Source organism: Sporosarcina sp. Y1009, from assembly GCF_057669865.1.
The window spans coordinates 1-50,267 of sequence record NZ_JBYHFO010000021.1; the positions used below are offsets into that span (position 1 = coordinate 1).

At 38.8% G+C, this 50,267-nt stretch carries 39 protein-coding genes; 32 read left to right on the plus strand and 7 right to left on the minus strand.

The features are described from left to right. Nucleotides 1-273: 273 nt before the first annotated feature. From fliG to AC25Y1_RS17535, 25 genes are all read left to right on the plus strand, one after another. On the plus strand, nt 274-1,290 hold the full coding sequence (gene fliG, locus AC25Y1_RS17415; protein ID WP_488149273.1) for a flagellar motor switch protein FliG: 1,017 nt from the start codon (nt 274-276) through the stop codon (nt 1,288-1,290). Further along, nucleotides 1,283-2,062, plus strand: coding sequence for a FliH/SctL family protein (locus AC25Y1_RS17420; RefSeq protein ID WP_488149274.1), 780 nt, complete (start codon nt 1,283-1,285; stop codon nt 2,060-2,062). Before fliG ends, AC25Y1_RS17420 begins: the two co-directional genes overlap by 8 nt. After that, complete coding sequence (gene fliI, locus AC25Y1_RS17425; RefSeq protein WP_488149309.1) at nt 2,062-3,378, plus strand: flagellar protein export ATPase FliI; 1,317 nt, start codon at nt 2,062-2,064, stop codon at nt 3,376-3,378. The genes AC25Y1_RS17420 and fliI overlap by 1 nt, the downstream gene beginning before the upstream one ends. A gap of 3 nt (nt 3,379-3,381) precedes the next feature. Then, entirely contained in the window at nt 3,382-3,849 is a 468-nt protein-coding gene (gene fliJ / locus AC25Y1_RS17430; RefSeq protein WP_488149275.1) for a flagellar export protein FliJ, read from the plus strand. Next, nucleotides 3,846-5,129, plus strand: coding sequence for a flagellar hook-length control protein FliK (locus AC25Y1_RS17435; RefSeq protein WP_488149276.1), 1,284 nt, complete (start codon nt 3,846-3,848; stop codon nt 5,127-5,129). Before fliJ ends, AC25Y1_RS17435 begins: the two co-directional genes overlap by 4 nt. 19 nt (nt 5,130-5,148) lie before the next feature. Continuing rightward, complete coding sequence (locus AC25Y1_RS17440) at nt 5,149-5,589, plus strand: flagellar hook capping FlgD N-terminal domain-containing protein (RefSeq protein WP_488149277.1); 441 nt, start codon at nt 5,149-5,151, stop codon at nt 5,587-5,589. Between the two features lie 55 nt (nt 5,590-5,644). Further along, the gene (locus tag AC25Y1_RS17445) at nt 5,645-6,451 is read left to right on the plus strand and encodes a flagellar hook-basal body complex protein (RefSeq protein WP_488149278.1); all 807 of its coding nucleotides are present in this window, start codon (nt 5,645-5,647) and stop codon (nt 6,449-6,451) included. Nucleotides 6,452-6,498: 47 nt separating this feature from the next. Continuing rightward, nucleotides 6,499-6,717: a flagellar FlbD family protein gene (locus tag AC25Y1_RS17450; RefSeq protein ID WP_488149279.1), complete on the plus strand. Its 219-nt coding sequence runs from the start codon at nt 6,499-6,501 to the stop codon at nt 6,715-6,717. A gap of 16 nt (nt 6,718-6,733) precedes the next feature. Next, the gene (gene fliM / locus AC25Y1_RS17455; protein ID WP_488149280.1) at nt 6,734-7,717 is read left to right on the plus strand and encodes a flagellar motor switch protein FliM; all 984 of its coding nucleotides are present in this window, start codon (nt 6,734-6,736) and stop codon (nt 7,715-7,717) included. Beyond that, entirely contained in the window at nt 7,707-8,771 is a 1,065-nt protein-coding gene (gene fliY, locus AC25Y1_RS17460) for a flagellar motor switch phosphatase FliY (protein WP_488149281.1), read from the plus strand. The genes fliM and fliY overlap by 11 nt, the downstream gene beginning before the upstream one ends. A gap of 24 nt (nt 8,772-8,795) precedes the next feature. Further along, nucleotides 8,796-9,434 carry a flagellar biosynthetic protein FliO gene (gene fliO / locus AC25Y1_RS17465; protein ID WP_488149282.1) on the plus strand — a complete coding sequence of 213 codons (639 nt, stop codon included), beginning with the start codon at nt 8,796-8,798 and terminating at the stop codon, nt 9,432-9,434. Next, entirely contained in the window at nt 9,434-10,120 is a 687-nt protein-coding gene (gene fliP / locus AC25Y1_RS17470; RefSeq protein WP_488149283.1) for a flagellar type III secretion system pore protein FliP, read from the plus strand. The genes fliO and fliP overlap by 1 nt, the downstream gene beginning before the upstream one ends. A 60-nt stretch (nt 10,121-10,180) precedes the next feature. Continuing rightward, entirely contained in the window at nt 10,181-10,450 is a 270-nt protein-coding gene (gene fliQ / locus AC25Y1_RS17475) for a flagellar biosynthesis protein FliQ (protein WP_488149284.1), read from the plus strand. Nucleotides 10,451-10,460: 10 nt separating this feature from the next. Then, nucleotides 10,461-11,240, plus strand: a complete 780-nt coding sequence (gene fliR, locus AC25Y1_RS17480; RefSeq protein ID WP_488149310.1) for a flagellar biosynthetic protein FliR — start codon at nt 10,461-10,463, stop codon at nt 11,238-11,240. After that, complete coding sequence (flhB, locus tag AC25Y1_RS17485; RefSeq protein WP_488149285.1) at nt 11,241-12,329, plus strand: flagellar biosynthesis protein FlhB; 1,089 nt, start codon at nt 11,241-11,243, stop codon at nt 12,327-12,329. 20 nt (nt 12,330-12,349) lie between these two features. Further along, entirely contained in the window at nt 12,350-14,404 is a 2,055-nt protein-coding gene (gene flhA, locus AC25Y1_RS17490) for a flagellar biosynthesis protein FlhA (protein WP_488149286.1), read from the plus strand. Continuing rightward, nucleotides 14,404-15,495 (plus strand): flagellar biosynthesis GTPase FlhF, encoded by a 1,092-nt coding sequence (gene flhF / locus AC25Y1_RS17495; protein WP_488149287.1) that lies wholly within the window; start codon nt 14,404-14,406, stop codon nt 15,493-15,495. The genes flhA and flhF overlap by 1 nt, the downstream gene beginning before the upstream one ends. Next, nucleotides 15,488-16,348, plus strand: a complete 861-nt coding sequence (locus AC25Y1_RS17500; protein ID WP_488149288.1) for a MinD/ParA family protein — start codon at nt 15,488-15,490, stop codon at nt 16,346-16,348. The genes flhF and AC25Y1_RS17500 overlap by 8 nt, the downstream gene beginning before the upstream one ends. A 39-nt stretch (nt 16,349-16,387) precedes the next feature. After that, nucleotides 16,388-17,149 carry a FliA/WhiG family RNA polymerase sigma factor gene (locus AC25Y1_RS17505; RefSeq protein WP_488149289.1) on the plus strand — a complete coding sequence of 254 codons (762 nt, stop codon included), beginning with the start codon at nt 16,388-16,390 and terminating at the stop codon, nt 17,147-17,149. A 19-nt stretch (nt 17,150-17,168) separates the two neighbouring features. Next, on the plus strand, nt 17,169-17,561 hold the full coding sequence (locus AC25Y1_RS17510; protein ID WP_488149290.1) for a DUF6115 domain-containing protein: 393 nt from the start codon (nt 17,169-17,171) through the stop codon (nt 17,559-17,561). Between the two features lie 589 nt (nt 17,562-18,150). Continuing rightward, nucleotides 18,151-18,546 carry a nuclease-related domain-containing protein gene (locus AC25Y1_RS17515; protein WP_488149291.1) on the plus strand — a complete coding sequence of 132 codons (396 nt, stop codon included), beginning with the start codon at nt 18,151-18,153 and terminating at the stop codon, nt 18,544-18,546. Nucleotides 18,547-18,572: 26 nt separating this feature from the next. Next, on the plus strand, nt 18,573-19,094 hold the full coding sequence (locus AC25Y1_RS17520; protein ID WP_488149292.1) for a hypothetical protein: 522 nt from the start codon (nt 18,573-18,575) through the stop codon (nt 19,092-19,094). A gap of 167 nt (nt 19,095-19,261) precedes the next feature. Beyond that, nucleotides 19,262-20,458, plus strand: coding sequence for an aminotransferase class I/II-fold pyridoxal phosphate-dependent enzyme (locus AC25Y1_RS17525; protein WP_488149293.1), 1,197 nt, complete (start codon nt 19,262-19,264; stop codon nt 20,456-20,458). Nucleotides 20,459-21,285: 827 nt separating this feature from the next. After that, entirely contained in the window at nt 21,286-26,928 is a 5,643-nt protein-coding gene (locus AC25Y1_RS17530; RefSeq protein WP_488149294.1) for a S8 family serine peptidase, read from the plus strand. A 362-nt stretch (nt 26,929-27,290) separates the two neighbouring features. Then, nucleotides 27,291-27,974: an N-acetylmuramoyl-L-alanine amidase gene (locus AC25Y1_RS17535; RefSeq protein ID WP_488149295.1), complete on the plus strand. Its 684-nt coding sequence runs from the start codon at nt 27,291-27,293 to the stop codon at nt 27,972-27,974. Nucleotides 27,975-28,117: 143 nt separating this feature from the next. Here the strand turns inward: AC25Y1_RS17535 and AC25Y1_RS17540 are convergent, their stop codons facing one another. The 6 genes from AC25Y1_RS17540 to AC25Y1_RS17565 form a co-directional block, all read right to left on the minus strand. Beyond that, the gene (locus AC25Y1_RS17540; RefSeq protein WP_488149296.1) at nt 28,118-29,185 is read right to left on the minus strand and encodes a C40 family peptidase; all 1,068 of its coding nucleotides are present in this window, start codon (nt 29,183-29,185) and stop codon (nt 28,118-28,120) included. Between the two features lie 119 nt (nt 29,186-29,304). Continuing rightward, nucleotides 29,305-30,411, minus strand: a complete 1,107-nt coding sequence (locus AC25Y1_RS17545; protein ID WP_488149297.1) for a CapA family protein — start codon at nt 30,409-30,411, stop codon at nt 29,305-29,307. A 1-nt stretch (nt 30,412) separates the two neighbouring features. Then, entirely contained in the window at nt 30,413-31,567 is a 1,155-nt protein-coding gene (locus tag AC25Y1_RS17550; protein WP_488149311.1) for a CDP-glycerol glycerophosphotransferase family protein, read from the minus strand. 296 nt (nt 31,568-31,863) lie between these two features. Continuing rightward, nucleotides 31,864-33,969: an N-acetylmuramoyl-L-alanine amidase gene (locus AC25Y1_RS17555; RefSeq protein ID WP_488149298.1), complete on the minus strand. Its 2,106-nt coding sequence runs from the start codon at nt 33,967-33,969 to the stop codon at nt 31,864-31,866. A 31-nt stretch (nt 33,970-34,000) separates the two neighbouring features. After that, nucleotides 34,001-35,182 (minus strand): O-antigen ligase family protein, encoded by a 1,182-nt coding sequence (locus AC25Y1_RS17560; protein ID WP_488149299.1) that lies wholly within the window; start codon nt 35,180-35,182, stop codon nt 34,001-34,003. 194 nt (nt 35,183-35,376) lie between these two features. Further along, entirely contained in the window at nt 35,377-37,500 is a 2,124-nt protein-coding gene (locus AC25Y1_RS17565) for a bifunctional glycosyltransferase/CDP-glycerol:glycerophosphate glycerophosphotransferase (protein WP_488149300.1), read from the minus strand. Nucleotides 37,501-37,743: 243 nt separating this feature from the next. Here AC25Y1_RS17565 and AC25Y1_RS17570 point away from each other — a divergent pair, with 243 nt between their 5' ends. The 7 genes from AC25Y1_RS17570 to tagH all read left to right on the plus strand — a co-directional run bounded on the left by AC25Y1_RS17570 (nt 37,744) and on the right by tagH (nt 47,985). After that, on the plus strand, nt 37,744-40,677 hold the full coding sequence (locus AC25Y1_RS17570) for a CDP-glycerol glycerophosphotransferase family protein (protein ID WP_488149301.1): 2,934 nt from the start codon (nt 37,744-37,746) through the stop codon (nt 40,675-40,677). A 71-nt stretch (nt 40,678-40,748) separates the two neighbouring features. Further along, complete coding sequence (locus tag AC25Y1_RS17575) at nt 40,749-41,798, plus strand: acyltransferase family protein (RefSeq protein WP_488149302.1); 1,050 nt, start codon at nt 40,749-40,751, stop codon at nt 41,796-41,798. 204 nt (nt 41,799-42,002) lie between these two features. Continuing rightward, nucleotides 42,003-44,387, plus strand: coding sequence for an SH3 domain-containing protein (locus tag AC25Y1_RS17580; protein WP_488149303.1), 2,385 nt, complete (start codon nt 42,003-42,005; stop codon nt 44,385-44,387). A 199-nt stretch (nt 44,388-44,586) separates the two neighbouring features. Beyond that, nucleotides 44,587-44,985 (plus strand): glycerol-3-phosphate cytidylyltransferase, encoded by a 399-nt coding sequence (tagD, locus tag AC25Y1_RS17585; RefSeq protein ID WP_488149304.1) that lies wholly within the window; start codon nt 44,587-44,589, stop codon nt 44,983-44,985. 155 nt (nt 44,986-45,140) lie between these two features. Beyond that, nucleotides 45,141-46,319 (plus strand): CDP-glycerol glycerophosphotransferase family protein, encoded by a 1,179-nt coding sequence (locus tag AC25Y1_RS17590; RefSeq protein WP_488149305.1) that lies wholly within the window; start codon nt 45,141-45,143, stop codon nt 46,317-46,319. 28 nt (nt 46,320-46,347) lie between these two features. Then, entirely contained in the window at nt 46,348-47,154 is an 807-nt protein-coding gene (locus AC25Y1_RS17595; RefSeq protein ID WP_488149306.1) for an ABC transporter permease, read from the plus strand. 18 nt (nt 47,155-47,172) lie between these two features. Next, nucleotides 47,173-47,985, plus strand: a complete 813-nt coding sequence (gene tagH, locus AC25Y1_RS17600) for a teichoic acids export ABC transporter ATP-binding subunit TagH (protein ID WP_488149307.1) — start codon at nt 47,173-47,175, stop codon at nt 47,983-47,985. Nucleotides 47,986-48,069: 84 nt separating this feature from the next. On the opposite strand, the gene AC25Y1_RS17605 is transcribed toward tagH, so the two are convergent. Next, entirely contained in the window at nt 48,070-49,779 is a 1,710-nt protein-coding gene (locus AC25Y1_RS17605) for an IS200/IS605 family accessory protein TnpB-related protein (protein WP_488149308.1), read from the minus strand. Nucleotides 49,780-50,267 lie beyond the last annotated feature (488 nt).

A 50,267-nucleotide genomic window follows, 5' to 3' on the forward strand; every position in this document is an offset into this window, starting at 1 on the left:
GAACAGAACCTTAAGTTGACGCGTATGAGGGCGGCGACTCCCGTGGGACTAGCGGGACAGGGGGGGAGAAAGAAGTTCATTTCTCCTTTGATGACACCCCCCCAGGGAGCGAAGCGACTGAGGAGGCAGGAAAGATTGAACTGTATCTTTCCGCACTTCTCGCCCGCCCCACAGGAAAGCGTCCGCCCGGAACGGAAATCAACGGATCACATATAAGAACGAATTTTAAATTTAAAACTTTTCCAACAACCTTGAAGAATAGGAGGGATGCATATGAGTAGGGGCATGAAAACAAAATTGAGCGGGATTCAAAAAGTCGCTGTACTTCTCGTTGGGATGGGGCCTGAAGTTTCTGTAGAAATATATAAACAACTATCCGAAGCAGAAATAGACCGAGTCACCATGGAAATCTCCAATGTTCGACAATTGAAAAAGAGTGAAACCGAAAGAGTCCTCAATGAGTTTTACGGAATGATCCTTGGACAAGATTATATGAGTGAGGGCGGATTAGATTATGCGACCGAAGTGTTAGAGAAAGCGTTAGGAAAAGAAAAAGCTATGGAGACAATTGGACGGTTAACAAGCAAACTGCAAGTAAAACCATTCAATTTCGCCAGAAAAGCTGACCCAAATCAAATCTTAAACATATTACAACAAGAACATGCACAAACAATCGCTTTAGTCCTGACTCATTTAGAACCAAGTCAATCATCTAAAATACTCTCTCAACTTCCTCCACAAAAACAGGCGGAAGTCGTCCAAAGGATTGCCCAAATGGAAAGCACTTCACCTGAAGTCATACACCAAGTTGAACAAATCATTGAACGAAAGCTATCTGTGGCAGGGACCGGTGAATATTCTTCAATGGGTGGCGTAGAAACGATTGTCAACGTGTTAAACAAAGTTGACCGTGGAACAGAAAAGTCAATCCTCTCGAGCCTAGCAATCGAAGCACCAGAGCTAGTTGAAGAGATTAAGAAGCGTATGTTTGTATTTGAAGATATTGTCAAACTGGATGTACGTTCAGTTCAACGCGTTATTCGTGAAATTAGCGATTTAGATTTATCATATGCCTTAAAAGTGGCAAGTGACGATGTGAAAAATAGCATCTACCAAAATATGTCCGCAAGAAGATCTGAAATGATTCAAGAGGAAATTGAAATGATGGGACCTATGAAATTAAAAGACGTCGAAGATGCGCAGACGAGTATTGTTGCGCTAATTCGTAGTTTGGAGGAAAGTGGAGAAATTATCATCTCCCGAGGTAAAGGTGATGAAGTTCTTGTCTAATATTATTCGTGCCGATCAACTCTCACATATCCCTAAAAAAATTATTCATACGAAAAAAATTGAGCAAAGACAGTTAGACATCAATGCTTCTGAAATTGATCATACACAAAAAAAACAGACCTTAATTGAAGAAGTCGAGATACTTGAAAAGCAGGTTGAGCAACTACAGCAACAACTAGCCACAGATCAAGAAAACGCGCAAACAGAACTAGAGAACTGGATTGAAAAAAAGAAAACCGAAGCAAATCAGGATGCCGAAAGATTGGCGAAAGAGGCTTCTCTACAAGGTTTTCAAAATGGGTTTGACCAAGGTGCCCTAGAAGCGGAAGAAGCGTTTCAAAAACAACGACTTGAAATGCAAGCGTTATTGGAACTTGCCTATGAAGAAAAAGAAAAAGTTATCCAACAATCTGAACCGTTTTTATTAGCGCTCAGCGTTAAAATCGCCGGAAAAGTAATTAAGGGCGAACTTAAACAAGATAATGACCAGTTGCTTAATATTGTTAAACAAGCGTTAAAAAATATCGAAGAGTCCGAAGATCTTGTCATGCAAGTTTCGCCTGATGACTACTCTATTGTCTTACCCTTTTTGGATGAGCTTCAAACCTACGTCAGAGATGATTCAGAATTGCGATTAATTCCAATTGCGAATTTGAAAAAGGGTGGTTGCATGATTCTAACGGCTAACGGCTCTTATGATGTCACAGTAGATGGGCAACTACAGGAAATCAAAAAACAGCTCCTTACCTACAGCGAGGAGAGAGCAGATTGATCGAGTTAAAAAAAGATGAGTATCTCGAATTATTAGATGAAATTGAACCCATAAAAAAACACGGAAAAGTGGTTCAAGTAATCGGCTTAACGATTGAGTCACAAGGGCCCAATGCAAAAATCGGAGAACTCTGTCTATTATATCCAAATCAATTTGAACCACCGATTGAAGCTGAAGTTGTCGGTTTTAAAGAAAACAAAATTTTACTTATGCCTTTAAGTGATGTGTCTCAAATTGGCCCAGGTTGCTTAGTTGTTGCAACAGGTTATCCGCTTCAAATCCGAGTGGGGCCTTCGATTTTGGGAAAAATCCTCGATGGTACTGGTAAACCATTAGATGACAGCATGTTACCAAAAGGATTGAAAAGATATTCCACGAACAACAAGCCGCCGAATCCATTGCAAAGACCGAGAATTGTCCAACCAATAGAGGTAGGCGTCCGTGCAATTGACGGCTTATTAACGGTAGGACAAGGGCAAAGGATTGGCGTTTTTGCAGGAAGTGGAGTTGGAAAAAGTACTTTAATGGGGATGATCGCGCGAAATACCGAAGCTGATATCAACGTAATCGCGCTAATCGGTGAACGGGGCAGGGAAATTCGGGATTTTATCGAGCGTGATTTAGGTCCGGAAGGTTTACAAAAATCTGTTGTCGTTGCTGCAACATCTGATCAAACACCGCTACAACGCATAAAAGGCGCTTTGACAGCAACTGCAATCGCTGAATATTTCCGTGACCAAGGCAAAAATGTCATGCTCATGATGGACTCAGTGACACGTTTTGCAATGGCACAGCGTGAAGTCGGCCTTGCGGTTGGAGAGCCCCCTACAAGTAAAGGGTATACACCAAGTGTTTTCGCGATGTTACCGAAGCTACTCGAACGCTCCGGAACATCAAGTAAAGGATCCATTACAGCTTTTTACACGGTACTAGTCGACGGCGACGACATGAACGAACCGATTGCTGATGCTGTGCGTGGAATACTTGATGGACATATTGTATTGGACCGTAAAATTGCCCAAAAAGGTCAATTCCCTGCGATCAATATAATGACGAGTGTTAGCCGTGTTATGCATGATGTCGTTTCACCAGAACACCAGAAAGCAGCTGTGGAATTCAAACGATTATTAGCTGCTTATGAAACTTCCGAAGACCTGATAAACATTGGTGCGTATAAAAGTGGCGCAAACAAAGAAATAGACGACGCAATTCGTGCCTATCCAATGATTAAAGAGTATTTAAAACAAGAAATAAATGAAAAAACCAAAATGGAAGAAAGCATTGAACGGCTATCAACACAGTTTGGGGGAACATAAAACGTGACGAAATTCGACTTTCGATTTCAACAAATCTTAGATTTAAAAGACAATGAGAAAGACTTTGCACAAGTTCAAATGGCAGACGCGGTCAAACGCCATGAAGAAGGATACCTCAAAAGAGAAACGATACTTGAAAAAATTTCAAACGTTGAACAAATCATAACGAAAAAGCAACAAGAAGGCGTAAATATTTCGGAATTAAGAGAACTCGAAAACTATATTGAGCAACTGCAAACACAATTGATTTTTTCCCAACACGAACTTGAACAATTGCAACGAAATGTGACAAAAACACAAAGTCACTTACAACTTAAATCGCAAGAACAAAAAGTGTGGGACAATCTTAAAGAACAAAAACGAGACCAGCATATCGAGGAAAACAAAATAATCGAACAGAACTTTTTCGATGAACTAGCCAGTACTAGGTTTTACCGTCTTACTAAAACGAGATTAGCGGAAAGAGGGTGAGTCCCATTGACGCATTAAGTTTAGCTTTCCAGCCACAAGCGGTTCAACCAACAAGAACAACCCAGTCGATAAAGACAGACGGCGAATCCATAAATTTTGCTGCGTTATTTAGTTCAATCACCCTTGAAGGTCAAGTGGTAAATGAAGTACCAAACGAAGAACAGCTGCAAGAACAATTAAAAGAAATTGAAGAAGTATTACATAACTTACAAGAACTACCACACCAAACATTGACTGTAGAAGATGAAGAAATCGTTTATGGAATGTTGCAGATGTATACGACGCAAAACGTGGATGTAGAAGAAATAGAAGTTGGTTTACCTAAACAACGACCAGATACTTTTAATCATGAAAAAATGACTAGCATTTTGAACTGGCAAAATGAAGGGCTTCCAAAGTTAATGCCAACACCAATCGTTATCGACGATCCTCCTGCGCCAGTAATGCAGGGAGAAGATGGTGAGCAAACGAAACTAGAATTAGTCATTACAAAAATGATTGCAGATCTTGAAGGCGTTAAAAAATTGTTAGCTGAAGGGAAATCATTATCAGTACAGCAAACAACGCGTATCGAGCAACTGCTTCAACAACTCACAAGCCTCACACAGGATACAAAAAGTCCAGTACAAGTTACGCAAACGCCTGTGTATCATGAACAGGAAACTAGTCTGGTGATCAAACAGACCACGGTGAATACGGTAACTCCTACAACACAAACAGTAGGCGCCCAAACTGATGAAAATACGAATCAGACCCAGTTATTCACTTTAAATAATGCACAAAACGCATCAAAGATAGTTCAAACACCGGTCCAACAAGTACCAACTGAACCTACACAAACAATTCGAATGTCACATCTAATCGAGGAGTTAGGAAACGTGTTTCGAGGCTCGTTTAAACTCACCGGAAATCCAGAAGCAACTCAAATCCGAGTCAATATCACACCAGATCATCTCGGACACTTAGACATTCGCTTCACAGAGATTAATGGGAAAATCACAGCACAAATTTTCACCAGTACAATCATCGCAAAAGAAGTATTAGACCTACAAATGCATCAGTTAAGACAATCAATTGTACAACAAGGTGTTCAACTCGAGAAAATTGACATAGCACATCAAAATTCACCGTCATTTGAACAACAAGCCGAACGTCGTTTTTCTGAGCAGCAACAAGAAAAGCAGCAGGTCAACAAAAATGAATTAGAGCGAAAAGATGAAGAAAAAGAATTTCAGCACAAACAAGTAGAATCGTCGATGAATGTGGATTACACCGTTTAGGAAAGAAAGGGGAGTCTTCATGCAAGTTAATCATAATGCACCTACTAGCACATACGGAGAAAATCCAAACAAGCCAGTGGCACAGAATAACACACTTGGCCAAGATGCATTTTTAAGAATTCTCGTCACACAGATGAAACACCAAAATCCATTAGAACCTCAAAAAGATACAGAATTTATTGGCCAAATGGCGCAATTTAGTAGCCTAGAACAACTAACAAATTTAAATAAAACAATGAACCAATTTGTGGGATTAGAACAGCAACATCCTTTAACTGAACAAGCACATTTACTGGGCAACAAAGTCTATTGGAAACAAGAGGTTGAAGGAAATGAGTTGTCGGGAGAAGGCATTGTAAAGGCGATATTTATCAAAGATGGTGTGTTAACAGCAGAACTTGATACAGATGGTTTGAAGATTCCACTCGCTTTTATTGAACGTATTGAAAAGCAGTTATAAAAAATAGGAACTAGAGATTGCCCGTTAAGCGGCGATACTCGAAAGGGGAAAAATTATGTTACGCTCACTGTATGCAGGAGTTTCAGGTATGAAGGGCTTTCAAACAAAGCTAGATGTCATTGGAAATAACATTGCGAACGTCAATACCATTGGCTATAAGAAAAGTACCATTAACTTTCAAGATTTATTAAGTCAAAACCTCTCAGGCAGCGGTGTAAATCCAACTCAAGTCGGTTTGGGTTCGACCATTTCTTCAATCACGACACAACATACGCCAGGATCTTCGATGACAACTGGTGTAGGCACTGATCTAACAATTATGGGGAACGGATTTTTTGTTGTTCAATCCCCGGACGCAGGTCTTGGTGAAGGCGAATACTTAACACGAGCTGGAAATTTTGTCGTTGACCGTGATGGGTTTTTAGTCAATTCACAAGGCTATAACGTATTGGATAGTAATGGTGAGAAAATAATGATCGACCCAGAAGTTTATGATTCGTTTTCAATTAACCAATCCGGCGAAATCATGGGGAAACGTTCGGATACTGGTGTTGAAGAACTCGTTTTAGCTGATGACGTGACCATTGGTATTGCATCACCTCCGAATCCAGCAGGACTGCGTAAGTTCGGCGGATCGCTCTATGAAATGACGACAAATGCTGATCCAACTGGAACTGTAACAATTGGTACAGTCGCTGGCATGAATACTGATATCGCTTCAGGTCAATTGGAAATGTCGAATGTTGATTTGACGGAAGAATTCACGGAAATGATTATTGCACAACGTGGTTTCCAAGCAAATTCTCGTACAATTACAACTTCTGACGAAATCTTACAAGAAGTAGTCAACTTAAAACGATAATGTAGGGAGGCAAGGATAGAGGGAATAAGCCCTCTATCCGCTTTACTATGATTAAATTAACGCGGTTGAATCAAACAACTTTTATATTAAATGCAATCTATATTGAAAGAATCGAATCGACACCAGATACTGTGATCACGCTGGTTTCAGGGAAGAAAACACATGTATTGGAGACAGTCGAAGATGTTATGGAAAAAGTAACCGCTTATTACCAAAAAATAACGATTTTACCTACAAATCAAAAGCAAAACGATAAACGGTATTGATTGAGAGGGTACAACTATGGAAGATTACTTATCACCTGAATATATTGAGACCATTCTTTCATCTATCAGTAAAAAAGGAACTGAACAAGACATGCGCGATAGAAATGTTCAAAACTATGATTTTAGAAAGGCGTTCCGCTTTTCGCATGATCAAATTCGAACATTAAATCGAATTCATGAAAACTTTGCCAGACTATTAACTTCCTATTTTTCAACACAACTTCGCACGGTCGTAGACATTCATGTCTTTTCCGTTGAAGAATTTACTTATGAAGACTTCATCGGTAATGTGCGCAATCATTCACTTTTAGGCGTTTTTAAAGCAGAACCATTACAAGGCAGCATGGTCATGGAGTTTTCACCGGATATCGCTTCGGTTATGTTTGACAGAATGCTTGGCGGACAGGGAAACGTATCAGATAACGATAATAACTTGACTGAGATTGAAATAAGTGTGATTCAAAGGGTGTTTATCAAAGCACTGGAATGTTTCCAAGAAGCATGGTCGTCTGTCGTGAAGATGACACCAGAGCTAACTGAAATCGAAGTAAATCCACAATTTTTGACAACTTCATCGCCAAATGAGACCGTCGCTTTGGTTTCATTGCAAGTGAAAATTGGTGATGTTGACGGAACAATTATCATTTGTTTACCCTATGTCGGATTAGAGAAAGTCTTACCCAAATTATCCGCTAGACACTGGTTAGCAACCCAAAAGAAAACGATTGAAAAGCATGAAATGGAAGCATTAACGAAAAATGTTCAAGGTACCAAACTAGATGTAAAAGCAATTCTTGGAAGATCAACAATTCAAATTGGCGAACTCCTAAAAATTCAAAATGGAGATGTCATTCGCTTGAATGCATCTTACGAAGATCCTGTCACCGTATTGGTAGATGAAAAACAAAAGTTCTTTGCCCAACCAGGGATTTCGAAAGGGAAAATGGCTGTGCAAATTACTGACGTTCATGAAGAAGGTGATGAATTCAATGACATTTGACAAATTATCATCAGAAGAAGTTAACGGGTTATTAGGACAAAGTGGTACGGAGGGAAATACAATGTCTACGGATTCACTATCAAAAGCAGAAATTGAAGTCGCAATAGAGTTATTTAATGTTTCTCTTGGAAGTTCTTCTACCGCTCTATCTACATTATTTTCTGAGACGGTTTTCATGAAGAACCTGCAACTTCAAGTCGTACAAAAAGCAAATTTGTTTTCGACATTAGAATCATCGTTTTTCGTTGTTTTAGGCGAATACACGGGCGGATTTAATGGGGTTCAGATTTTAACTATAAATGATCAAGATGTGCAAAAAATTAGCAATATGGTGGAAAAAACTAGCGATTCAAATGAAACGGATAGCCAATTGCAAGCCGTGCAAAAAACGATCGAGCAAATGTTTACCGCAGTATCGCAGTCGATGACAACCTTATTAGAACAAGAAGTTTCCTATTCATTATCAGGGATAGATCGAGTTGAACAGATGGCGGCATTTTCTGTTGATAATTTCATTCAAGGCGATGCGCTTGTCGAAGCTAGTTTTCAACTCAAAATTGGCGAACAAGACCTAACAGTTCACCTTTGCTTACCGATCCAACTAATGAAACAAATCATAGAACGCGTAAATGATTCAATCGGGGTGACAGAACCTTTGGCAAAAGAACCTAGTGAACAAGTAAGTGAACCAGTCATAAGTGAACCGGCACAACCATCGAACCAAGAGGCGAATACCAACATCCAACCGGTTCAATTTTCTAGTTTTGATGAGACAGCTGCCACACAGGTGGAACCAAACAACTTAGATATGCTGATGGATATTCCGCTACAAGTGACAGTTGAATTGGGCCGTACAAAAAGAATGGTAAAAGAAATTCTTGAAGTTTCTCAAGGCTCAATCATCGAACTCGATAAATTAGCAGGGGAACCAGTCGATATACTGATCAATAACAAGTTAATCGCAGTGGGAGAAGTCGTCGTCATTGATGAAAATTTTGGTGTACGCGTCACGGATATTTTAAGTACAGCCGAGCGTATATCAAAACTACGCTAATCCCCCAAGGTAAGGAGTACATCAATGATTCAGAAATTAACTAAATGTGTTGGCATCACATTGCTTTTAATCTTTATGACAGGATTCCCCATTTTCGTTAATGCTGCTGAACCCAATGTAAACGACTGGATCAACAACGAAGGAACTAACATCCAACAAGAGGAACCAGAAAAAGATGAAAGCAATGAAACAAACACAAATACGAGTATGGTTTCCGTTATCGGAAAACTAATTTTCTATACAATCCTAATAATTGTCTTAATCTATGCTTTGATAAAGTTCCTAGCACTCAGACAAAAAAACCTCCAACCCAATCAAGCGATAAAGCTAATGGGGGGCACACAGCTGGGGAATAACAAATCTCTTCAACTTGTAAAAGTCGGCGATCAGCTTTTATTACTCGGTGTCGGCGATCAAATTACATTGCTAAAGGAAATTTCAAAAGAAGATGAAATCAAAAATATTGAAGAAAACTTAGCAACAACTAGTCAGACAAACACAATAGCAAGCTATTTAAAAGCCAAAGTAAATGATCGAAACACAAAGAATCGACCAGACAGCTTTGATAATATATTCAGCCAGAGCCTCGATAAGATAAAAGGTAAGCAAGATAAATTCGATCAAGACCTGCAGGGTAAAGATGATAAAGAAGGTCGCTTATAATGAGAGACTTTCTATTACTAGTAGCGATTCCAGGCATTAATTTTGGAACTGAATCTCCACAAGACGTGTCTGTCACGCTTCAACTATTACTATTGTTAACAATCTTGTCGTTAGCACCAGGTATTTTAATCATGCTGACGAGCTTTACCCGAATCATTATTGTTTTGTCTTTTGTTCGAACAGGGTTAGGAACACAATCGATGCCGCCGAACCAAGTGTTGGTCGGCCTTGCTCTATTTCTTACGTTTTTTATCATGGCACCTGTATTTACGGATATTAACGAAACCGCGTTGCAACCATATCTAGCAGGAGATGTCTCACAAGAAGAGGCGTTTGATACAGCCGTTGTTCCCATTAAAGAGTTTATGTCTAAGCATACGCGGGAGAAAGATTTAGCTTTGTTTTTTAAATACAGCGGCTTAGACAAACCCGAAAGCCTTGAAGAAGTACCATTAACCGCGCTCATTCCTGCATTTGCAATTAGCGAATTAAAAACCGCATTTCAAATTGGTTTTGTGATTTTCATTCCATTTCTAATTATTGATATGGTTGTCGCGAGTACGCTAATGTCAATGGGAATGATGATGTTACCACCAGTCATGATTTCATTGCCATTTAAGATCTTATTATTCGTCCTTGTAGATGGATGGTATTTGATCGTCGATTCATTGATGGCCAGCTTTTAGCTAGAAAATTTAGGCACAAACAAGTCGCGGCCTGTTTGAAGGAAAGAAAGGGAGATTTCAATGACGCCAGATATGGTTATTAAACTAGCGGAACAATCGATATATACGGTCATCCTCATTGCCGCCCCGATGCTATTAGTTGCACTGGGTGTCGGATTACTTGTCAGTATTTTTCAAGCGATGACGCAAATTCAAGAGCAGACGCTGGCGTTTATTCCAAAAATACTAGCCGTGTTCATTGCACTTGTATTTTTCGGTCCGTGGATGCTCACCACCTTAATGGATTACACGGAAAACTTATTTCAACAACTCCCGCGACTAATTGGATAGTGAATATATGATAAATATCATTTATGAGACCTTACCGTATTTTTTATTAGTATTCATTCGCATAACGAGTTTTTTCCTAATTGCACCGATTTTTTCCATGCGTGGTGTGCCAAACCAGTTTAAAATTGGGCTGGGCTTTTTTATAGCGTTAGTTACGGTTATTAATATGCCAATTGATGCGCAGCTTCCATTGGATTCTACTTATTTGTTTTTAATCGCCAAGGAATTTGGTGTAGGCATATCACTCGGGTTTACTGCAGCCTTACTTTTATATTCAGTTCAAATTGCTGGTGCATTCATTGATTTCCAAATGGGCTTTGCGATGGCCAACGTAATGGACCCCCAAACAGGATCACAAGTTCCAATCATCGGCCATTTTAAATATATGATGGCGTTACTGTTCTTACTTACAGTAAATGCTCATCATTTAATGCTAGACGGTGTCATACATAGTATACAATTATTTCCAGTTGAAACGACGATGATTTCGGTTGAAGCTGAACAGCTTGCCTTGTTTATGACCAAATTGTTTGTTGAAATGTTTTTAATTGCTTTACAAATTGCGATTCCAATCGTCGGATCCTTATTACTCATCGATATCGCGCTCGGTATTTTAGCGAAAACAGTACCGCAGCTCAATGTATTTGTTGTGGGGCTCCCGATTAAGATTTCAGTCGGCTTCATCTTATTATTATTGACATTGCCGATTTACTTTTACCTATTGCAGATTCTATTTGAAAAAATAATGACAAGTATGTCGCAGCTCATCCGGTTAATAGGGGGGATATAGATGGTGAAAAGATATCCACTCGATTTACAATTTTTCGCAGGTGAGAAGACTGAAAAAGCGACACCGCAGAAACGACAAGAGTCGAAACGTAAGGGCCAAGTAGCAAAAAGTGCTGAAATACCTTCCGCTTTAATTATGCTTGGTGGGATTTTAATGCTCTACTTTATCGGCGGTTACCTACTTGATCAGCTTCAAACGATTTACAGAGTGAATTTTACACAATACATCAGTTGGGAGATTACCCCCGATAGCATCAGAACCTTATTGGAAGAGATGTCGTTTAATGCTGCCAAAATTATGGCACCAATCATGTTAATCGGACTGGTTTTTGGCATTCTCGGCAATTACGTTCAAATTGGTTTCTTATTCACGCCTGAACCTTTAAAGCCGCAGCTCGAACGCTTAGATCCAATCAAAGGCGCAAAAAGAATATTTTCAGTCCGTGCACTAGTAGAACTGGCAAAATCCTTACTGAAAATCGGCATCATTTCCACTGCAGCATTTACTGTTTTGTGGAGCGGAAAAGAAGAATTGTTTTTACTATCACAGAAAAGTATACCGCATGCGATCTCTTATATAGGATCACTCATTTTCAAAATGGGGTTAGTTGCTTCACTCATTTTATTATTCTTAGCAGTCTTGGATTATATGTATCAGAAATATGAGTTTGAAAAAGGCATTCGTATGTCAAAACAAGACATTAAAGATGAATTTAAGAAAGCCGAAGGAGACCCTTTGATCAAATCGAAAATAAAAGATCGACAAAGGCAAATGAGCATGAACCGTATGATTCAAGATTTACCAAACGCGGATGTTCTCATAACGAACCCCACACATTACGCCATTGCGATTCAATACGACGCGGAAACAATGGAAGCGCCGATGGTTATCGCGATGGGAAAAGGTCATCTCGCTTTGAAAATTAAAGAAAAAGCGAGAGAACTAGAAATCATTACAATGGAAAACAAACCTTTAGCCCGTGCACTCTATCAACAAGTTGAAGTAGGCGACACTGTGCCTGAAGATTTATTTGTAGCGGTCGCAGAGGTTTTAGCATATATTTACAGATTAAAAGGAAAAATCAACTGAAATGAGGAAGGGGAAACACCTTGAAAATTAGAGATTATGCTATTTTATCATCCGTAATAATGGTTGTAGCCATGATGGTTGTTCCTCTTCCACCACTGTTATTAGATATCTTGATTATGATAAATCTCAGTATTGCATTAACCATTATTCTGGTCGCAATGAATACGAAAGAAGCCTTGGAATTTTCAATATTTCCTACACTCTTATTACTGACAACCTTATTCAGACTCGGTTTAAACGTATCAACAACTAGATCGATTCTTACAAATCAAACGGGTGGACAAGTCATCGAAACTTTTGGCTCATTTGTTGTCGGCGGTAGTGCCATTATCGGTTTTCTGGTGTTCTTAATCCTTGTTATCATTCAATTCTTGGTCATTACGAAAGGATCTGAACGAGTTGCAGAGGTAGCTGCTCGGTTTACACTCGATTCAATGCCGGGGAAACAAATGAGTATTGACGCTGACTTAGGCGCAGGCATGATTTCCGATCAAGAAGCGAAAGTACGCCGGGAAAAAGTCAGCCAAGAAGCTGATTTCTACGGCGCAATGGACGGTGCCAGTAAGTTTGTTAAAGGAGACGCCATTGCCGGGATTATTATTACCATCATTAATATTATCGGTGGTTTACTCATCGGGGTCATTGTTCACGGACTACCTGTCGGGGAAGCTGCAAGATTGTTTACGCTATTATCAATTGGTGACGGCTTAGTCAGTCAAATTCCAGCGCTACTTATCTCAACTGCAACGGGAATTGTGGTCACCAGAGCTGCTTCTCAAGGCAACTTAGGGTCAGATATCACGAGGCAACTCTTCGCGTATCCCAAAATGCTTTATGTAGTTGCGGTAACACTTGCTTTGTTTGGTTTCTTTACCCCCATCAATCCTTTATTGGTGCTACCGATTGCGGCACTTGTTGCTTACGGCGGCTTTTCTATGCAACGCGCACTTGACACCGAGGAACAAACCGAAAAGCAAATTTCCAAAGAAGGACAAGAGAAGGAAGTCGCGAAAAGTCCAGAAAGTGTCATCGATCTATTACATGTGGATGCGATTGAATTTGAATTTGGCTATGGGTTAATTCCCATTGCGGACAAAAATCAAGGCGGCGATTTGCTAGACCGTGTCATCATGATTCGAAGACAATGCGCGGTGGACTTAGGAATTGTCGTTCCAGTGATCAGAATCCGTGACAATATTCAACTATCACCCAATCAATATGTTATCAAAATAAAAGGCAATCGCGTGGCAGCTGGTGAGATTATGCTTAATCATTATTTAGCAATGAGTCCAGGCGTTGATGATGAAAGTATTGAAGGCATCGCCACGATTGAACCGGCATTTGGAATGCCAGCATTATGGGTGAACGAGGATACGAAAGAGGACGCGGAAATGGCTGGTTATGCCATTATCGATCCACCTTCTGTTGTGTCCACACATTTAACAGAAGTCATTAAAAGACACGCCCACGAATTAATCGGGAGACAAGAAGTTAAATCACTCGTTGAAAACATTCGTGAAAATTCACCAGCAGTCGTTGAGGAACTGATTCCGAATTTGATGACAATCGGGGAAGTGCAAAAAGTACTGATGAAGCTGTTGAAAGAAAAAGTGTCCATCCGAAACTTGCTCATCATTTTAGAAGCATTGGCTGATTACGCAGCCCAAACGAAAGATACGGATATCCTAACGGAGTATGTTCGCCAAGCCCTTTCCAGGCAAATCACATTGCAATATACAAATCCGAATGAGCCGCTACAGGTCATTACTGCTGGCGCTGGTTTAGAAAAACAATTTGCAGATTCAGTGCAACGGACAGATCAGGGAAGTTACTTATCGATAGAGCCAGAATTATCACAAACGATTCTTCAAAATATTACAGAGCAAGTCACAAAGCTACAACAATCTGGCGTTCAGCCCGTATTACTCACGTCACCTGCCATTCGCATGTATATGCGGCAGTTTATCGACCGCTTTGCCCCTGAATTGCCAGTACTATCATATAACGAACTAGAACCTGACATTGAAATCCAAAGTGTCGGCGTAGTCAATATGGGTGGAGTGGTTAATATCTAATGAGACTAAAAACATATCAAGTTGGAAGCATTTCAGAAGCAATTCCAATGATAAAAAGAGATCTAGGGGCAGACGCCTTAATTTTAAATACAAAAAAAGTAAAAGTAGGCGGCTTTTTAGGTTTCTTTCAAAAAGAAAAACTAGAAGTCATCGCCGCCGTGGAACAAGAGAAAACGATTGTTGAGCCAAAAGTTCTGGTTTCCAATCAAGCATCGGAAGCAACCGAAACAAATGACTTGCTCGAGGAATTGAAAAGCATTAAGCAATTCATGATGCAAGTCGTGGAAGATGATCATTTACCAAGTTCGATAAAAGCGATAAGTGACAAATTATCAGCTGAAGAAATCACACCAGAAATTCAGACAGAAATCATCTCAAAAATCATGCGGACAGTGGGTCAAAATCCTGATATGACGGAAGAACGAGTGAATCAGCTCGCCCGGAGTGAAATGCTTCAATTCATTCAAACGCATCAAAAGCCAATTGAAGACATAAACCCGGAGATCATTTGCTTCATCGGACCAACGGGTGTCGGAAAGACCACAACAATCGCCAAAATTGCCGCAGACTATCTGTTAAATGAAGACAAAAAAGTCGGCCTCATTACATCCGATACATATCGAATCGCGGCGGTCGAACAACTAAAAACATATGCAAGCATACTAGGAATCCCGATAAAAGTCGTGGAATCTGCAGCTGATTTAGAACAAGCGATGTCTGAGCTTCAGGATTGTGACGTGGTTTTAATGGATACTGCAGGCAGAAACTATCAACAAAAACAATATATTGACGACTTAGAACAATTACTACTAGATAAAACCAAAATTCAAATCAATTTAGTGTTAAGTCTCACATCGAAGTACCAAGACATGGTGAAAATCATTGATAATTTCCAAACAATTGCCATGGACCAATTGCTATTAACAAAACTAGATGAAACGAGTACAACAGGCGCGATCGTAAACTTGCTGTACCATTATTCAATCCCAATTCCATATATTGCAAACGGCCAAAACGTCCCCGATGATATCATCTCATTAACACCTGAGATTTTAGTAGATTTCATATTAGGAGATGAAAAACATGACTGATCAAGCGAAGTTTTTAAGGGAACGGGTAGAGGCCAAGAAATCTAAAACCGAGAAGAAGAGACAAACACGGACCATAGCTGTAACGAGTGGAAAAGGTGGCGTAGGAAAATCAAACTTCGCACTTAACTTCGCCTTAAGCTTAGTTCAACAAAATCGGAAAGTGCTCATTTTTGACGTTGACTTAGGCTTTTCGAATGTGGACGTGTTATTAGGCAGATCCAACAAAGAATCGATCGCGACGATGCTCGAAAAAGATCTATCAATCTGGGACATTATCGAAGAAGGGCCAAATGGTTTGCTTTTCATTTCAGGAGGTTCAGGTTTCCACGACGTAGTTCAACTAGACGAAGTGAAACTAAACAAACTCATCGGCGAATTAAGTTCGATTCAAGGATTTGTCGATTACATCATTTTAGATACAGGTGCAGGCCTTTCATATGAAAATTTGCGGTTTATACTGGCGGCGGATGATGTCATATTAGTGACCACCCCTGAGCCAACTTCAATAACAGATGCCTATTCCATAGTGAAAATGCTCCATGCCAGAGATCAAAATCTCCATCTCCAACTAATTATCAATCAATGCACAAGCGATAAAGAGGGCAGACAAACTGCTGAAAATTTTACGGCCGTTACGGAACAATTTTTAGCCAAACAAATTGGGACACTCGGTTTTATCCCATCAGATATAAATGTATCGAAAGCCGTCAAAAAACAGCATCCATTTTTGCTTGAATACCCAAACTGTCAAGCTTCACGAGCATTACAAAAAGTATCTAGCGATTATCTTCAAACACCAGCCCCGTTCAAGCTAGGAATTAAAGGGTTTCTAGTAAAGATGCTTTTTAAGTAAGCTAACCGAGAATGCGATTAGAAGTGGTGGTGAAACACATTGACGAAGAAAGAACTAACTCACTGGAAAGATTGGCAACAACAACAAGATGCAGAATCAGGCGATTACTTAGTCGAAAAGTATTTGCCACTCGTAGATTTTGTTGTCCAAAGATTTATGATCAGCTTGCCAAAATCAGTCGATAAAGATGACATACGCAGCCTTGGATTAGAAGGACTGCTTGATGCATTGGAAAAATTCGATTTAGCAAGAGACATAAAGTTTGAGACGTATGCATCCTGGCGCATTAAAGGCGCAATCATCGACGGACTCCGAAAATTCGACTGGCTACCTCGTTCCGTTCGACAACAAGTGAAAAAAATCGAAGAAGCTTATAAGGTTTTAGAACAAGAAAAGAACCGAGCCGTCACCGATAAGGAAGTTAGTGAACATTTAGGCATTACAACATCAGAATTGAACAAAACAGTTTCCGAAGCCGCATTGTCGACAATGATTTCAATCGACCAAACCGTCCAAGATGACAGTGGGCAAGTTGCATTAAGCAACCTCATCGAAAATGACCTAGCTGAATCGCCAGAAAAAAAGCTTATGGAACAGGTATTGAAAGAAACCTTAGCAAACGCAATCGAACGATTACCCGAAAACGAAAAAATAACCGTCTCCCTCTGCTATTTCGAGGAGCTAACCTTAACAGAAATTGCCGAAGTGCTGGATCTAAGTGTTTCGCGCATTTCTCAACTCCATTCAAAAGCGATGCTTCGTTTACGAGCAGCCATCGTCTCGGTTCATGACAATTACTAAGCTAAGAAGGTGACCCCTATTGGAATGGATTTTAATCGGAATCACACTAGTACTCCTAGTCGCCACATTAATCAGCTTGCTTCAAATGAAAAAAATCAAAGAACAATCCTACCGCATGATCAACGAATTTGTCGGCCACATGGAACAAGAACACGACGAACTTTATCGTAAAGTAGTGGTTTATATGAAAGAAAAAGAGGCCGAACTGAATGAGAAAGTACAAAGCCTAGAACAACAGCTGAACGCGAATGAAGTAAGCACGACAGCGGAAGAAACAAGCACAAATGACCAAATCACGCAAATGTATAAACAAGGCTTCTCCACCAACCAAATCGCCAAACTACTCCAAGCCAGCCAGGGGGAAGTTGAGCTCGTTATTAATATGTATAAAAAGAGTAAGGGGATTCAGTAGGGGAGGGGTGGTACCAGGTTTTGGTTGAAACGTTCCCTGGTTGGTGGTTGAGCGTTCCCTAGTTAGTTAAAAACGTTCCCAAGTTGGGGTGAACGTTCCCCAGTTTGTCTGCAGCGTTCCTAAGTTGGTGACGAACGTTCCCAAGTTAGTCAAAAGCGTTCCCCGGTTGGAGCTAACGTTCCCAAGTTGGTGGTGAACGTTCCCAAGTTTGTCAAAAGCGTTCCCTGGTTGGCGCTAGCGTTCCCAGGTTAATCTGAAACGTTCCCCAGTTGATGGCGAACGTTCCCCAGTTTGTCAAAAGCGTTCCCTGGTTAGCGCTAGCGTTCCCAGGTTAATCTGAAACGTTCCCCAGTTAGGCTAAACCGCCCCCCAGTTACCCAATAACGACCCCGAGTACCTCAAGGTTCATACCGCACTACCCCCCCAACATAAGCAGGCGGCCCTTAATAATTCTGCTACTAATTCCCCCCAAAATATCATTGCATATTTAGAAAATACTTGGTATTCTTATATAGGTAAGTGAAGATTCAGTTAAATGGGAGGGATATAAATATACACGAAATGCCGGCCACCAGAAGAACTTATTCTCTTGCAACGTTTACTTGTAAGGCTTCCCGAAAACCACTCACAGCACAAAACAATCAGTGAAAAATTGTACCAAATAAAAGCCGGATATTCCGGTGAAGCGGACATCGATCGAATTCTGCCGGAAATTGGTCTCCCCCAAGATGTCATCGTTTTAAAGGGCTTAACATTAGAAATCCTCCCCAATTTCTTTGCCCAACTCGACACCCTAATTCTAACTCGAAAACGTATTATTCTATTGGAAATTAAAAATATGCTGGTACTGTTATTTTTGATATTGACGCTGGCAAAACCATTAAAATTTCTCCGAATGGTGAAAATGAAAAATATGACTGCATTCTTCATCAACTTGATCGAGCTGCCCACGGAATTAAAAGTTGGCTCGAAAAACGGCAAATAACAATTCCAATAGAACCTATCCTTGTTATGGCCAATCAGCGAACAATAATAGATGAAATGCCAAAATCCTTCACAGTAAAATTCGGCAAACAATTGCCGAAATATATTCGCGAATTGCCAAATACTCCAGACATCCTTACACAGCAAGAAATTAGCAATCTAGCCAATCGATTCAAAAACAGTCAAATTCATTGGAAACGAAAGACTGCATGCGAACTATATAACATTCCTCCAGAGGATTTGGAAATCGGGGTACTTTGCCTCAATTGTCATACCAAAATGAAAACCATACCGGGCCGTACATGGAATTGCAAACCATGTGGAAAAACAAGCAATGCAGCAATTGGACAAGCAGTTGCCGATTGGTTTCTTCTGATCAGCCCAACACTTACGAATAAACAACTTAGATACTTTCTTGAATTAAAAACGAACAAAGCAGCCAGCAAGATATTCAATAAGCTTTCCTTAAAGCGGACTGGAAAACCACCAAGAACAATATATACATGGAATTATAAAATGCCCTTATATAAACAACAATTAAAGAAATAGATTTATCAAACCAGACCAGACCGTCTAGTTTACTAGACGGCATTCTTATGGGCATTTCTCGAAAGAACGAAACATCCCGCCAAAAACACCGGAAAATAAACTATTCCATTCATATGAATTATTCTGTAAACTATACTAAAGAAGACGATTAAAAAGGGGGAAATGTATTGACGTTATCAGTTAGCACGCGGATTCAGGCGATTGAATTGTCTGGGATCCGTAGAGTCGCGAATTTACTTGTCGATTACCCGAATGCGATTAACCTAACCATTGGTCAACCCGATTTTACAACACCAGAATTGATTAAAGATGCAGGCGTTCAAGCAATCCGAAGTGACAAAACCACGTACACGCAAAATGCGGGCGTCTTGGAACTGCGTCAAGCTGTTAGTCAGTATTTCAAAAACAAGTACGGATTCACCTACAATCCGCTCACTGAAATTTGTGTGACGGCTGGGGCAAGTGGGGCGATGGATGCAACATTTCGGACAATCCTAAACAAAGGAGACGAAATAATTATACCCGCACCCATTTTTTCCGGTTATGATCCATTAATTTCACTTACTGGGGCGAAGGCTGTCTATTTGGATACGACAACAACGAATTTTATTCCTGACCCTAAAAAACTTGAAGCGCTCATTACACCGAAAACAAAAGCAGTCGTATTTAGTTTCCCGTCAAACCCAACAGGCGTTATAATTCCGAAGCCAACGATGGATGCACTTGTCGAGGTCCTCACGAGACATGAAATCTTCATCGTTTCTGACGAGATCTATAGTGAAAATACATTTGAAGGTGAACATATTTCATTCGCCCAATACCCAGAACTTAAGGAAAAACTGTTCCTGATCCACGGGCTATCAAAATCACACGCAATGACAGGCTGGAGAGTCGGCTTTCTGCTTACCGCCGAGAAATGGATGAAACATGCGGTAAAAGTCCATGCGCATAATACACTTTGCGTCAACGGGCCCGCACAATTTGCGGCCATTACCGCATTGACGAAATGCCAAGACACACCGAAATCGATGAACGAGGCATACATGAAAAGGAGAGACCTCGTCTATCATCGATTGAGCTCAATGGGACTTGAAACTGTTAAACCGAACGGGGCATTTTATATTTTCCCGTCGATTAAAGAATTCAACATGACTTCCGAACAATTTGCACTCACATTGCTAAAAGAAGCAGGTATAGCCGTGGTTCCAGGCAGCGCATTTACACCACTGGGTGAAGGTTATATCAGAATCTCATATGCCTATGCCTACGACCAACTCGAAATCGCAATGGATCGTCTAGAATTTTGGATTATAAATTGGCGGAAAAATGAGCGTCATATCGTACCAGATCCAGCATTAACATAAAGCAGAAAATCATCATTTTTCAACCTGTCAATTTACGTAATAATCACAAGAAACGAACAGTTACTTCCGCTAAAACACTAATTCACCAAATAATTATTTCCCGAAAATTCATATCGTTACAGATAGTAAAGTACTAGACACCTTATGAGAACTAAGACATTATAGAAAGAATAGTATAAAGGTGTCAGCTTACTACCTTTTCAAAAATTGAAAACCAAGGAAAGACCTCATTTTAGAGGTCTTTTTTATTGTCGATAAACTCAGAAAACTTTATGCCTATACATGCCATAAATAGTAATAATACAACGTCCTTTAGACTACTAATGATTAAAATAACGCTTAAAAACAAAAATTCAGAATGATTCGTATAGTACTTTTAACTAAAAAGACAGATAATACCTAAAGATTCTTGCAATAAAAGTCGAATCCATAGCCTTTAAATACTGATTTGTTTAAATAGTCAACAAATTGTATTGACTAATTAAAAATACTATCTTAAGCTACAAGTGGTTATAGAACAGCTATTTCGAGAAAGGGAGGGGAAATAAATAGCACGTAATAAAATGTAGAAAGGAGGCAAATTAGCAACTGTGAAATTTGATCAAACAAAACTAGAAAGTAGCATAAAATTGACCGACACCTAGAGAACCTTACGAGCAAAGCAGCTTAGGATTTTAGGTGTTTTTATATGCGATTTTCTAATCACACACACCCACTAACATTCAATGCTAACGATCTCACTAACAGACTTACTTTAATGCTATCAAAACTCGTAACAGAAACTATAGTAATAAAGGGAGGAAACTGTATTGGGGAACAGGAGACGAATGCAGAAAAGAGCGTTTAGTATATTCGCTACTTTTCTAATGGTACTTTCATTGATAACACCTGGATTTGCTCATGCAAACACAAACGCATCAGCAACCAGTGGGAAATTGCATCAATCTGTAAATGAAACGCAAGCAACTGCAAAAGAAAAAATGGGCAGTCGTATACTAGGGGAATTCGAAAAACAAGAAAAAATCACCTTTCTTGTAAAGTTTAAAGAGAAGTCAGATTCAGCAAAAGTTGCAAATGATGCTCGAGCAAATGCCGGAAAGAATAACTTGTCCGCGCAAGATGCGAAATTTCAACAGCGTTCAGCTGTCGTTTCGGATCTGAAATCCGTTTCAATTGAATCACAACAAGGCGTTGTTGAGTATTTAGAAGGCGAGATGGCGAGCGGAACTGTGGATGAATTCAATTCATACTTCATCGTCAACGGAATGGCAGTAACAGCAACAAAAGAAGTTGCAGAGAAAATTGCAGCTTTTGCGGAAGTTGAAAAAATCTTACCAAACGAAGAACGTCAATTACACGAAGCGGTTGTAAAAGCTGATGAAGTTGCACCACAATCAGAACTTGCAAACGTAGAATGGAACGTCGACCGAGTAAATGCACCTGCAGCTTGGGCGCTCGGAATTGACGGTTCAGGGACTGTAGTTGCTAGTCTAGACACAGGTGTTCAATGGGATCACCCAGCATTAAAAGAAAAATACCGTGGATATGACGCGAGCACCGGCTCGGTAAATCACGAGTATAGCTGGTATGATGCGTCAACTGGACGAGCAGCTGCGTTTGATGACAATGGACATGGGACACATGTAACCGGAACAATGGTGGGGAGCGAACCAAATGGAGCAAACCAGGTCGGGGTAGCACCTGGCGCTAAATGGATCGCAACAAAAGTATTTAATGCAGCAGGTAGTACAACCGATGCGGTTTTATTAAACGCAGCACAATGGATTATTGCTCCAGGTGGCGATGTAAACATGGCTCCAGATGTTGTTAACAACTCATGGGGCGGCGGACCAGGTCTTGACGAATGGTATCGCGACGCGGTTAGGGCTTGGAGAGCGGCAGAAATTTTCCCTGAGTTTTCGGCTGGGAATACAAGGGTGGGGAATCCTGGTGGACCGGGATCAGTAGCTGTACCGGCTAACTATCCTGAATCATTTGCTACAGGTGCAACTGATATAAATAATCAGGTTGCCGGCTTCTCATTAAGAGGACCTTCTCCTTATGGTGAGATTAAACCGGATATTTCAGCACCAGGCGTAAATATTCGTTCAAGTGTACCAGGTAGCGGATATGAAGGCGGTTGGAACGGAACTTCAATGTCAGGTCCAGCTGTAGCAGGGGTAGCGGCGTTATTACGTCAAGTAAATGCTACAATACCTGTTGATGAAATGGAACAAATTTTGATGAATACAGCAACTCCTTTAACAGATTCCCAACATCCTGAAACGCCAAACCACGCATACGGATATGGGCTTGTCGATGCGTATGAAGCAGTATCTTCAATTCTAGACGGGCTGGGAACGTTACAAGGACAAGTTATGGTTGACGGTGAAGATGCAGAAGCACCGACATTCGAGCATAGTGCACCAGTAGAAACATACGCAGGCATGGATTTGGATCTATCCATCTTTGTCAGCGATAACATTAGTGTGACTAGCGTTCAACTGATGTACAAAGCTGGTGACGATTGGACAACTGTCGATGCCACGCGCAAGTCAGGTGACTTTAAGTCAGGTGATTACGCGGTAACGATTCCAGGCGATGATATCGCGACTCCTTCACTCACGTACAAATGGGTGATTAATGACTATGGAAACAACACAGTTGAAAGTGATGCGTATGTAGTCGAAGTTAAATCGGGAATTACAACAGGCTATTTTGAAAACTTTGATGCAAGTTACGCACCAGTTGGTTGGTATTCTTCTGGAGCAAATGATGCATGGGAGTGGGGCGCACCTACAAGTGGTCCAGGTGAAGCTTATTCCGGTGAAAATGTTTACGCAACAAACCTTGCTGGCCTTTACAATAGCAGCATGAATGCAACACTTGTTATGCCTCCAGTTGATCTTGATGAAGGACCTTCCTTCTTGCAGTTCAAGCACTGGCATAACTTCGAAGAATCATCAGCAGGAAGAGCTTGGGATTACGGTCATGTGAGAGTTTCTACAGATGGTGAAAATTGGACAGACCTACAAATGTTCCAAGGTATCTCAGATGGTTGGTTAACAACTGAAATTGACCTGTCGGAATATAGTGGACGTGTCTACCTTGGTTTCCACACATTCTCTGACGGAAGTGCAAACAGAGATGGTTGGTATATTGACGATGTAGGCCTAACGGAAAGATCGCAATATAGCGATGACGAAGAAGCGCCAGTCATCAGCCATACTGCACCACTTGAAGTCTATTCTGAAATGGACTTAGTGCTGAATGCAGATGTATCGGATAACTTAAGAATTTCTTATGTAAATCTTAATTATCAAGATACCAATGGAGATTGGCAAGAAGTTCAAGCGACACAAGCTTCCGGAAACGATTTAGCTGGAACATTTAGTGCAACAATTCCAGGAGATCAAGTGACGGGAGAATCAGTCACTTACTACTTTGAAACAAGTGATTATGGTGAAAACGTCGTAACGACTGAAGAGTATACAGTCGAAGTGAAACCAGGGGTTGGTATTGGGTACTTCGAAGACTTTGAAGGCTCAACAACAGGCTGGTATTCATTCGGAGCTAACGACACTTGGGAAATGGGTGTTCCAACATCCGGTCCAAACGGTGCAGCATCCGGTGAAAATGTTTATGCAACAAATCTAACAGGCACTTACCTTTCTAACATGAACGCGACACTTGTCATGCCTGCAATCGATTTACCTGCAGGGGATGCATACCTGAATTTCAAGAGCTGGCATAACTTTGAGCAATCTACGTCAGGTACAGCTTGGGATTACGGTCACGTCGTGATTTCTACAGATCAGGAAAACTGGACGCAACTACAAAAATTCCAAGGGGTAACAACGGATTGGATGGATGTAGAAATTGATATCTCGGCTTATAGCGATCAACGCGTTTACATCGGTTTCAACGGATACTCCGATGGAAGCGTTGTAAGAGACGGCTGGTATATTGATGATGTCGGACTGTCAAGCACACCAAACCACTCAGCATCTATCAATAATGTGATTAAAACAGCTGAGAATAAATTAGGAATTGAAAAAGGTGTTATCGGAAAAGACAAAATATCTATTGGTAAAGGGGAAGCAGCAGCACCAACAGCACTTCCAATTCGCGCACAAGTAAGTGTCCTCGAAAATGGAAGATCGGTTTATACAAATCCGGCTGATGGTTCCTATAAACTGACACTCCCAGTTGGAGATTTTACAGTTGAAGCAGGAGCTTACGGATACGAAACAAAACAACAAACAGTTTCAATCGCAGACGGTGAAGAGACACTCGCTAATTTCACATTAGATGAGCTGGACCAAGGCACTGTCACTGGTCAAGTTACAAACGTTGAAACAGGAAACGCAATCAGCGGAGCAACACTTTTATTAATCGAAGATGCAAATATTCAACCAGTCGAAACAGATGAAAACGGAAACTTCTCACTCACGGCGTATGATGGAACGTATACGCTAAAAGTAATGGCGCTTAATTTCCATAGCCAAGAAGTTGAAGTCACGATCGGTTCAGACCCAATTGAAGTCAATCTAGAACTCGATCCGTATTACACGTATCCAGGCGGCGAAATCGGCTATGACGATGGAACAGCTGAAAACGCACGTGCTTTCTACGATGCAGGAAACGGATGGGCAGTTAAGATGTCTCTGCCTGAAGGAAGAGATTCCGGTATTGTTACGGACGGCGTATTCCGCTTCTGGGATACAGAATGGCCAGTACCAGGTGGAACTGAATTTGCAGTAGAAGTTTGGAGCGCGGGTTCTGACGGCATGCCAGGACAGAAACTTGCAGGTCCAGTTGACGGCACAGCATTACGTGACGGCACGTGGACATCGGTGAACCTGAGAGATCATAACATCGTAGTCGATGGCGATTTCTACATGGTTTACATTCAAACGAGAGCAAACCCGAACACACCAGGTCTTGCAACAGATGAAGACAGTCCGAACGCAAACCGCAGCTATCAATATGTTGCGGGATCGTGGACAGCTGCACCTGTTGTTGAAGGAAACTATATGATTCGTGCACGCGTAGATTATGAAATTACGAAACCAGTCATTACAACGCCTGGTGCGAATTATATGACGAACGAAGAAGCAGTAACAATTGAAGGGGAAGCATCTCCAACAACAACAATTCAGTTGAACAACAACGGCGAAGAAGTCGCTACAGCTGAAATTGGGGACGACGGTGCATTCTCATTCGACACAACATTAACAGAGGGTGCTAACGAGTTTGTTGCGACAACAGTAGTTAACGGAGATTCAGCTGGCTCATCAGATCCGGTTACAATCACGCTGGATACGATTAAACCAACACTCTCAATCAGTAGCCCGTCAGACGGAGATGTAACAAACCGTGAAACAGTCACTGTTCAAGGGACATCGTCAGACGAAAATCTAAACTATGTAGAAGTAAATGGTTCGAGAGTAGATGTTAACGAAGGACATTACTCGAAACGCATTCTACTCGACGAAGGTGCTAACGAAATCACAGTAGTCGCTTATGACTATGCTGGAAACACAGAAACGAAAACCGTTACTGTAACAGCAAACTGGAACGCACCAACAATTGAGAATCTACTACCATCGACCGATCAAACAGTAAATGCGGGCGATGAAATAGAGATTTCATTCACAAGTGATGTAGAAGGCGGCACAGCTAGCTTCTCTGTAGAAATGCCATTACTATCGAGTTTGCAGTCTGCAACAAGCTTGCCGATTGAAGAAGTATCTCCAGGCGTTTACAGCACAACATGGGTAGTTCCAAACGTTACTGTTGAAGGAGCAGTCATTGTTGTTTCGCTTACAGACGCATCTGGGAATACAACTAGACAGGAAGCAGATGGTAAAATTACTGTCGAAGAAATTGACAATGCCAATGAAGGCGATGTTGGTTGGTTCTATAAAGACGGTAAAACGTATTATCTAGATTCAAACGGGGAGAAGGTAAAAGGTTGGTATGAAATTAGATCTAATTGGTACTATTTCAACAACCAAGGCGAAATGCAAACAGGAATGGTGAAAGTGCAAGGGGATACCTATTATCTAGGCGATGACGGTGTAAGACAAGTCGGCTGGGTAGATTATGAGTCCAATAGGTATTACTTTAACATTCATAACGGAGTCATGGAAACGGGCTGGATTTTCGATGACGGAAATGCGTACTACGCCGATAACAAAGGTGTCATGCAAACAGGTATGCTTACGATCAAAGGGGATACCTACTACTTTGCGGATGACGGCGTAAGACAAACAGGCTGGGTAGATTATGAATCGAAAAGATATTTCTTTAATCCACACAATGGCGTTATGCAAACCGGTTGGATTTTCGATAGTGGAAACACTTATTACGCCGATAACAAAGGCGTCATGCAAACCGGGTGGATCAAGATTAAAGGGACAATGTATCATTTCGATGAAAATGGTGTGTTAATCGGAACAGCATAATACACAAAGGGAGAGACTACGCCAAAGCGGCGTAGTCTCTTTTTAATATTATTGGAGTGGGAAACGACCAAAGCCGCCACTCAAACAACTAAACCCACAACAAAAATGACCCATAGACGGCTACCCGTCCATGAGTCTCCATAACTTCTAAAAAAATAACTCGCAACCTAAAAAATCGCTTATAACTATGCTGAGTTCTAGTGAAATCTTGTCTAGTTTCCATGCTACGTTGTATAGTAAATGTTAATTGTGATTTTAGCTACCTAGACTGCTGGTGAACTTTTACAGTGTGTGAAAATTTGTTACTACAACCTAATTTATACTTATGTTAAAACAGTTACTAGAAAGGACTAATACATAAAATGAAAATAAGGTCATGTACTGTTTTAATCACATTGTTATTAACCATGATGGGCTGCTCGGATGAGGTAGCAAAAAGTAAAGAGGTAGAAGAAATCACCTCTCCACCTCAAATAATAATGGAAACGAGCATTCCTACGATTACTCTCCTTCTCCCACAGAAAAATTCTGAAGAGAGAATCACACCAATCACGCATGTCGTTATTCACTCTACTAGCAATGCCGCTGGAAAACCTATTGACCCTTATAACTCATTAGATGTTCATAAGATATTCAACGATTACGATGTTTCTGCCCATTATATGATAGGAAGAGAAGGGGAAATTTATCTCCTAGTACCGGAGAATCGAATTGCATATCACGCGGGTAAAGGTAATTTAAGGCACTATCCATATTATGTAGATGAGCTAAATAAGTATTCAATTGGAATTGAAATGATGGCGATTGGTACAAAGGAAGAAATGAGCTCGATTATACCTGTTTCCCACTATGAATCAATTCCTCAGGCTCATATTGGATTTACTGAATCGCAGTACCAATCTCTACATAACTTAATCAATGATATAGTAGAAAGATACCCAACTGTAGAGTATGACAGAGAACATATAGTTGGTCACGATGAATATGCACCAACTCGGAAATCTGATCCGGGCTCTTTATTCGACTGGTCTAAAATCGGATTTTAAATGGTTTGAAAGATCTGCACCTACAATTTAAGGTGTAGATCTTTTTACGCTTACGCGAAAGTCGATCCCCAAACAACCAAACCCACCCAACAAAAAAAGCCCACAGACGGCTTCCCGTCCATGAACCCATAACCATCAAAAATTTACTTCGCAACCTCATATAAACGTTTATAACTATCAAACTTAGATTTCCAGTAACTATCATTTACATTATTAATCGTAACCCCGCTTGAACCCGCGTGGATGAAGTTCCCATCTCCTAAATAAACACCCATATGAGAGATGCCAGATCGATATGTATTTTTGAAAAATACGATATCCCCAGGTTGTGGCGTGTCGATATAAAACGATCTGTTGAAATAACCAGTCGTATTTGTACGTGACATAGAAACGCCAGCTTTATTATAAACGTAGTGGATGAAACCACTGCAGTCAAAGCCGCTTGTCGTTTGTCCGCCCCAAACATATGGAATCCCTTTTAGTGATTGAGCTGTTGACACTACGTTCGCGTAAACATCAATACCAGAATTCGCAGGTGGTTTAGGATTTGCAACTTTATCAGGTGCAGCATTACTATTTAATTTAAGTTTCTGACCGACATAGATTATATGTGATGTAATGTTGTTTGTTTTCATAATCTCACTAATCGGTACACCAAAACGTGCACTAATATGTGAAAGTGTATCGCCACTCACAACTGTATACGTCGTAGTTCCAGTTGCAGGTGTTTGCGGTTTAGCAGGTTCTTTTGGTGCTGATGTCGGTGGTTGAGGTGCACTTGTAACTTTATCCACCTTTAAAACTTGTCCAACACTAAGGACATTAACATTCTTAATGTTATTTAAGGATGCCAACTTAGCAACAGTCGTCTTATGGGCAGTAGCAATTGCACCCAGCGTATCTCCTCGTTTTACTGTGTATGTACTGTTTGTAGTCGTAGGGCCAGATGCAGGTGCCGATGGCTTACTTGGTGCACTTACATTCCCAGAGTTTGCGGAGACGACTAGTTTCTGATTTGGGAAGATTAAATCATTACTTAGGTTATTCCATGTTTTAAGATTACTAACTGAAACATTATGATTCGTTGCAATTTTCCACAAAGAATCACCAGATTTTACATTATATTTGTCAGTTGAAGCTTCTGCGTCACCAACAGCGATCATTGTTGCAAGCGCAGTTGTTGCCATCACGGAAAAAACTGTCTTCTTCATTGACGTACCCCCTTATAAAGCTTCCGAAATAAATAGCTATCTTAATTCTACCTCAATAGGAAGATATTACAAGAAGAGAAAGATTACAATTATATTACAGTGCGACTAGATTCGACGATTTACTCCGAAAACAGTGTCGCATTCATATGTTCAACGACCCAATCATTTGAAACAATCTTTTGATTTTCGACTGCTTTGAGTGGTACAACACGAGAAATACCGTTCGCATCTTTCACAACAGCGGTCGGAAGAAAAGAGGGCTCACTCACCGTAATTGGAGATGCCGTGTTCGATTCATCTTTAATAATCGTTAATCGAGCAATGCCGCCAATATCCGTATAGTCAAACTTTTGACCAGAAAAGAAATTCCCCAGCGAATAGAATACATGCGTGGAATTGCCATTTTCACCTTCTAGTAAATCAAACGGCTGCAACACATGAGGATGATGGCCAAAAATAATATCGCCGCCCGCATCCGCTATTCCCTGCGCCCAATCCTTTTGTGTTTGGTTTGGCGCGAGCTCATACTCATTTCCCCAATGCATAGAAACAACTACTACATCGACCAATTCTTTCAATGCCTTTACTTCGCGTGTGATACGCTCCGGATCAATTCGCGCCACCAAATAATCTTTCCCGTCAGGCGTCGGAATCCCATTGGTCCCATACGTATACGCTAAAAAACCGAGTGTTATCTCATTGACCGTCATAATTCGTGGTTCTTCTTGATCTTCGAATGACAAATAAGCTCCGACATACGGCATGTCATAAGACTTTATATTTTCAATCGCCGCCAATGTCCCTTTTTCACCGCGATCCAACGTATGGTTATTCGCAATGGACACCATATCTACACCGACATCCTGTAAACCTTTGATAATATGCGCCGGGCTATTAAAAGCGGGATACCCACTATAATTGAAAATATCCCCAGCAGGCATAGACTCTTGATTGGCCAATAAAAAATCAATAGATTCCATCGATGCCTTGACTTCCGCAAACGAATACCCATAATCTTCATACGTATAAAGCGGATTATGCAACAAAATATCCCCAATCATCCCAATTGTCAATGATACAGGCGGAGAGGGCGGCGTATTGTAAACAACATCCGACGCCTCAATCTCAGAAAAATCATCTGGTACGATAACCTCTTCTTTTTCTGTAAATGAGCAACCAGCTAGAAACAGAGAGAATAGAACAGGAAATAATATAAGTTTTTTCATGTTATGGCTTCCTTTCATTCGCGGAATTATTTTTTTTAATAAGTAAATAATCTCCAAGTGCACAAGAGGAATTTCCTTTTGAATAGCGATTCCACTCATTGGAAAATGCTGAGATTTTTTCTATATCAAAATCATCTTTACAAATTAATTCAATAATCTCATCCGTAGAATGGACAATAGGGCCAGGGACGACCTCCTCATAAGAGGACCAAAATCCACTATCTTTCGCATAATCATCCAAGTCGTACGGATAAAAGAGTTGAGGACGATTCAGTAATGCAAACTCATAGGGTATCGATGTATAATCGGAAATCAAATAATCTGTCACTAACAAGAGGTGATTGACATTCGGATAGGCCGATACATCAAGTACGCCACTTATCTGTGTGTCCAAATAATTCATATTGACAGCAGGATGCATGCGTATTAGCACCATAAATTCAGGTCCGATTGACGATGTCAACTTCTCAATTTCGAGCCCGATTTCCTGACCATCCAATTCACCACGTCGAAACGTTGGCGCATATAAAATTACTTTTTTCGATTTAATCCCAGGATACGCCTCATAGACGGCATTAATCACGTTAGACTTCGCAACCTCATCAAAGAAAAAGTCAGTACGCGGAATCCCGGTCTTCAAAAACTGTTCATCTTTTAAATTAAAAGCCTTTTTGAAAATAGGTATCATTGAATCGGAGCCGACAACAACCTTGTCGAACCTGGCATATACTTTCTGAAAACGTTTCTGCGCTGACTGCGTTCTATCATAAAATGTTGGGTCTTCCATTCCGAATTTCTTAACTGCACCTGCTGCGTGCCAAAGTTGAATACATTCAACACCCGGCTTGAAATTCATCACACTTAAAAATGCAAAATAATTATCGACAAAAACCTGCTTAGCAGTCGCTAAATGGTAAAGGGTTTTAAGGTAGTTAATTGCATTCAAGTCATCAAATGAAATGATTTTATGAGTGGCCAAATTCAGATGCTCAAACGAATAATTACTTTTTCGAGAATGCAAAATCACTACATCACTTTGCGCATTCCGAAGAACCTCACGCGCTACATAATCAGTGTTATCTCCAAAGCTCGAAACAAAAACATATTTGTTCTGCAAGGGAAAAACCTTAGCAAGGGTGAAGATAGTTTTAGTCACAAATAAATAAATCGCAATCAAAAATTCTTTAAGCAAAAGTACACCCTCTTTAAAAGTAAATTATCGATTAATTATAACAGATTGTGTTGTTTGTAAGGCTTAAATGATGAGGAATTTATAAGAATTTTTTAATACAGAGTAGCTTAGCTGTTAAAGAAATCTTCAATTGATTGGTGTTTAGGAAGCTGATGGCCGCAGGAAAGCGCAGAGCTGGAACGGCTTTTAACTGCGTATATAAGTATATAAAAAGAGTGCTTGAACAATAAATCATTCAAGCACTCCCATATTATTATAAATTACTTAAAATAATCCAACACTCCGTGCATAATTCCCTCGGCAGCGAGTTGTCTATACTTACTTTGCTTCAATTTTTCTGCGTCAGCTGGGTGATCGATAAAACCGACTTCTAGTAACGCACTTGGAATTTTCGTTTCCCGAATGACATGGAAATTACCTTCAGCCACTCTGCGGTAGGAAATGGTCGTTGAACGAACAACATTGTTTTGTAAAGCATGTGCAAGACGAATACTATTTTCCTTTTCATACTTGCCGTACCAGAAAGTCTCGACTCCTCGAGCAACTCCGTTAAATGAATTACCGTGAATACTAATGAATATATCGGCATTTGCGCTATTGGCGACCGCGGCTCGATCTGCCAACTCTACAAAAACGTCCGTCGTGCGCGTCATAACAACATCAAAACCCGCATTCTTCAATAAACTTCTTGTTCGCATAGAAATGTCTAAGTTGAGTTCTTTTTCAACAATGCCAGGGGCTATAGCACCGGGATCAGAACCACCGTGACCTGGATCTAAAACAATTCTCTTTCCGGAAACATTCACGACATGGCTTTTATGAATATAACCCGTTGTTGCTTTACCATTTACATAGACAGTAGCCTGATACCAGTTCTCGCTAAAAGTCCGATAGGTTAACCCTGTTGCAAAGGAATAACTTTTTAAGACATTTGACGAAGTAGTTGCCTTAGAAAAAACATGAGTAGGGCTTTGCATGGCAGCGCCTCTTATTTTCTGTTGATTACCCACGATATTTTCAACATCACTACGTTTGATATATCCAGTTTGGGCTTTACCGTTTATGATAACCCGCGCTTCATACCAGCCAGAAGTAAAGGATTTATAGTGTAAAATATGACCTTGACTATAACTTTTTAAAACTCTTGAATTAGTTGTGGCAGACGCATAGACCTTAGTTGGACTCATGGTTCCAATCCCTTTTAACGAAGCTTGAACAGGGTTAATCGTTTCGACATCGTTGACGCTAATAAAGCCAGTCCGAGCTTGTCCATTCACATAGACTGTTGCTTGATACCAAGCATTATTAAACGTTCGATACGAAAGAATATGGCCCTGTGAATAAGATTTTAATACTGCCGAACTCGTAGAAGTCGTGCTATATACTGAAACCTGATTAGCGATAGCTAGTCCTTTTAAGGGAACTTGAGTTGGTAATTCAATACTGACATCATTTGTATGAATATAACCAGTCTGTGATTTACCATTAATAATGACTGTCGCTTGATACCACTGTGATGAAAAAGTTCGATAAATAAGTTTAGCGCCGTGATTGTAACTTTTTAACACGCCGCTATTTCGTGTTGCATTTTGATAGACATTTACAGATTGTACAGCTGCATATCCCTCAACACGTTGTTGATCAATTAAAACATCGACATCATTTTTATGTATATAACCAGCACGTGCTTCACCACTTATGTAAACTGTAGCAATATACCAATCAGCGGTATGCGCTCGGAATTGTAAGATATGTCCTTGATTATATGACTTTAATGCAACAGACGTAGTTGACATATCAGCGTAAACTTTTGTCGGTGCATTTAGTGCGACACCCTTAATAATATTCGAAGAAGCTAGCGCATTAACTTCAGCAGATTCATCCTCTACCTGTTGCGCTTTTAATACAGGTATGTCATTTTCCAACACTGGTTCTTCTGGAGTAATGTCTTCTTCAACTTCAATTTCTTCAGGCACAACTTCATCGGGTAAATTCATCTCAGCTCTTTGTTGTATGAACTCACCCACATCTTCCGAATGAACAACGTGAACATTGGAAACAAATCCTGTCAACAAAGATTCAACATCAGAAGAAATGGACAAGTACTCAACCTGTGAATATTCCTCATGTCGCTCAACTAAATCAACAGAAGTTCCTTCTGGAATAGAAATCATCATTTCTTCTAGTTTGAAATCTTCGAACAGTTCAACTTCGTTGCCTTCATCGACAGCAAACAACACAACTTTGGTTTGAGGGGTATCCATTTCGAACCCTTCATTTTCTGCAAACGTGTTAGTAGGGGACAATTGAATAAGTAAAGCGAAAATCATTAGATAAATGCCTATCTTTAGAAATTTTTTCTTCATTTATAAGCCTCCGTCATTTGTATTCCAATGGTTAATAAAAATCCGACTTCGTTTTGTCTGTATTCAACAAGACTTTATTCACAAATAAAGCAATGAAAATCCAGCAGAGCAAAGCAATTATTTCAAACTTATAAATTAAATGACCTTCAAATACTTGTAAAAACAAAATCCCAACAAAATAAGCAAATAACACGCTAAAACGATGGTCGATCGCTTCTTTTTTCACTTTCGTAGCAAAAAACGCAATAGCTAACAGCAGTGCAGACATTAAAAGTAAGCCTACAATACCAGATTGGTAAACTAGTTGAACATAAGCATTATGTAAATAACCATTAAACTCACCGTGCTGAGTATTGTTCCCCAACCCTGTCCAAATGTTGCCAGACTGAAAGACATCATCTAATGATTCGTTCCAAACCCGGTCCCGACCAGAGAAGAACCTTTTCCCTGTATACTTTTCCGTTAAGGTGTTTAGTGTCGTCCCAATAGTCGTCCCTTTCGCTTTCATATAAAACAGCGTAAAGGCTTGTCCACCCAAAATAAGCAGTGCAATAAGAGGAAAGATGAATTTATGTATTTTCTTTGCGATTAAGTAAACGAAAATAACAACTAAAAAAGCGAGCATGGCTGCACGAGATGTTGCGACGATAAAAAGCGCAAAGAGTAAAAATAAAGTGTTGTAGATATTCATTAATCTAAGAGCGATATTCGATTCCTTAAAATTTATCAGACAAAAAAACAACAATAAAAATGCAATGATGCCGTTAGAGTTTGCGTTTGTAAATGCCATATCCGTAATGATTCTCGGCAAAAAGAGAAAATTGACATACAAAAAAACGAAAACAATCGTTGCAGGCATGAACAATATATGATCTTTAAATGTGCTAATGAGAAGGAAGATGATAAAGATAATTGCTAAATAAATCATATACTGAGGCTTCAAAGGGTGGCGTGTCGTAAAGTTAGCAATATAATAGATGAAAAAAACTGCCGTAAGAGATGTGATAATGAACGAGTTCTTGGTCGTGATTAGTGATCGATTAATGATTAAATAGTAAATGAGAACAGATAGTAAAATAATTACGGGGCCGATTAAAGCTTCCTTACTCATGAAGCGAAACGGTGTAAATTGCATTCCCATAATAAGAAGACTCATAAAAATAATTGCATTTAGAATAAGCTTAACTGAATACTTTTGATTTCTTGTAAACATCTTCACCCTCCAATACTTCGCTAGAAAATAAGTTCTGAATCATGTAAATCTTATAAAACAACAATACACTAAAAAAAGCAATTGGTAAATGGCGGGAAATCAACCAAAGCCCAAAGCCAAAATAGTCCCCAAATAAGAAAGGTTAAGGAAAATCGCATGATTTCCTTAACCTTTTCCACTACTATACAAATAACTTATTTAAACACTGCCTTGACGGTGTTCTCTGACGCTTGCCCATCATCCCACATACAAAATCGTTCATAAAAAGAATGATACTTATCCTCGTATTCTTTTTTAACGTCATCAATCGTAGAAATCGCATGAATGACTTCTTCGGTCGTCCGAAGCAATGGGCCTGGTACTTCTTTTTCAATATCAAGATAAAATCCCCTAAGCTTATCTCGATAATTTTCTAAATCATATGTGTAAAATAGTATGGGTCTTTCTAAGTTTGCATAATCGAAAAAGACAGAGGAGTAATCTGTGATTAACAAATCCGAAACCAAGTAAAGTTCGGCAATATCATCATAGCTTGAAAAGTCATACACAAACCCATCATATTCTGCTGTATCCAATTGGTTAGCAATAAAATAATGCATACGGAGCAATACAATATATTCGTCACCAAGCGATGCTTGCAGCTTGACTAACTCAAGCTGCAAAGTGAATTTATATTTCCCGGCCGAAAAGAATTCATCGTCTCGCCAAGTCGGCGCATACAAAACCACTTTTTTATCTAACGGCAGTTTCATACGTGCTTTCAATTTCGAGATATCTTCACGATTATTATGCGTATACAAAATATCATTCCGAGGATATCCAAACTCTAACAATTCTTTTTCATACTTAAATGCGCTGCGGAATATTTCAGAAGAATAAGCGTTTGGTGAACTTAAATAATCCCATCTTCTCGATTGTTTATAAAAGTTCGGTTTATATTCTGGGTCAGCAGAATACACATCCTCCATATCAAAAACCAATTGCTTCAAAGGCGTCCCATGCCAAGTTTGTAAATAGATGTTTCCACTTCTCTTGTCTAATGTAATCGGAAGTCTTGAATTACTTACCCAATACTTAGCGCGTGCAAGGTGATAAAAATATCTTAAACTGAACCGTTTTACTTGAGTAGCATTGCCGGGAATCTTTTTCTTTTCGTTGAAAACCCAAACATAGTCGTAGTCCATCTTATGATTCACCATATACTCGTAAATGTACTTCGGACTATCTGAATAGGATTTACCTAAAAAACTTTCAAAAACGATAGTTTTCTTCTTCATTGGCATTTTTAAAAACACTGAACGATAAAGTTGAATATAAAGTCGTCTTCGTCCTTTTAAAGCTGTTTTAAGATTTCGTAGCCGCTGATGTTTTAGGTTTAGTTTTTTAAAGCGATTCACATTTCCAGATTGGATGATTTTAATTTCCTTTTTTGTTGAAAAAGGACTTGAGTTGACGAGACTAGGATCCAATTCCTTCATTGCGATACTTAACTTTTCGAAAATGATACCTACATTGTTTTTGTTTTTAAAATAAGTGACGAGTGGACCACGATAAAAATCGAGCAATTGACGATCTAAGAACCTAATAATACTTTTATCGTCAGCATATAGGTTTTTTAATGTCTTATTAACGTGTAGGAAATCATGCGTCAAAAACTTCAAATCCATTTGACTGAGAGAAGGGTTCGAAATAGGATCATTCCGTCTTCGTTTAAAATAAACAGATTCTTTTAAATAAGGAACATCTCTAGATAAAGAAAAGGCATGGATTAAAAAAGGCAAATCTGAATATAATTCCACATCTTCAGCGAACTTAATGTGATTATTTTCGACAAATTCTTTTAAGAATAATCGATTTAAAACAGACATGTTTTGGATTAACTTGAATTTATTATCAGAAAAAATGTCTACTTTAATGTCGGTGGCTTCTTGATCAGTATTTTCATCGAGACTGACATCAGCTCTAGTTTCACTACCAGACAGGAAATCGAATTCTTGAATGTTTTCAATGAGTAACTGCAATGTGTTCGATGCCAAAAAGTCATCACTATCCAGGAAATATATATATTTTCCAGTTGACATATCAATGCCATAATTACGTAAAGCACCTACACCGCGCTTGTTAGTGAAGTGAAATGCTTTAATCCGATTATCTATTTTAGCGAACTTATCGATAATTTGTTTACTATTATCCATACTATTATCGTTAAGTAAAAGTAACTCAAAGTCCTGATGTGTTTGTTGTAGAACTGACTGTATACTCTGCTCTAAAAACTCCTCTGTGTTATGGATGGGCATAATAATAGAAATAGCGGGCATGTTGTTTTCTCCTTAAAAAAATTATGTTAAATAAGAATAGCCTTGTAGGGATTACAGAAGGATTACGGGCGAAAAAATATTTTTTATGGTATTCTCTTATGAGTAATAAAAAGTGTGTTAAGTATATCATGAAAATAACCGATTAGGCTAAATGCTAAATGACGGAGAAATGATACTAATAGAATCAAATATATAGCAATGGATGTATATGTAGTCGTATTGGAGAAATTCAGGAGGATGAAAATGAAGCACAGACCAAACATAATGCATAAAGTTAAGAAAGTACTTAGAATCACGAAAAGTAAAATTCGTCATTTTAAAACAGGCAGCGCAAAAGTCACCTCATTAACTTTTAATGATAATTTGATGCAAGTGAAAATATGTGGTCGAGCCGTTAAGAACAGAGATAATAATTACCAATTGATGCTTAAAGATATGGGGAACCCCAATAGGTCTTATAAGTTTCCTTGCAGTTACATTGATGATGGTGATCAGACCTTGATCGCTACCGTTAACTTCTTGGATATGCCTCATTTAATGGAAAAAGATATTAGTAAGTGGAGTTTTTTCATTTCCATTAATAACTTCGAAATCCGTTTGTCTGCTAATGAGTATGTCCAAAAAAACCTTCAAAAACATTCTATCATAGAAGATAATAATGAATTAGCTATAGAGCCATATAGCACTAAATACGGAAATTTAAGCATTACATCAATGATGCTTAATGATTCAACACATGAAATAAGTAGCGCGCTACTGAAATTTACGTCAAAGCGAATTTCCAATTCTGTACAGAGCGTAGTCCATAATTCAACAGGATTTTATATTAAAGGCAAAGCCTCGATTGATGTAGAATTACAGCAGTATTTTTCATTACTGATTAAGAAACGTGGATCGACCCTTCAATATGAATTTCCGATTACATGGCCAGAAAAAAATATATGGCAAGCAACAATAGACATTTCTATACTTGAGTCGTTTAAAGGTATATACGACTACTATTTACTTTTAGCAGACGGCCGAACATTTAGAGTGAAATTGTATGACGATGCAAAAATCGATGAAAATTCGTTATTTCGTAAAACGGAACTAGAATCTAGAGAGTTGGTCAACTATAGAACGAAAAAAGATTCCTTATCTCTTTTATGTAAAATAGCAAATATCACCGTCCAAAGTTTGAACGGTGAGACAATTGACAATCAGGTAATGCTCCATGGAATCATTAATAAGGAAGATTTACCGAAACATGAAAAACAGCGTACGTATCATATGGTGTTCAGACAAAGAAATACGGATGAGATCACGTTAATTCCTGTCAATATGTACGAATCGGAAGATCACCATAACTTGAAATTCCAATTAGATTATCATGAGCTTTTGCCAATTGAACTACAAAATTCACGGTGGGATGCTTATTTACAACTTACGATCAATGAAACAGATCACTTTTTTCGCTTTCAAATCAAAAAAAGTCAGGAAACAGATTCATTGGCGTTTGACACGCGCAAAAAACTTGAAGCTGAATCCCTTTTCCAAATTTTCTTTTACCGAACGATTCATGGACATGTGTCTATCTCTTTAAGTTCCCTTACGATTCAACGGGATTTGACATCTTATCGAATCAAAAACAATAAACTCATCTTAAATGGATATGCCTATTTAGAAGCTATCAATTTTAATGAGGAAAACTCATTGGAGCGTTACTTAGTCATTAGGAATCGTGAAAACGAACTTGAAATAGCCTTACCTTTAAAGAATATACCCACTAAAAAGAAAATGTCGGGTGGGGGATTTGACTATACTTATGCTGGATTTTCTGCAGAGATATCATTAGAACGTATTTGTAGTCTGCAACAAAATGATAAAGATATTCTCGATCTCTACATTCGAGTACATTATAAAAATGAAGTTGCGGAGAGAAAATTAGGCGTAACAAAATATAAATACTATAAAGATGATTATCGTTTAAAGTATTCTTATAAACAAAATAACCAATTTTATAGAAACTATTTAACGCTAACACCGCGTGGCAATATAAAAATTGAGAGTTATGCTTATAACAAAGAAAAAATGAATTATATTCGGTACGGTAAATATCTAGATAGACTGAAAAATAATGGTGAAGATATTTGGATTATCGGTGAACGACCGGATACTGCACAAGACACAGGCTACCATTTCTTCAAATACTGTCGTGAAAAATACCCGAACAAGAAGATTTACTATGCGATTGATGAGAATGCTGCGGATGTTAAAAACATTGAGCAACTGGGCAATGTTCTGTTCTTAGGAACGATGGAACATCTGAGGGTATCCTTACTAGCAAACACATTTATTGGGTCCCATGATTTGGAGTATATCTTACCAGTTAAAAGCTCGGTCATGGATAATTACAAAAGAGGGAAGAGAGTTTTCCTTCAACATGGCGTCCTCGGTAGAAAAAATGTGGAATACCATAAATACTTCTATCTTGATCCATTTCAAATGTTTTGCGTAAGTTCGGAATCAGAAAAAGAATTAGTTACACACGAATTTGGTTATGATGAAGATGAGGTTAAAGTTACCGGACTTTCACGTTTTGACGCGCTACTTAAAGATAATAATGTAGAAAGGTCCATTCTGTTAATCCCGACTTGGCGCGAATGGCTGAATACAGAGGAAGACTTTATGGAATCGGAATACTTCAGCCGCTATAAGGGGCTAATTTCAAACGAAAAACTACTGCATTTGCTAAACAAATATAATGTAAACTTAAATGTGTATCCACATTACCGCATGCAGCAGTTTATCGAACACTTCGAAGCACTAGAAACCGACCGGGTCAGTATTATTGAATTAGGAGAAGAAAATGTACAAGATTTATTAATTGAAAACAAATTGATGATTACAGATTATTCTTCTGTCTCATTTGATTTCAATTACATGTCCAAACCAATTATCTTTTACCATTTCGACTCAGAAACATTCTTTAAACACGGTATTTTAAGACCGATTGAAGAAACCTTTTTAGGTGATATCTGTAAAACTGAAGAAGCCTTAGTGGATTCAATCGAACACTACTTAATAAATGAGTTTGCAGAAAAACAAGAAGTGACCGACAAAAAAAATCTAGTATTCGACCAAATAGACATGTCAAACTGTGAAAGAATATACAACGAGATCATTAGCTTACATTAATGCGCTCAGTATCATTTCTCTGGGTAATATTTTTCATTATCCACAAGAAATTGTAGGGAGAATACAAAAACATGATTAAACCGAAACAACATTTAAATGAAATTAACATAATACGAGCAATTGCTTGTATTTTTGTTGTTGCTACACATGCCATTTCTAATTATTTGAAAAATGTTGATGTGGATTTAACTTCTGATCGATACATTGTGCTTATACGATACGCACTCCTATGTTCCACACCAATTTTTATACTTATTTCAGAAACACTGATTTCGAAAAATTATCCTTCTAAATTACCAAAGGGATTCTTTCTAAAAAGATTGCGCTATATTTTCATTCCTTATGTACTCATAGGGGCAATCGTGAGTTACCGAGCATCCGCAAGAGACTGGAACTCATTTGTAGAAGTATTTACACATAAAGTATTATTTGGATATTGGTATGGATTTTTCGTCTTAGTTATTTTCCAGTTTTATCTATTACACTGGCTAATAGGAAAATACCTTGCGAAAATAAACCCAATTGGTCCCTTGCTCATATCGTTTATTATTTCTTTCGTCCATATCTATTGTTATGTACATATGCCGGAGTATAACGAATTCATTGAAACGAAATTTCCTTTTTGGTATCGGGTCCATCTATTTGCATGGCTATTCTATTTTGTGGCTGCATTTTATATTGGTCAATATTATGATCGGATTTTCACATTTTTGAATAACAAAATTTGGATTCCAGTTGTGGCCTGTATATTATCCTATGGCGTGATGCTTTACGATATTAAATTCAGAGGCTATACGAGAATTTCAAGTGATCGCTACGATATGATGCTATTCGCAGTTTGCGTATTCTTCTTTCTAGTTGTAGTAATACGTAAATTCAATTTCAATAATCGAGCACTAATGATGATAAGTCATTTTTCATTTTTCATTTATTTAACCCATATGATCATCCTGCCGTATTTTGTTAGACTTTCGTTAACGTTTGGGGAAAACTTTTTCAGTTATGTGATTATCATGGTATTCCTAACGATTTCAACATCAATCGGATGGGCTTTTCTGTTTTATCAAACAAAACTAACTCAATTTTTTACAGGTAGAATTAAGTATTTAGACTCTAAATGAAATTGAAGCAAAGTAAATAAGAACTGTGAGCAGGAGTAAAGACACTTACTCCTGTTTTTTTTATTGGGTAAATGAGTATAGTCGAAATATGGCGTGATTTGATAGAAATCTGCAAGTTTCACGAAAGCTCTTTACATATTGATATTTTCTTTCCATAATGAATCTATGAACAGCAAATAATATATAAAGGAGGCATTTTATTTTTTGGGAAAAATAAAAAATAGAATAATAGTTTTACTAAGCTTTTTACTAGTCTTGTCTTTAGTGTTAGTTCCAATTGGCGATAGCAAAGTACAAGCATCTGTCGTCTACAAAGGGGTCGCACTTAAAAGTTCGACAAATGTCTATGCTGACACCAAAACTGGTTCTAATGTGCTGAAAGCGTACAGCGAAGGATCAATATTACTGTATAGAGAACACTCGGCAGACTGGTATACGACAAATGTTACGGTTAAAGGTAAGAAATATAGCGGCTATATCAATAAAGCTGACGTAGATACGTCAGTTGAAAATCAAACTTCCTTGGAAGGGATTGCGTTACAATCTTCGACAGCTGTTTATGCGTCTACCAGGACAAATTCGAAAAAATTGAAAACCTATCCAATCGGCTCACTATTAAAATATAAGACATTTACAAGTGAGTGGTATGAAACCACTGTGATTTTAGGTGGTGTAAGAACGACAGGCTATATTCATAAATCCCATGTTGAAAATGGCGTTGAATCTGCCGAGGTTTTAAAAGGCCTAGCTATTCTTAATCCCACCGCGGTATATTCGAGAGCTTCAACGGGTTCTGGAACTTTAAAAACCTATAAAAGTGGAACAATTCTACAGTATAGAAATTATACAAGTGACTGGTACAAAGCCACAGTTTATATTAAGGGAAAAGCAAGGACTGGTTTTATCCATAAAAGTCATGTTGATGCAACGGTTGCTCACCAGGTTAGTTTAAGTGGAATCGGTTTGAAAAACAGGACTGCCGTATATGCTAGCCCTTCACCGAATGCAAGCGCGCTTAAAACGTACGCTGAAGGAACTATTTTGAAGTATAAAACTTTATCTAGTAACTGGTATGAAACTGGTGTTATTGTGAATGGTGCTAAGGTAAAAGGCTATATTCATAAAGGTCATGTTGAAGGTATCTTTGATGAAAGCGAACCCCTTAGTGGAATTGCTGTCGTCACACCGACAAATATTTATTCAAAAGCTGCAAAGAGTTCACAAGTCTTGAAGAGTTATAACAAAGGAAACTATTTGGAGTTCAGAACGTTTTCTCCGAACTGGTATTCGACAACTGTGGTTAATAACGGCAAGTCAGTTACTGGATATATCCATCAAAAAGATGTAAGTACTGACAGAGTCATTACAAAAACAACCCAATACAATACTGATTTTAAAAGAGCAGTTGATATTCAGATGGGCAGATCACCTCAAGTTTCTGGAAAAAACGGTGGTTGGGTAAATGCTTCTAGACCGCAAGTTGAATACTATATCAACTCGTCAAACTTTAATATTAATTCTGCTGACTTTTATCAGTTTCTAGTATTATCACAACCAGCAGCTTTACATGCAGGTGAAGTCAACCAAAAGATATTAAATAATCATGGGACACTAACGGGTAAAGCGCAGGCGTTTATCGATGCTGGAACAAGTTATGATGTTAACGAAGCATATTTAATTTCCCATGCATTGTTGGAAACTGGAAATGGAAGTTCTGCCCTTGCACAAGGTGTTCCCGTTGATAATAATGGGAAAGTTGTTGCACCAAAAGATGCAGTGTTTACGGTTTACAATATGTATGGAATTGGAGCAGTCGATAGTTGTCCCTTAGACTGCGGTGCAAAAAAAGCATTTGATGAAGGATGGTTCACGCCAGAAGAAGCGATTATTGGCGGAGCAGCTTTCATCAATACGTATATTGCTAGAGGTCAAGATACGATATACAAAATGAGATGGAATCCAATCAATCCAGGACATCCACAATATGCAACAGACGTCGCTTGGGCACTTAAACAAACCTCTAATATTAAACGAATCTATGACTTGTTAGATAGATACGTACTTGTCTACGACGTACCAAAGTATGTGAATCAGCCAGCAAAATCAGGAGATCCGGATTATTATGATGGCAGCACGCCAGACCCAGGGACATCGATTGATTATCCGAGCGCAGTTTACGGCTTAACTTCAACGCCGAATAACTTAAACCTACGCGAGGAACCGAACACGGGATCACCCGTTATCGCAAGTATTCCAAACGGTTCTAAGATCGAAATCTTCGGGACAAATGGAACTTGGGATAAGGTGACTTACGATGGGAAAACAGGATGGGTGCACGGCGACTATGTAACATTGTTGAATCTACTAGAAGTATCTACGGGTAGTTCGACATTGGCGATTCGTCCGGAACCAAACACATCGAATACGCCAATTGCACGTGTGAATAATGGAACGTTATTAGCGGCAATTTTAGATAATAACAACAAAATCATTCGTAGTAATGAATGGTACCAAATTACCTATAATGGTGAACAAGCATGGGTAAGCGGCGGCAAAAACGGAACTGAATATATTAAAATCAAAAACTAACAAACTATGGCCATATGCGAGCATAATCGCATATGGCTATTTTTTTGTCGAAACGGGTGGGAATTAGTACTATATGAATTTAGGTGAAAATAATGTATAATATAGATTATCTGCGAATAAACACGCAGCAAAATATAAATTATACTACTACTAACTAATATATAGACTCATTTCTTACAAACTAACGGAGGTTTTCCTAATGAAGAAAGTAATCACGTACGGTACGTTTGATTTACTTCACACAGGACATATAAATATACTACGCCGCGCGAAAGAGTACGGCGATTATCTAATTGTTGCAATTTCATCCGATGAATTTAATGCGCTAAAAGGAAAAGAAGCATACTATAGCTTTGAACAACGTAAATTGATTCTTGAAGCAATCCGTTACGTGGACGAAGTAATTCCTGAACATACTTGGGAACAAAAAATAGAAGATGTTAAAAATCATGGTGTTGACGTTTTTGTCATGGGTGATGATTGGACAGGGAAATTCGATTTTCTGAAAGAACAATGTGAAGTTGTCTATCTACCAAGAACGGTTGGGATTTCAACAACTAAGATTAAGCAAGATTTGACAAAAGTTAAAAAAGGTTAATGAATTGAAATCTGCCCGTATCCTCGTTACTTTTTCGAAAGCAACGGGATGCGGGTTGTTTTTCTACTGAATTGATTCACACCATTTGATAAATGAAACATCAAACATTCTCTAAGAGCACGGAGAAATGTTGATTTTGGAATTGAGGGAGAAACGTGGTCACGAAAATTAAGCAATCTAAGATCATCCTTTTACTGTTTAAAACCGTTTTTCTAGCACTAGGTTTATTGCCGAAAAAAAAGAACTTAATCATATTTGAAAGTTTTCATGGTAAACAATATAGTGATAGCCCTCGTGCCATATTTAAATATCTAGCGAAAAATCACCCAAATTTCGAATTGATTTGGAGTATTGATCGTAGAAGTGTTGAACTTTTTAATGCACTTGAGATTCCATATATGAAACGTTTTACACTGAAGTGGTTTTTAACGAAGCCGAGAGCTAAATATTGGGTGAATAATGTTCGTTTACCTATTTGGATGCCAAAACCAAATGGAACGATTTATTTACAAACTTGGCATGGAACACCTTTGAAGAAATTAGGGCTTGATATTGACGAAATTCATATTCCAGGGTCTGATAATAAATCATATAGAGAAGATATTCGTAAAGAAACGCAAAATTGGTCTTTTCTAGTTTCACCAAACAAGTATTCAAGCGAAATATTTAAAAGTGCTTTTGGCTATGATGGGGAGATCATTGAAAGTGGTTATCCACGCAATGATAAATTATATACAGCGAGTAAAAATGAGATAGCTGTCATTACAGAAAGTCTCAAAATCCCAGCCGATAAAAAGATTGTTCTATACGCGCCGACATGGCGAGATGATGACTATTTCAAAGTTGGTCAATATAAATTTACATTTCAATTTGAATTAGATAAAATGAAGGAACGTTTTGGTGACGACTTCGTTCTACTGACTAGGATGCACTATTTGGTTGCTGAGAACTTTGACTTTACAGCATACGGAGATTTTGTAAAGGATGTCTCTAACTACCCTGATATTGCGGATTTGTATCTAGTTAGTGATATACTAATAACGGATTATTCATCGGTCTTTTTTGATTACGCAGGTTTGAATCGACCGATTATATTTTATATGTATGATATTGAAGATTACCGAGATCGGCTGCGCGGTTTTTATGTTGATATTGAAAAAGAAGCACCTGGCCCAATCGTGGAGAATGAGGAAGACTTATTTAACGCGATAGAGTATGCCCTTAAAAATGGACATGCTTCACCTGAAACGTTTAAAGTTTTCCATGACCGTTATTGTTACCTAGAAGATGGTCATGCTACAGAACGAGTCGTTAAACGTTTATTGACTAGATAAAATGATAAAAGGCAAGTGAGGAAGATATATGAAATCTTCAATTATCGTATTAAAAGAACAGATAAAAAATTTCCATCTCGTCAGAAGACTATCTTTATATGAGATAAAAAGCCAAACAAGTGGAAATTATTTAGGCGCCGCGTGGGAGATTATTAACCCAGCAATTCAAATCATGATTTATTGGTTTGTATTTGGCTTTGGAATTAGACAACGAGCACCAATTGGAGATGTAGAGTATTTCCAATGGTTATTTGCGGGGATCTTAGTATGGTTCTTCCTAAACCAAGGGTTAATGAAAGCGACCAAGTCGATTTATCAAAAAATAAGAATGCTTTCAAAGATGAACTTTCCAATGAGTGTCATTCCAAATTATATTGTTATATCTCAATTCTATCCGCATCTTATTTTATTAGGAATTGGGATTATCATCTTGCAATTTCTTGGGTATCCGATATCCATTTATTATCTACAGTTACCACTTTACACATTTGCCGCTGTAGCATTACTGTTTAGTCTGTCACTGATTACATCAACGCTTGCAACAATCGTTCGTGATGTGCAGATGATGCTACAAGCCATGATGCGCATGCTGTTATATTTATCACCACTTCTTTGGCCACCAACCCTGCTACCAGAAAGCTGGCAGCCGTGGTTAAAACTGAATCCGTTTTACTATATCATTGAAGGGTATCGTAATGCGTTATTAGGTCAAAGCTGGTATTTCTTAGAGAATCCAATGTACACACTATACTTTTGTGGATTATTACTCTTCTTATTCATGATTGGTTCTTATTTGCACGTAAAGTTCAGAAGTCAGTTTATCGACTTTCTGTAAGTATGGAAGTGAAATTATATGTCGAAATCAGTTATTGTTAAAAATGTATCTAAAAAATACAAGCTATTTGAAAACAGGTCAGAGCGTATCCTTGACCTGATTCTTCCGCATAAGGAATATGGGGAGTCTTTTTATGCATTGCGCGATGTGTCATTTGATGTTGAAAAGGGTGATATTGTAGGCTTTGTAGGTGTGAATGGTTCTGGGAAATCAACGCTTGCGAACCTGATCGCCGGGATTATTCCAAGTACATCTGGCGCCATGGAAATTGATGGTGATGTGGCGTTAATCGCGGTAAATGCGGGTTTGGACGGAAAACTCACAGGGCGAGAAAATATCGAGCTAAAACTGTTGATGCTTGGTTTTTCTAAAAAAGAGATATTGGGCATGGAGGATGAAATTATTGAGTTCGCGGAAATCGAAAAGTTCATCGATCAGCCTGTTAAATCTTATTCTAGTGGTATGAAGTCAAGACTCGGTTTTTCAATTTCGGTGCGGGTGAATCCAGATATCTTAATTATTGATGAAGCCTTGTCGGTTGGAGATAAAGCGTTCGCTGAAAAGAGTTTGGCGAAAATGCATGAATTTAAGGAACAAGGAAAGACGATGTTCTTTGTCAGCCACTCAATCGCACAGATGAGACAGTTTTGTGAGAAGGTGTTATGGCTGGAGTACGGCGTGCTAAAGGAGTACGGTGACGCAAAAGAGGTGCTTGCGAAATACGACAGTTTCCTGAAGGAATACGCAAAAATGAGCAAAAAAGAGAAAAAGCAACACCGCGATGAAGGTATGACACAGCGATTGCTTGATAAGGTTGAAGTTAAATATTGAACTACCCCTCCCTAAAATTCCAAAGAATTTTTGAGGGAGGGGATTCCTAAAATAAGGACCTCTAAAGGACCAACGCCCGTTCAACTAGGCGTTGGTTTTTCTACTTTTTACCTTCGCCAAACTTTTTTGTTCCAAGCCCGTAAGAGCACCTGAAACAAAGAGTCCACTCCCTGAGTGAAAACTGGCTAGGTCAAAAAGTTCTGATTGGTAGAACGTGTGTACACGTATACTTTTCAGGCAGGTTGAGACATACTTCCACTGCGCCCAATGATGTAGACCTGTCATCTTCTCCGGTAACAGGGAATGCAACACTGGTGGAAGTTTTTCTTTGAATCCCATTGCTCTACGGGCAATGACGTATGAGGCAGCTTGGTGAATGCTAATACCAAGTCGCTTCATATACTTCATTTTTCCAATTTGTGTAGTGTAAGCAGGGTTTACTTCAAATACAGCAACGCCCATTTTATCCGCACGATTTTTAATAGCTGTTATCAACTGGTTATAGGCAAATGCGCTCATTTTTCTATTTGCTTTTCGATTGCCATACGGATTAGACACTTTTGATTTCGTTGTGTTTAGTTTTTCAAGCACAAGAGGTTTGTTTATTTTGACAGCTAAATTGACCAAAGCAATGGCTTCTGCTTCAATTATTTTAATGGATTGACCAGTAGACTTTCCTTCCAAATTGAAACCGTAAACACCTGATTTAACAAGTTGCCCTTTAGAATTGATGTTGGACCATGCAATATGGTCTACATTTAAATCCACGCCTAATAGGCCGTCTAAACGACTGTGGTTTTTACAATCGTTTTCAGGGAGCGTTAAAATGCATTTAAAAATGTAATAATCTCCATGGTCTTCAACGGACCAAGCAACAGGACTCCCTTGTTTTTTCTTCAAATCAATTGGCATCCCAATCTGTAATTGGATCGCTTGTTCAATTATATCTTGTCCATATGGAAATAGAAGATTGGGTATTACAACAGCCACGCCGTTTGGCGTGATAAAGTGAAGATTTTTCATCACAGGTTCATAAGAAAAGACAAAGTTTCCGTACTTTGCATCTCTTCTACCACTAATGGTCATTTGATTATAGCGGGATTGCCTCCATTCATGAGCCCAATTTTCGTGATTGTCTTGATATTTCGGTAAAGTATATTGACTTTTAAATAACTTCTTACGACCAAAAACGACACTTCTCGTATTACTTTTCAAAGATTTAAGTTGTTTTTGTAATCTATCTAAACGGAAAATTAATCTACCTAATCGGCTTTTTAAACCATTTATTTGAACATCCAAATACTGATGCTCAAATTCATATACATGATCATAAATATCCGTTTTATTTTTAAATTGAACGACAAAAAAGCTTCCCCTTTTCTGTTCCCGAGAAGTTTTATTGAATTTAGGATTACCTTCAATGAAGGATTGTTTAATCTTGGACAAGGTTGTTAATTTCCTTTTTGTAGCTTTAATTTTACTTTTCGCCGATTTAATTTGTTCTTCTTTGTTAGCAATGTACATTTTCTTCAATTCTTTTTGTGACTTCATATGAGCATTTGCTGTTTGAACCGCTGAATTCGCATAGTAATCATTTAACTGAAATCGGTTCTTCACTGTAAGTTGAAGGGATTGGGGGCGTTTTAAACTACCAGAACGTTTTTCTAACACTTGTGTTTGAAAAGCAAAATGTTTGGCACGGTTGAACGAAAGAAGCGCGTGAGAAATAGCTTTCACAAATACTTTAGGTAACGAGTTTTTATAGACTCTCTTTGAAAAGTAAGCTTTTTTCATTTCTCAGAACCCCCAAACATATATTCTATTTTAATTATAGCAAAGTCTGAATGGTATGACTATATTTAACTAAATCTATTTCTAGTAACTAAAAGCAGCGATTCATCTCCCACCTAAATCTTTCAGATTTTGAGGAAGGAGTCTTCTCGCCAGAGTTGATAAATTCATTGAGCACGGGAGGAAATCCAGTAAATTTCCTCTGTGCTTTTTTGTTACCTGGGATTTGTATTCATATTTAGTATCGGGATGAGACCATTGATCTCATTATATATAGAAGGTTATTGATGGTTTATTAATAACGATCACTGAAGAGAATGTACCAACAAAAATATTCGAGTACTGCAATTTCTTTTTCAAAAACACAAATTCGTCTTTGATACCGTTGTTCTACGTTCCGGGCGGACGCTTTCCTGCGGGCGAGCGAGAAGTGCGGAAAGATACAGTTCAATCTTTCCCTGCCGCTTCCCTCGCTGCGCTCAGTCCAGGGT

What these genes read in the sequence shown, in the direction of transcription:
- fliM (WP_488149280.1), top strand. Translation starts at nt 6,734, where the DNA reads ATGGAAGATTACTTATCACCTGAATATATTGAGACCATTCTTTCATCT.
- AC25Y1_RS17575 (WP_488149302.1), top strand. Translation starts at nt 40,749, where the DNA reads ATGATTAAACCGAAACAACATTTAAATGAAATTAACATAATACGAGCA.
- AC25Y1_RS17450 (WP_488149279.1), top strand. Translation starts at nt 6,499, where the DNA reads ATGATTAAATTAACGCGGTTGAATCAAACAACTTTTATATTAAATGCA.
- fliG (WP_488149273.1), top strand. Translation starts at nt 274, where the DNA reads ATGAGTAGGGGCATGAAAACAAAATTGAGCGGGATTCAAAAAGTCGCT.
- flhB (WP_488149285.1), top strand. Translation starts at nt 11,241, where the DNA reads ATGGTGAAAAGATATCCACTCGATTTACAATTTTTCGCAGGTGAGAAG.
- AC25Y1_RS17520 (WP_488149292.1), top strand. Translation starts at nt 18,573, where the DNA reads ATGGCCAATCAGCGAACAATAATAGATGAAATGCCAAAATCCTTCACA.
- AC25Y1_RS17555 (WP_488149298.1), bottom strand. Translation starts at nt 33,969, where the DNA reads ATGAAGAAAAAATTTCTAAAGATAGGCATTTATCTAATGATTTTCGCT.
- fliQ (WP_488149284.1), top strand. Translation starts at nt 10,181, where the DNA reads ATGACGCCAGATATGGTTATTAAACTAGCGGAACAATCGATATATACG.
- AC25Y1_RS17570 (WP_488149301.1), top strand. Translation starts at nt 37,744, where the DNA reads ATGAAGCACAGACCAAACATAATGCATAAAGTTAAGAAAGTACTTAGA.
- AC25Y1_RS17440 (WP_488149277.1), top strand. Translation starts at nt 5,149, where the DNA reads ATGCAAGTTAATCATAATGCACCTACTAGCACATACGGAGAAAATCCA.
- fliP (WP_488149283.1), top strand. Translation starts at nt 9,434, where the DNA reads ATGAGAGACTTTCTATTACTAGTAGCGATTCCAGGCATTAATTTTGGA.
- AC25Y1_RS17500 (WP_488149288.1), top strand. Translation starts at nt 15,488, where the DNA reads ATGACTGATCAAGCGAAGTTTTTAAGGGAACGGGTAGAGGCCAAGAAA.
- AC25Y1_RS17540 (WP_488149296.1), bottom strand. Translation starts at nt 29,185, where the DNA reads ATGAAGAAGACAGTTTTTTCCGTGATGGCAACAACTGCGCTTGCAACA.
- AC25Y1_RS17530 (WP_488149294.1), top strand. Translation starts at nt 21,286, where the DNA reads ATGCAGAAAAGAGCGTTTAGTATATTCGCTACTTTTCTAATGGTACTT.
- AC25Y1_RS17445 (WP_488149278.1), top strand. Translation starts at nt 5,645, where the DNA reads ATGTTACGCTCACTGTATGCAGGAGTTTCAGGTATGAAGGGCTTTCAA.
- flhF (WP_488149287.1), top strand. Translation starts at nt 14,404, where the DNA reads ATGAGACTAAAAACATATCAAGTTGGAAGCATTTCAGAAGCAATTCCA.
- AC25Y1_RS17605 (WP_488149308.1), bottom strand. Translation starts at nt 49,779, where the DNA reads ATGAAAAAAGCTTACTTTTCAAAGAGAGTCTATAAAAACTCGTTACCT.
- AC25Y1_RS17595 (WP_488149306.1), top strand. Translation starts at nt 46,348, where the DNA reads ATGAAATCTTCAATTATCGTATTAAAAGAACAGATAAAAAATTTCCAT.
- fliY (WP_488149281.1), top strand. Translation starts at nt 7,707, where the DNA reads ATGACATTTGACAAATTATCATCAGAAGAAGTTAACGGGTTATTAGGA.
- tagH (WP_488149307.1), top strand. Translation starts at nt 47,173, where the DNA reads ATGTCGAAATCAGTTATTGTTAAAAATGTATCTAAAAAATACAAGCTA.
- AC25Y1_RS17535 (WP_488149295.1), top strand. Translation starts at nt 27,291, where the DNA reads ATGAAAATAAGGTCATGTACTGTTTTAATCACATTGTTATTAACCATG.
- fliO (WP_488149282.1), top strand. Translation starts at nt 8,796, where the DNA reads ATGATTCAGAAATTAACTAAATGTGTTGGCATCACATTGCTTTTAATC.
- AC25Y1_RS17565 (WP_488149300.1), bottom strand. Translation starts at nt 37,500, where the DNA reads ATGCCCGCTATTTCTATTATTATGCCCATCCATAACACAGAGGAGTTT.
- AC25Y1_RS17560 (WP_488149299.1), bottom strand. Translation starts at nt 35,182, where the DNA reads ATGTTTACAAGAAATCAAAAGTATTCAGTTAAGCTTATTCTAAATGCA.
- tagD (WP_488149304.1), top strand. Translation starts at nt 44,587, where the DNA reads ATGAAGAAAGTAATCACGTACGGTACGTTTGATTTACTTCACACAGGA.
- AC25Y1_RS17545 (WP_488149297.1), bottom strand. Translation starts at nt 30,411, where the DNA reads ATGAAAAAACTTATATTATTTCCTGTTCTATTCTCTCTGTTTCTAGCT.